Raw genomic sequence first — 57,671 nt, 5'->3', positions numbered from 1 at the left:
ATGGAAACGGTATACCCTGCAAGAACCGTTGTTTGTTTCTCTTCCATGTTCACGGGCACCTACCCGTTTGAACATGGTATCAAATCGAATATGGTATGGAAGCTTGGTTTAAAAGTTGAAAGTATTTTTGATTCTTTACGAAAAATCGGGAAAAAGGGATCATTGCTGGGGATTGCCCATCTTGTCGATTCCTTTGGCAGCGATGTCGAAACCGTTACCGCTGTGATGCACAATGATGTTGCCGACCGCAATATTATTGAACGGGCAAAAAAAATTATGGATGAACAAGACCCAGATTTACAAATTGTTCAATTAATAGGAACCGATCAAACGGGACATAGCCGAGGAGTCCTTTATGATGACTATATCGAAAAAATCCAGGAAGCAGATGCACTGGTAAAGGAATATTTCGAATGGCTTCAAGAAAAAGGAAAGCTTGAAAACTATACATTCGTCGTTTGTGCTGACCACGGCCAAGCGGATGGAATCGGCGGTCACGGACATTTGGACGAAGGGGAAAGGTATGTCCCATTTTTCATGTATGGGCACTCGATTAAGAAGGGGAGACGAGTGGAGGAAAAACATAGTTTAGTATCACTCGCTTCAACGATTTCTTATTTATTGGGAGCTCCTTACCCGGACCATGCCCGTGGTCCTGTATTAATTGATGCAATCAGGAAGGATGTAGAGTTGAATGAAACAGAAGAAAATTATCGTATTCCTTCCAGCCTATAATGAGGAAGCTTCGATTGCAGAAGTGATTCAAAAAATACCAAGGAAGTTTCATCAGAATATCAACATTGAGGTTTTAGTTATTAATGATGGTTCAAATGATAACACAGTAGAGGTGGCGAGAATTGCGGGGGCAGACTATATTCACAGCTTTACGATCAATCAGGGATTGGGAGCTGCTGTCCGAAAAGGGTTGGAGCTATGTGTTTTTCATGGGGCTGACATCGGGGTAATGATTGATGCTGATAACGAATATCCAGCCGATCAAATCCCGGAGCTGGTCGAACCAATTTTTAATGGGTCAGCTGATTATGTAATGGGATCTCGTTTTCTTGGAACCATTAAAGGGATGAAATGGAATCGCAGGTTAGGAAACTATTGTTTCACCGTGCTTCAGGCACTACTATTAAGAAAATGGATTTACGATGGCCAATCCGGTATGCGGGCTTTTTCAAGAAATGCCATGAAGGAAGCGGAAATCATTCATGATTATAACTATGCCCAGGTTGTGACGCTTAATCTGATTCGAAAGGGATTCCGAATGAAGGAAATCCCGATTCGTTATCAGGTCCGAAATACAGGAGAGTCGTTTATCAAATTTAAAAAGTATATGACTTCGGTTTTGCCAGCCATTTTAAAAGAAATGAGAAGGCCGGTTAAAAAAATAAATAAAAACCAACAAGTTGAGATGGTACAGGTAAGCGAAAAAGTACAATAAGTAAATCACTATGTGATAAATATGTGAAAATTATGAAGGTTACATTGACACAGACGATGATAATCATTATCATTAAGAGTGTAGGAGGGAACGTTTGGATGAAAAGATTTTCGGTTTTTATATTTTGTTTTGTACTGTTGATCACATGCCTACCGCAGAGGGGGGTATACGCCTATTCATATGGTGATCCCAATGAGGAAAAGGTTGCAGAAGTTTATAAACAAATGTTAGTTAAACTGGATGAGAACCCTCCCAATTTTACTTCTGCTAAAAAACTTTACGAAACAGTTAAAGAAGAAGTCGATATGCATATGGGTCCTGAGCCATCTAAGTTGATATTGGCGAACCTCGATGATCAGGATAAAAAAGCAGCGATAAGGAATATGAAAAAGTTACTCGTGTTAAATATTGCAAGACGGCTTGAGAGTATTGAAAAGAATTTTTCTGAATATGACACAACGAAAAGGCTTCTTGCCAAAGCTCATGCTACATATGATGCCCTCTCCCCAACAGTAGAGGCTGAGCATCCAGAAAATGACAAGAAAATACGAAAAGACTTTGATCAGGCACTAGAAGCATTAGGAAATCCGGGCTTATTTGGAGTAGGAAAAAAGGAAGCAAGTCTTGATTCCTTTAAAAAAAATAAAAAAGATATTTTAAATACCTTAAAAACAGAATTTAAAATAAAAAGTTTAGAAGTGGGACATTTTGCCGAAAGCGCAACAGAACAAGAATCAGCAGCAGCTAAAAAAGATTGGACGGATATTTCCAATATTCGCAATTGGATTCCAATTATCTTAATTGTTGCGGTTTTAATTGTTGTCATCGTTACTGTAATGAGAAGAAGAAAACAAAGATAGAAGAGAATATCGCAAGTTGGAGGAGAATCGGCAATGGAGATACAGTCACTGTTAATTACATTCCGTGAAGTATTAGAGGCTCTGTTAATCGTAGGGATTATTACTACGTATTTGAGCAGGGTAAACCAAAAGAAATATGTAAAATTTGTATGGCTCGGTGCAGGTCTTGCTGTGTTGGCCAGTGTCGGAGTAGCGCTTCTTTTCCAGATCGTATTTACCGGATTTGCTGCAATGGGAAGCGAAATGTATTTGAAAATAGGGATTATGCTTGTCTCGACTGTGCTTTTAACGCAAATGGTCTTTTGGATGGCGAGCCATAGCCGAAACTTAAAAGGCAACATGGAAGGTAAAATGAATCAATTTATCTCAACAGGGAATGTGGTTGGAATGGTGGTTCACTCCTTTCTCGTAGTTCTTCGTGAAGGTGTTGAAACCGTATTCTTCTTTGCTGCGATTACGGGGGGGAATATTGGTGCCGCCATGCAGGGCTGGGGTGCCATCACTGGTGTTGTGATTGCCGCGATTGTATCGTATTTCTTCTTCAAGGGAACGATGAGAGTACCGCTTAGTACCTTCTTTAAATTTACTGGCGGTTTCATTATTCTAATTTCAGCTGGTTTGCTCGTTCAAGCGATTTCAATGATGCAGGATTTAAATATCATTGGCAGTGTAATGCCACATGTTTATGATTTGACGTGGCTATTGCCGGAGCACCCAATTGATGCGAGTCACTACCTTCGTGATACCGGTCATGCACCGCTCTTATCTGGGGATGTAGGTGTTTTCTTGAAGGCGTTATTTGGCTATTCCTCTATGCCTTCGATTGAGGAAGTAATTGCGTACATCGGATATTTTGCAGCAATCTATCTGCTGACTTCTTCGAAATCGGTTAAATCGGTCAAAAAGAATGAAGATGCTGAAAAAGCTAAAATTCTAAAACCGCAAGCTAAATAAGATTGATTATAAAAGTACAAGGCTGTTAGCCTTGTACTTTTTCATGGAATAGGCGGTGAAATATGAAAAACTCAATTTTAAAATTGACCTTAATAGAATGGCTGGGGATTGCTTCTATACTTATTGTATTTATCATGCAGTGGGTTTACCTAAACCCGTTCGTTTCTTCCTGGGACCAGGTTGATTTTGCCTTGGCCGTCAAGCGTTTCGATCTGATGGAGATGCAGCCGCATTTTCCGGGCTATCCTTTTTTTATTTTAGGCGGTAAATTGATGCATGTTTTTGTGAGTGAGCTCTCACAGGCACTAACTTCCTTTACCATTCTTTTTTATGCAAGTTCGCTAATCCCGCTGTATCGAATCATACATAAAAGACTCAAACGTTCCTACGCAATTTTATCAACTGCAATTATTTATTCATCTAGCTATACTGTTATTATGGTCAACCAACCGATGTCAGAGGGGGCCGCACTAGCGGCCCTATGGTGGTATATATGGGGACTTGAGTTTGCAATTACTTCAAAAAATAACCGGGATATGCTGGTCCCACTGGGCCTTTTAAGTGTTTTACTTGGTATTCGACTCTCCTATCTGCCCTTTGCAATCGGCATCATCTATTTATTTTATCTGAAGGTAAAAACTAATAATACTCCAATGCGAACCATATTTATCTACACCATATGGGCCTTTTTATTTCAGCTCATATGGGTGATGGGTCTTGTTATTTCCGAAGGGAGTATAAGCGGATTCATCAAACTTTCATTAGCATTTACAAGCGGGCATTTCACCGATTGGGGAGGGGCTATCGAAACAGATCAGATAGACTTTTTTCAACGTATGTACCTGTTTATTTGGAAGAATATTTTCTGGACGGGTACTTTTGCAGAATCCCACTTAACTGCAGGTATTTATATTCTTTTATTCTCTTTTCTATTTCGAAAGGTAAAAAAAAGTCATCCATCCAACATGCTATTTTATTGGTTATTCGCTAGTTATTTCGTCTGGGCGTTACTGGCGCAGAATATTGAAAAAGCAAGACATGTTCTGCCGCTGGTTCTTATGCTCCTTCTTTTTGTAATGATTAAGCATTTTTCAAAAAAGCCATCTGCAATTGTTATGGGAGTGACTGTGGTAATTTTGTTCTGTCAAGTCAATCGTGATGTAAAGCTTTTAAAAATACAAGCAACAGAAAAACCTGCAGTTTACCAAATGAATGAATATATTCGGCAGTTAGATGAACCTGTCATTCTTTATACATGGGAAGAAACAAGAGTTCTGCAGTACCTAAAAGTACCTTACTTAAACAAAAGAATTGAAACATATCAATTGTTTAGACTGGAGTCAAAGTATTATCACGAGAAGACGATATTGTTGACCGATAAAGTCATCGAAGGATTTAAGTCCCAAGGAATAAACCTTGGTCAAAAAGTAAAAAAACTAAAAAGCTTTCATTCAAATGATCTATTTGAACCTATTTATCATGATATTACCATATATAAATGGATTGAATAGCGATAAAAGACCACAAATGGTCTTTTTTTCTTTACTTTTTGAACCCAAATTGATTTACTAATAAAGGAAAATACATAAAGTGAGGAATTTTATGAATAAAATTAAAACTTACCTTGGACAATTTCATACGATTGTTTGGGTCCTTTTAATTGGTACTGTGCTGGCAAGAGGCTCAGCTTTTATGACCCTGCCGTTTCTATCCATCTATTTATCTCGTAATATGGACCTTCCTCCTGTTGTTATCGGTTTGACAGTCGGAATGAGTCCGCTTATGGCAACCGTTGGCGGATTTATTGGCGGTCATCTTTCCGACAGATACGGGCGAAAAAAGGTCATGCTATTATCTTTATTCACACTAGCAATCGTTTACTACGGTTTTACTATTGCCAGCAGTCAAGGCTGGTTTATCCTTTTAAACGCTTTGAATGGACTTTGCAATTCGTTCTTTGAACCCACCTCACAAGCATTGATGGCAGATATCACCGATAAGAAAAATCGGATGAAAGCCTATTCCCTTCGTTATACCGCTATCAATATCGGGGCATCCGTTGGGCCGCTAATCGGGGCTTATTTAGCGGCAACATCCGCTAAAATGTCTTTTGCCATAACAGGTACAACCTATTTACTGTATGCGATTGTATTGTTTTTCTTTTTGCAAAGATTGGTCATTCCCCAACACAAGGAAAGCAAAAAAATGGTATCAATTATCAATGCATTTAGGATTATTGGTAAAGATCGGGCCCTCATGTTTTTAATTTTGGGCAGTATTTTAGTAAACATTGGGTATGTACAGCTCGATTCAAATCTGCCGCAACATTTGGAAGCAAAGTTGCAAAACGGCGTGGTAATATTTTCTGTTCTACTTACGATTAATGCGGTTATGGTTGTTGTCCTTCAGATGCCGATTAGTCATATAGCGGAAAAATTTAAGCCGATGCAGGCCATGCTTGCAGGTTCCATTTTTATGGCTGCAGGGCTTTTTGGTTTTAGTTTTGTATCCGGTTGGGTGACGGCTGCTTTTTCGATCATTCTTTTAACCCTGGGAGAAATTTTGATTTTTCCTTCGAGCAGCATTCTCATTGATCACCTCGCCCCTGAAAATTTACGAGGAGCTTATTTTGGTGCAGGGCAATTTAGAAAAATAGGAAATTTTCTTGGTCCGGTTTTGGGCGGGTTTCTATTAAGTCATGTTCATGGTCAAGTCATGTTTTGGATGATTGCAGTTATTACCTTGGGAAGTCTTTTCTTTTTTACAGCTGGTAATAAGGTTTATATAAAAACAAGAGTGGCAGGTATTGAAAAAATCTAAAAAGGATGCTCAATTGCATCCTTTTTTAATTATTTTAAAATCTCTTCAATTCTTGTAAGTGTCTTATTCGTTATATCTCATGCATTCTGTCTACCAATTTATCATTTTCTAAAAAACTAATCTCATAGTGCTGTCGAGGGGTAAATTTGAATACGATAAATTATCCAGTAGTAAAGGGGACTATGGGATGTGGCTTTGGATTAGTTTTGGACTACTAGTATTTTTGATTCTTCTTGAGGAATCAGTAAATTGGGGATGGAAACGATATTTATTTGGACCGAATCTAAAAAGAAAAGAAAAATGGAAGTATAGAATGAAATCCGTCCGTGGATTATGGAGAAAAATAAGAACGAAATTGGAGAGCTAATTGAGCCCTCCTTTTTTTATTTAAGAAGACGAATTATCTCCTTTTTTCTTACTAAGATAATCACGGAAGACGTCTATCAGAAAAAAAAGAATGAAAAAAATTAAAATGAGATATTCTGATGGCATCATGACACGAAAGGGATTTAAAGCATTCTTTAAAACATCATTGGGGTTTCGTCCCATCAATAGGTCTAGCCCGATGATCAGAGAAAACGAGAAAACAGCAAGCAGCATACTGACAAAAAGCAGTTTCATCTACATCACCTACTGACCGTAATACAAATATTGTTTGTTCCGATTTATCGTTTATGCAGAAACAAAAATGGATAATTTGGTGATTTTTGGACAATCTACCCATATTAGAGAATGATGGTGATTCTAAGTGAGGCGGAAATTGTGTCCATATTAACGAATATATTAAAAAAGAAGCAAAAAAAACGGCAAAACGATAATTACAGGCAAAAACAAGACCCGGGCAAGCCGGAAAATTTACCGTTAAATCGAGACTATCAAGAAAATATTACGAGAATTAAGGGAGAATTTGGCGATAGTACTGATATCGTTTTTCGGGAAATCAGATTTTCGAAAGTAAAAGGATTTGTCGTTTATGTGGATGGGTTAGCTGATAATAAAACAATTAATGATTTTTTCCTTCAAGCATTAACGGAAGAATTGGAAAAAGTGGAGATTAATTCTTTTGAATGGATGTTAGATTATGCAACAGGTTTAGGCAGTGTTCAGGCAATCGAAAACTGGGATAAGGTCTATGAATATTTATTATCGGGTAACACAATCATTTTTTTAGATGGATACAATCAGGCGATTAGTGTTGAGACAAAAGGTTGGGAGAAAAGGGCGATTTCTGAACCGTCAACGGAATTAGCCATCCGTGGTCCAAAGGATTCGTTTACAGAAACATTAAGAACAAATACAGCACTTCTCCGAAGAAGGATAAAAAGTCCGAATTTATGGCTTGAAACGATTAAAATAGGGAAAGTCAGCCAAACAGATATCGGAATTATGTATATAAAAGGGATTGCAAATGAAAAAATTGTGGCTGAAGTCAAAGAGCGTTTAAATCGTATCAATATCGATTCGATTATTGGTTCAGGCTATATTGAGCAATTAATTGAGGATCAGGCATGGACTTCCTTTCCAACTACTTTTCATGTTGAAAGACCAGATGTAGTAACTTCCCATCTACTTGAAGGAAGAATTGCGCTTTTAGTCGATGGAACTCCGTTTGTCGTGACAGTTCCGGCCGTTTTTATTCAATTTTTTCAGGCACCTGATGATTATTATTCACGCTTCGATCTTTCTTCAGCCATTCGTTTCTTAAGAATTTTAGCTTTTTTTATTGCAATTATGGGGCCGGCACTCTATATTGCAGCGACCACCTTCCATCAGGAAATGATTCCTACCACAATGGCAATTGCCATTGCAGCTCAGCGGGAGAATGTCCCATTTCCTGCCTTTGTTGAGGCCCTCATTATGGAGGTAACCTTTGAAATATTAAGGGAGGCCGGATTAAGACTCCCACGTGCAGTGGGTCAGGCTGTTTCCATCGTTGGTGCGTTAGTTATTGGTCAGGCGGCAGTTCAAGCTGGTTTTGTCTCCCCGGTCATGGTAATCGTGGTTTCGATTACAGCAATCGCAAATTTTTCGACACCGAGCTTCGCGATGGCTATCGCCGCAAGATTAATCCGCTTCGTTCTGATGATTTTGGCGACCATTTTAGGCTTTTATGGATTGATGTTAGGTCTCATGTTTATGACCATCCATTTATGTTCACTAAGGTCATTTGGGATTCCCTATATGATGCCGTTAGCTCCATTTAACATTAAAAACCAGCAGGATGTAATTGTACGATTTCCAATTTGGGCGTTGAAAAATCGGCCAATGTTTATCAGTAAAGGAAATATCGTTAGAACGGGAGAAAATCAGAAACCAGGTCCCCAAAATGAAAACAATCAATCTGGAACAAAAGGTGACCAGTAATGAAAAAATTTCTGATAATTTTTTTACTCATCATTCTTTTTCTTCCCATTGTAAGCGCATGCTGGAATCAAAAAGAGCTGACTGATCTAGCATTTGTCATGGCATTAGGTATAGATAAGGGCGAGAATCAGAAATTTGAATTTTCGGTACAAATTGTAAATCCTGGAAATGTATCATCAGGACAGAATGGCGGTGGGCAAGGATTGCCGATTGTCGTCTATAAGAGTTCCGGTAATACATTAACCGAAGCTGCGAGAAAATTAACAAAGCAAATATCACGCCGCCTTTATTACGCTCATACCAATCTGGTTGTCGTTGGTGAAGAAGTTGCGAAAACGGATTTACTAGATCTTTTGGACGCCCTCGACCGTGATCCCGAGTTTCGGACAACAACAGAGCTGGTCGTTGCTAGAAACGTAAGTGCAGAAGACATGATTTCAACGCTTTCACTTCTTGATAAACTACCGGTGAATAAGATCACAAAAGAAATTAATACAACAGAAAAACTGTTAGGAGAAAATATGCACGTCCCCATCGATGATTTTCTAGCTGCACTGGTTTCGAAGGGAAAACAGCCAGTGGCAAATGGAATTAGACTAATTGGCGATACAGAGAATATCGGGAAATCGGATATTTTACAAAAAACAAAAGCTGACGGCATTCCAGCTGCGGCTGGATTAGCCCTTTTCAAAAGTGGAAAATTGACGGGGTGGGTTGATCAAAAAAATGCCCGCGGTGTAGTATGGGTTTTAAACAAGGTTCAAAGCACAGATATTAATGTGAGTTGGAATGGAAAAAAGGATGCATTATCAATTGCACCCATTCGTTCGAAAACAAAGGTCACACCAAGCATGAAAAATGGAAAACCTCTAATAAATGTTTTTATTGAGAACGAAGGCTGGATTAGTGAAGCAAATACGGCTATTGACCTCTCAAATCCGGAAGTAATTAAAAAAATTGACCAACTCGTTCAAAATGAAATTCAAAAAGAAGTTTTAGAAGCGATTAAGGCTGCCCAAAGAAAAAAAAGTGATGTGTTCGGCTTCGGAGAAACGATTCATCGAACGTTCCCGCTTTATTGGAAAAAAATTAAAACTGACTGGGATAATCAATTTGCGGAGCTTGATGTAAATGTGCAGGTAGCCTCTTACGTAAGACGGGAAGGAATTCGAGTAAATCCATTCTGGGTCGATTTTACTAAATAACCCTAAGCAAAGGGGGAGAAGTTGTAGATGGAAAAGATAAAAATAAATGCATCCCAGCTTTTCGTCCTTGTCTTTCTTTTTGAAATGGGGAGTTCAATTCTTTTTGGTCTTGGTGGTAGAGCAAAACAAGACGCATGGATTGCCATTTTATTAGGATTAGCGGGCGGTTTACTCGTCTTCTTTATTTACTATCGTCTATTTCTTTATTATCAGGATTTGCCCTTGACTAGCTATGTACAAAAGATTGTCGGGAAGTGGCCGGGGCGAATCATTTCCTTATTTTATATAACGTATTTTATCTATTTTTCAGCGAGGGTCTTAAGGGATTTTGGCGAATTATTGACAACCACTGTGTATACCACTACCCCTCTGTTTGTCATTAATACCTTAATGGTGTTGACCATTATTTATGGAATACATAAAGGGTTAGAAGTCATCGCAAGAGTGGGGCAGCTATATTTCGGGATTATCTATTTAATGGCGATAGCAGGATTTTTGCTCATTATCTTTTCTGGCTTAATTCACTTTGAATACCTAAAGCCGATTCTTGAAAATGGCTGGAAACCGGTATTTAAAACGTTTCTTAGGGAAACACTTACCTTTCCGTTTGGAGAGATGATTGTTTTCACGATGATTTTACCATTTGTTAATGAACCAAAAAAAGTAAAATTTGTTTGTGTTGGCGGGATGATTTTAAGTGGAATCAATATCATTATTACAGTAATCATCACGATATCGACCATCGGTCCGGAAGTGTTTGTCCGGTCAAACTTTCCATTGTTAACAACCGTTTCGAGAATCCAATTGGCGAATTTTATTGAGCGGCTGGATGTTCTTTTTATGCTTTATCTCATCATTGGCGGTTTTTTTAAAGTTACACTCTTCTATTACGCAGCCGTTGCCGGTGCAGCCGATATATTTCAATTAAATCAGAAGAAGCTTACCTTTCCAATTGGATTGGTTGTTTTGTTCGCATCGATTACTATGGCCTCCACATATTCTGAACATATTAAAGAGGGGTTAGTAGTTGTCACGGTCTATTTACATTATCCCTTTCAAATTATCATTCCAAGTACTATGCTAGTGATTGCCTTTTTTCGAAATAGGAAGGAAAAATCTAATACGACGACAAATTGAAAAAACAGCCATTCATAATCTAATGACTGTTTTTAATCGGAATTATGGTTTTGCAATTTTTGCATGCCTTGTTGTTTCAGCCTTTTTGGGATTATGCGGCAAAACGATGGTGACTAATGTTCCTTCATTTTTTTGACTTTCAAATGTAATGGTTCCTTTATGTGATTGCACGATCTTGAAGCTGACCGTCAATCCTAAACCAGTTCCTTTTTCTTTGGAGGAGTAAAACGGCTCACCAATTTTGGCTAATCTTTCTTTCGTAATACCGCAGCCGTTATCTTTCACTTTAATCGTAATCTGCTCTTGTTCGATTTTTTCTATACTTACTAGAATCGTACCGCCGTTTTGTGAAGCTTCAATCGCATTTTTAATGACATTAATAAACAATTGCTTAAGTTGATTTGGTTCGCACTCCATGAAGGTTTCCTTCGCAGGAAAAGTTGATTTTATTTGCACGTTATATAGACTTGCTTCTGTATTTAATAATGAAATGACATCAAACATGATTTTTTGGATATCAGCAGTTGTATATTTAAGTACTTGCGGTTTTGCTAAAAGCAGCAGTTCACCCACAATATGGTTGATTCGATCAAGTTCATCTAGCATGATTTGGTAATAAAATTGATGCCTTTGGTCCTCAACCTGTAAAAGCTGAACAAATCCTTTCAAAGAGGTAAGCGGATTGCGAATTTCATGGGCAACACTTGCAGATAGTTCCCCGACGACAGAAAGTTTTTCTGTCCTTCTCAACCGTTCCTCTGTTTGCCTCAATCCCGTTACATCTCTTCCATAACCAATAACCCCTGTTATTTCACCATTAATAACAATGGGAAGGGAGGTAGTTTGTAAGGTAATCGAATGCCCGTCCGCATGGAGGATGTTTAATTCATAAATGATTGGCGTACTATCATCTACGACAGTCGAGATAAATTCCTTAAGATGATGACGAAAGCGTTTAGGTAATATGCTTTTTACATTTTTACCAATCATTTCTTCCCTTTTATAACCCGTAATAATTTCAAATTGTGGATTTAAATTAGAAAGGACTCCATTTAGGTCCATCATATAAACAATATCCGGGCTGTATTCAAACAATGATTTGTATTGCTGCTGGCTTTCTGCCAGCTTTTTGGCCATTTCTTTTTTTTCAGTAATATCTCGGCCAATAATCACGAGGCCCTGTCTTGATCCATCCGGATTAAACAGTGGGACTTTGATTGTGTCAAATGTTTTGCTAGAGCCATCGGGGATTGGAACCACTTCTTCGCACCTTGTCACGATTCCATTTTTCCACGTTTCTTCATCCGATACCTCGCAATACCTCAGTGCATCGGCATAGTAATCTGAGTATGCTGCTAATTCGGAGTCCTTTTTCCCTCGATAATCAATATTTTCAAGCTGGAATAACTTAAGTCCAAAATCATTTGCTTCAATCCATCTTCCTTCCCCATCCTTAAAGTTGACGAAATCAACCATCGAATTGATCAAGGTGGATAGACGTCTTTCATCCTCTTTGGACGCATTCAATTCTTCTTTTTTACCGATAAAGAAATAAATTGCTCCACCAGTAACAAGCACATAAAAGATTTCTTTTAACCGTTCAAAAATCCAAATTAAATGGGTGGGGAGATAATGTTCAACTAGATAATTTGTTCCATATATCCAAATAAAACTTAAGACAAAGTATAAAATTACAAGTTTTTGTTTCTTCATGTAATTCTCCAGTTCCTTCAGTAAGTGAATTTCCGCGTTTGTTCATAAAAACATACCTTCCTTCTATAGTACTAGATTCTGATTGAATTTGGAATAATGCAAAACTGGAAATCTAGATAAAGTCCATAATTATTCCAGTATTTTCGAGAAAATAAAGCTATCGTAAAGGTTACAAATTGGTAACATAGTCGAATAAAAGATTTTACCGGATTGTAACCCTTTTTTCTGGAAAAAAAAGTATGATTTGTAGGGGATATGAATTTAAGACTTTTTAAATGGAAGATTTATCCTTTGCCTCAGGTTGAATGGTGTTAGGAGTGTGAGCATGAATTGGAAGAAGTCTTTAATCATTTATATAAAAAATATCATCAGGATGTTTTTAATTTTTTGTATTATATGGTTCATAATCGTGAACAAGCAGAAGATCTTGTTCAAGAAGTCTATATACGTGTATTAAAGGCCTACCAGCAATTTAAGGGTGATAGCAGTGAAAAAACATGGCTTTTTGCAATTGCCAGAAATGTAGCCATTGATTCTTTTCGAAAACATAAAGGCTGGAAACAGCGGATCATCGATCAATTTGATTCTTGGGAACAGCAAGTCAAGGATGAATCGATTTCGCTGGAAGAGTCTGTGTTTCAAAAATTGGATACACAAAATATGTTCAAATGTCTTGAACAATGCACCTTAGACCAAAAGAGCGTAATCATTCTCCGCTTCCTTCAGGAGCTTTCAATTTATGAAACAGCTAAAGTATTAGGCTGGAAGGAAAGTAAAGTGAAAACAACCCAGCATAGAGCGATTAAACAATTAAAAATTTTAATGGAGGAGATAAGTAATAAAGAAAAAGCTGGATAACAGAATAAAATTCTACAATGAAACCTTACAATATAAAAACCTTCGCTGCCGCGTGGGTTATTTTTTTATAATAAAATGAAATAACCGTTGCTTAGTTTTACCTTATATGTAAAATTATAGAAGAAGGGAAATTTTAAAATGTGAGGTTTATACGATGTCAGAAGGAAAAATTTTAGTGGTGGAAGATGAAATCCCGATTCGGAAACTAATTGTATTTAATTTACAGCGCTCAAATTTTGAGGTAATGGAAGCAGGGGAAGGGAAAGAGGCGTTAGCACTTGTAAATAATCGAACTCCTTCTTTAGTCCTTTTAGATATTATGCTGCCTGATATGGACGGATTTGAAATCTGCAGCAAAATCAGGGAAACTCATCCCAGACTTCCTATAGTTATTGTTTCTGCCCGCGGACAAGACATGGAAAAGATCATGGGTTTGGAGCTCGGTGCGGATGATTATATTGTTAAGCCATTTAATCCACTGGAACTAGTGGCAAGAATTCGTTCAGTTTTAAGAAGAACAAATCAAACAGTACCTAAACAGCCTGAACCGGTTATCAAAGCTGGCCCTTTTCATTTCGAAATGAAAACACAGCGCTTGTACAAAAATGGACAATTGGTCAAATTAACCGCAAGGGAATTTCAATTAATTAAATTATTTTTTGAGCGCTTTAACGAGCCGCTCTCAAGAAATCAGCTATTAGATGAAATTTGGGGGCAAAATTATTTTGGCGACCCAAAAACAGTAGATGTACATATTCGCAGATTAAGAGAGAAAATTGAAGATGACCCGTCTCAGCCTTTGTTTTTAAAAACCATCTGGGGTTTTGGTTATTCCTTTCAAAATAGTGAGATAAATAAATGAAAAAGGGAATAAAACGGAGAGTGGTTTGGAGTTATTTAATCCTCATCATCTTTAGTGTTGCCTTATTTGAAGCGATTATTCTTTTCGCCTTAAGAGTTTATTATCTTGATGGAATCAAGCAAACATTAGGCGACCAAGGCCTATTGTTTTCTTCCTATTATGAGCAGGAATTAATTGATAACCAGTTGCTTAACAACCCGGGAAGATTATTGAATCAATATCGATTCCTGGTATCGGCTGAAGTTCAATTAATTGACCCCAATGGAAATGTAATCGCTGATACCCATGAAAATAAGCAAAAAAACATTTCCGATTATGAGGATGTAAAAATGGCCTTTACCGGTGTTACCGGTTATCTAGATACGAAAGCAGCTGGAGAACGGATTTTATTTGTAACACAGCCGTTAAAGCGGGGAAGTACGGTTATTGGGGCAATTCGCTTTACTACCTCAATGGAACGGTTAAATCACGTTTTTACCAAAAATATGCTAATCCTTTTATCTTTTGGAGGGATTGTTATCCTTACTGCAGCCATCATCAGCTTTTTCCTTGCAAACACTATTACGAAGCCGATTAGTGTTATTACGAAGGCTGCGGAACAAATGGCTTCCGGGAAGTTATCTACCAGAGTCAAAAAGGAGAATGAAGATGAAATTGGCAAGCTTGCAGATACATTAAACTATATGGCGATGCAGATTGAGAAGCATGAGCAATTAAAAAATGAATTTATCGCTTCTGTTTCACATGAACTTCGAACGCCTTTGACCTCCATCAAGGGCTGGGCAGTTACGCTTAATTCCATGACAGAAGACGATTTCTTCCGCAACGGTCTTGAAATTATTTCAACTGAAAGTGACCGGCTCAATCATTTACTTGGTGACCTACTAGATTTCTCGAGTTTATCTTCAGGTAAACTGCCCTTGGTGATTGAAAAAGTCGTATTGCCAACTTTCATCCAACAGGTGATTCAACAATTAGCTCCAAGGGCTGAGAGACAAGGAATTCAGCTTTCAGGACATTTAGATGAAAGTCTTGTGCCCGTTCTTGTAGATCATAATCGTTTAAAGCAGGTATTGATGAATCTTTTGGATAATGCTTTTAAGTTCACCCCTTATGGTGGGAAAATTGTTGTCGTACTAACGAGCATAGGAAAGGAAGCGGTAATTCAAGTCATCGATTCAGGTAGTGGAATCACTGAAGAAGAATTACAGTTGGTGAAAAATAAATTTTATAAAGGGAAGTCCAAAGGTGCTGGGAGCGGAATCGGATTGGCAATTGTCGATGAGGTTATCCAAGCGCATCACGGGAAATTTTCTTTGACAAGTAAGAATGGGAAAGGAACTACAGCAGAGATTCGTCTGCCAATTAAATAGATTAAGAGGAGAAGGTTATGTTCGGAAGCCAAATGAGAAAATGGGTTGTTCCGGCAATCGGTATGATTATGCTTAGCGGCTGCAATCTTTTTCCCGAACCTGAAAGTCTTATACAGGTTCCGAAGTACGTGAAAGCATTTAAAACGGAGCATGATGCTAATGTGGTGGCAATCGCTGCAAAGTATCTGCCAAAGGGGACTACTTTTTCAGTGCCGAATGGTCCTGTAGGGGCTGACTCGGTGCAGCCCGTTGATTTAGATGGGGATGGGAAAAACGAAATTGTTGTTTTTTATTGTTCAACCAACACCAAAGACCAGGTTGGCTTTTTTGTATTAAAAAAAGAAAATAAGGATTGGGCAAAAGTTTTTATTAAAAAAGGAACCGGCTATGCGGTTAACTGGGCCAATTCTGCTGATGTAACGGAAGATCAACAAAAGGACCTATTAATTGGTTGGCAGGATGGAGTTTCTTCGGGGAATGTATTGGAAATCTATTCCTGGAATAAGCAACAACTTAAGAAGATACAGAGGTTAAACTATCACGAATTGGAAGCCCTTCAGTTTAAAAATGATTCATTGACTAGACTTGTCATTTGGCAGCGTGATCTTGCGGATGTTTATAAGGTACAGCTATTAAAATGGAATGGGAACAGCTTTGAAGTGGATAAAGAACATGAATCCAGCTATTTTCATAAGGTGATTGATTATTATGAACATCGAACAGCAGAGGTTCCGGATGCCGCTTATTATTGGTATTATTTAGCTGATGCCCATTTAAAGGCGAATCACCCGGAGCTGGCTTTAAAGGCACTGGAAAAGGGAATGAAGCTTCATACTGTTGTTCCGTCTTATAGCTCTTTTTTGAAATTAAAGGATCAAATTGTTGAAAAGCTGGAAAAAAATAAAGACTCTTCGGTTTTGTTTGAATATCATGATCCGAATCTGTCCTTTCGTGTTCCAAGTAATCTTGCTCCATACATTACAACGAAAGGCGGACACGGCGAAAATAACAGCGATATCGTTTCAGTCCTATTTTCTCCTGATCAAAGGCTGCAAAAAAGTTTATTTACCTTCGAGATTTTTACAAAGGATATGTCAGGAGGAATCAAGGACACTGAATTAGTGAAAATTGGAGAAACGAAAAACCATCTTTATTTTATAAGGAGAGGAAAAGAATTGAGCGATGCTGGGAATAAGCTCGTTCAAACAGCTATTTCCAACAGGGAACAAATCATTTCAAGTGTAAAAATCGGACCCGAGTACCAGGAATATTACAGCCTTGAAAATGTAAATGTCATTCAGATCGCAAAGGATGCAGCGGTGAAATATCAGTATGTAATGAGCGGCGGAGAAATGAAAGATGGAATAATCGAACCCATCAATCTAAGTGATTCAGAGTACCGTTATCTAGGGGCTGATTTAGACACGAAAGCAAAGTTGTTTAATTATTTATCCTCTTCATATACATTGGATGCAATCGATACCTTTATGAAAAAAGCAAAAATTTTAGAGCACGATAGGAAGCTTGTCCAGCCAAATGCCGACGGGGGATCAATGTTAAATTATGATTTAGCAAAAGTAGTGCAGAAAAAAGATAATGGGGAAGAAAAAGAGTTTGATATAAAGGTTCCACTAGGAAATAGTTACTCCTACGAAGTGGTCCATATCGGATTCCAAAAAACAGAGATCGGATGGAGAATATTCTCTGATCCTGGGACTTTTTAATGAAGTTTAAAAAGGCTGGGGAAATCCCCAAGCCTTTTTAAAAATCACGAATGAATAAACGAACGATGAAATAAAAGAGGGAATTTACACCAAGAATGCATAGAAATACTATTACGACGTAGTAGAAAAAATCCTTCCACTTTTTTTGCAACTTTTTCATCAACTTAATCAGAAGCGGGTTATTTGATGATTCTCTTAGCGCCAACATATTTATCTTTCCAATAAGATAGCTTCATCGACTGAACCTTTACACCATTAGAGGTAGCACCAATGAATTTTTGATTACCGATATAAATAGCAACAAAGGAAACCGTTTTTCCATTTGTTTTATAGAATACGAGGTCACCAGGCTGTAATTGGCTCAATGTAACGCTTTTACCAACTTTATATTGATCGGCACTTGTTCTTGGAATCTTAGTATTTATAGCATTTTTATAAACAAACTGAGTGTAACCTGAAGCATCAAATCCTTTTGGAGTGGTGCCGCCATATTTGAAAGGACTTCCTTCATATTTTTGGGCATAGGATACAACTTTTTGTCCTTTCGTCTGTGATGCCTCAGCAATCGGGCTAAAGAAGGAAGAGAACATGAGGAGCAACGCCGTTACTAAAGCTGTCAAAAATGAACCTTTCTTCAATGAAGCATTTACCATGAAAATCCCTACTTTCGATTATTTTTTTCCACAAGGTAATCATAATCAATTTTAGAAAATCATAGGTATCGAAACAGTTAAAAATGTTTACAAAAAGGTAAAAGATTTATAGAAATGGCAATGTGAACATGGTAGTTGATTTCCGCTCTAGGCGCTTCGCTTTCCGTGGGCGCTTCGGGGAGCCTCCTCGTCGCTTCGCTCCTGCGGGGTCCCCCTGTACCGTACTCCCACAGGAGTCTTCGCGCCTTCCGCTCCAATCAAAAATGTTATTTAAAATGCCTATAAAACTAAAAGCCGCTTGGAATTGGTTAATCCAAGCGGCTTAGTATTCTCATATAGGAGATGGACTATATAGGTCTGCCTTCCCACATCATCCTGCTTCTTCAAAATCTAAAACGGCAATATCGTTTTTACGAATTTTGGTTTGATAGAGTAAATAAAGTACCCCAATCAGTGTCCAACCGATTCCTCCAATAAGTGCATCTGCATGAAGGTTTGACCATAAAATCCCTGTTAAGCCAGCACCGATTAACGGCATGATTAAATAAGTGAAAAGATCCTTTGCCGTTTTATATCTCTTTTCCTTAAAGACAAAATGGGCTATGACCGATAAGTTAACAAATGTAAACGCAATTAACGCTCCAAAATTAATAACCGAAGAAACTAACTCCAAGCTTGGAGAGATGGCGAGCATGGAAACCGCACCAACGAAAACGACGTTAAACGCAGGCGTCCGGAATTTAGGATGCACATAACCAAATAGTTTTCTCGGCAGGGCCCCATTACGCCCCATCACATATAAAAGTCTCGAAACACTCGCATGGGAAGCAAGTCCGGAGGCTGCCGTTGCCGCAAAGGCACCTGCAAGAAGGAATAGTTTAAAAAGAGTGCCGCCAACATATAATGCAATTTCAGGTAAGGTATCGTCGGTATTTTTGAAATTCGAAACATTTGGGAATAAGGCTTGAGCGAAATACCCTGTAACGAAAAAGATAGCTCCACCAATGAAAACCGTTAGCATAATCGCTTTTGGCATGATTTTTTTATCAACTGCTTCCTCAGCGTACATGGTAACGGCATCAAATCCAATAAAGGAGAAACAAACGACCGTAGCCCCCGTCAAAACGGCACCAAAATGGATATTCGCATGGAAAAGCGGTTCTGTTGTTAAAATGGTTCCTTGCCCCATTCCTTGAGAAAACTTTACAAAAGCCAGAATGATAAAAACCACAATTAAAATTAGTGAAAAAGCAACCAAAATGGAATTCAAATTTGAGGTCTTTCCCATACTCCAAACATTTAATCCTGTACAAATCGCCACCCAAATGAGAACCCATACCCATGCTGGGACACTTGGGAAGATGGATACCATGTAAATTCGGATAATTAGAGCATTCACCATTGGAAGGAGGATATAGTCTAGCAGTGCAGCCCAGCCGACAAGAAATCCTAAGTATGGATTCATTGTCTCCTTTGTATAGGTATAGGCCGAACCCGCACTAGGAAATACCTGTACCATTTTCCCATAACTAATAGCGGTGAACAGCATCACCAATAAAGCTGTAAGGTAGGCAAGCGGAACAACCCCATTTGTTCCTTTAGAAACAATGCCAAAGGTATCAAATGCAATCGTAGGGGTCATATAACCTAAGCCAAGCCCAACGATTGCCCATAATCCAAGTGAACGCTTTAGTGTAACATTCTCCAATTTAAACAACTCCCCTTTATGCACATCTAGCCTATGTGAAATTTTTTCAAAATGAAAGCCGTTTCATTTTAAAATTATCCTTCAAAAGCTTTTAAAGTTTAAAAGCCTTCGTTAATCAACCAATCTATTAATCCTCCTTCTATATTAATATAAAATGTAACTGTTTAAAATATTTGCAATTTTCGTGCCAACCATAAAATCATGCAAATTTGGAGTGAAAAGGCCAGGAACTTTCTCCAAAATTCGACTTTTCTCCATCTAGCCAGATTAGGTATACCTGTTATTCTTTATGAAGTTTTGCATAATTTACGCATTCTTGCATAATCCTGACATGAAAAAAAGAGGACATCAAACCTGTCCCTCTCAAGTTGTCGAAAAACTTTCGATTTATGTTTTATTTCCTTTACTCCTTCAATAATTCACCGCATTAATTGTTATAACATTATTAATATTTATGCTTTTCAACAGGCCCGTTGATTTCCGCTCCAGGCGCTTCGCTTTCCGCGGGCGTGCCGGGGAGCCTCCTCGTCGCTTCGCTCCTGCGGGGTCTCCCCTGCCCCGTACTCCCGCAGGAGTCTTCGCGCCTTCCGCTCCAATCAACTTTTTGTTATTCAATAAAGACTTTCCTTTAAACTATTAAAAAAGTAAGCGGTGAAATTAATGTTTTAGTTAAAAGAATCTAGCTAAAGTGAAAATGAATTTATGTCCATTGATATCTAGTTTTGGACGGTCACCTTCTACATTTAATTGAAAAAAATAAAGATGTTTCATTTCTTTTAGATTCCACACCTTTCGAGATTAGTTAGAATCGTAGATATAGTTTTACAGAAATTGATATTTTTCTGGATAGTTTTGATGAATAGTTCTCTTAGCAATGAATCACAAATGGTGGGGGGCGAGTTCAATTTACGGACTCTACTCATTTAAAGGCAACGCCAATAACATATGTTTGTAAAAGAAGAAGTGGAAATAGTGACTTGCGAATATTTTGAGGAATTAAATAAGCATAGAAGATGATAGAATCAAGTCTGATAATAACCGTTAAAGGAAAGGGAGGAAGTTAAAAAACTAAAGAAGTTAGGGTTAGTAAAACAGACCCTGAATATGATTTATGTCCCCTGATATTAAGCAGGAAATGTTTCGTTACCTTGAACACCGGACTTTAGACAGGAAGTTTAATATTATTACGGATGTATATGTTACCCTTGGAAATAGAAGCTTTAGCCCTAGATTTAGGTTTTCATACAAACCCTATTTATAAAGGGCTGTCTGATCGAATGTAAGTGAACAGGCTCACATAACTGCAGCCTGCCTAAATTATAAAAAGATTGTCACACAAATTTAACCAGGTTAGAAAATGTGTGTTGCAATTTATTAGGTCATTTCTCCCTGTTGATTGGAGCGGAGGGTGCGAAGACTCCTGCGGGAGTACGGGGCAGGGGAGACCCCGCAGGAGCAAAGCGACGAGGAGGCTCCCCGGCACGCCCGCGGAAAGCGAAGCACCCGGAGCGGAAATCAACAGGGCAGGTAGCAGGTGCTAATATTTAATGAAAAAGCGGTAGTTTGGAGTCAGACAAAAAAATGTCGAGAAAAATACCCTTTCTCGACAATCAGAGAGGGACCGTATTAAACCTGTCCCTCTCTAACTATTTATAGAGTTGTGGTACGTTCTGCTTCATCGAAATCAAAATCAGTAATTTTAACTTTAAAGAATTTTGTTTGGAATAAAAGATAAATAAACCCTATGACTACCCAGACAATTCCTCCGATTAGAGCATCAGCCTGCAGGTTATACCATAAAATTCCCGTTAATCCAGCTCCTAAAAGCGGCATGACAATGTAGGCGAAAATATCTTTTCCTGTTTTATATCTCTTTTGGCGGAATACGAAATGGGCGATTACAGATAAATTGACAAAGGTAAAGGCAATTAACGCCCCAAAATTTATAAATGAAGAAATCAACTCTAGACTTGGAGCAATCGCAAGCAGTGAAACAACACCAACAAGAATGACATTAAAGGCAGGAGTCCTGAATTTCGGGTGTACGTAGCCAAAAAGCTTTTTAGGTAAGACACCATTTCGTCCCATAACATATAGAAGACGGGACACACTTGCATGTGAAGCAAGTCCCGATGCAACGGTTGCGGCAAAAGCACCTGCAAGGAAAATAAGTTTAAATAATGTCCCCCCGACATATAAGCCAATTTCAGGAAGGGTATCATCTGTTACTTTGAAGTTCGATACGTCTGGGAATAACGCTTGTGCAAAATATCCACAGACGAAAAAGATCGCTCCGCCGATAAACACGGTCAGCATAATCGCCCGCGGCAGTGTTTTCTGATCTTTGGCTTCTTCCGCATACATGGTGACTGCATCAAAACCAATGAATGAAAAACAAACAACTGTTGCACCTGTTAAAATATGTCCAAGGTGGATATTGGAATGGAAAAGTGGTTCTGCTGTGAAAATGGTTCCTTGACCCATACCTTGTGAAAGCTTAATAAACGCGAGGACAATAAAGGCCCCAATTAATACAACTTCAAACACAACTAGTATGGAATTCAAGCTTGAAGTTTTCCCCATACTCCATACGTTAATAGCCGTAACGATAGCAACATACACAACAACCCAAATCCACGCAGGAACGTTCGGAAATACGGAAACCATATAAATACGTATGATAAGTGCATTAACCATTGGAAGAAGGATATAATCCAGCAATGCTGCCCAGCCGACTAAAAATCCAAGGTGGGGACTCATGGTTTCTTTTGTATACGTATAGGCTGAACCTGCACTCGGAAAAACCTTTACCATCTTTCCGTAACTAATCGCTGTAAAGAGCATGACTACCAGTGCTGTTAGATAGGCAAGAGGTACAACTCCATTGGTCTCTTGCGACACAATTCCAAAAGTATCAAATACAATCGTAGGTGTCATATACCCTAACCCGAGGCCAACAATTGCCCAGAGTCCAAGTGATCGTTTAAGGCTTACATTCTCCAATACTATCAACTCTCCTTATAAAACACTTTACTTTTTAAAAAACATGTAAACGATTTCATTTCAGCCTAAACAATAGGATGCTTTAAAATTTAAAGTATCCTTTGAAAGCCATATTTCAATCATACCCCCAATCTTTGTCAAAGTAATAATTAACTATTTTAAATAGTTGCAATTTTCGTACCAAATTTAATAAAAAGAATTCAATTGTAAAAAAGTTTATTTATACATGTTTTGTTAGGAATTAATAAATAAATTAATTTTGTAATTTTATTTAACCATGCATAATTTATCTAGAAATGCATAAAAAGACAAGAATTTAATATGTAAACGCTTCGAAAACCGTAATAAAAAGTTCACAGGAGTTGGAAAGAAAATGAGGTAAACTATCAATGTAAAGAAATTCGTGAATAAATGCACAAACTATTAAACATCAGAAAGAGGCGAATAAATCATGCATCTTTCATTAAGTGCCCTGTTGATTCGATTCATATTAGGAGGTTCTGCTGTTCTTGCTTGTACACTTGTAGCTAAGAAACTAGGGGAAAAAGCCGGAGGGATTTTTGCCGCTTCCCAGCTGTCTATCTTGCTGCACTTTTGACTATTGCGCTTGATTTTCGCGGCGGTGAGCTAGTGGCACATTCTATCCTTATTTCTAAGGGAGCATTTTGGGGAATGGCTATTAATATCCTGGTTGCGATCCTTGCTGGATATCTGCTTCCAAAGGTCGGCTGGAAGCGAGGCATTATTCATTCAATGGCTTGCTGGTTTGTTGTCTCAATGGTAGTAGTTGTGATTATATCATAATAGAAATAGGTGATTACTGTGAATAAACAGGACTTATTTTTTCGATTTTTATTAGGCGGGTTGGCTGTTTCATTAAGCTATCTGATTACAATTATTTCTCCGTGGAAAATTCTAGCTGGTATCTTTGCTACATTTCCCGGTGTGATGCTGACGGCCGTCATTATGGTCGGTATCGCTGCTGGAACGAGGAAAGCAACGAATATTGCGAAGGGTTCAGTTTATGGAATGATGGGAGGAATTGTCTGTGTAACTACGGTCCTCCTTGTATTAGAAGGTACAAATAATTGGGGTTTAAGTATTGCCTCCGGTATCCTTGCCTGGCTGGCAAGCTCCATCGCAATTTCAACTATTCGTGAAAAGGCATTTAGTAAAAAAGTAATTCATAGTCATAACCCATTAATCCTTTGGCATAGAAAATAGCCAAAGGATTTTTTAATAAACTTTGCGCAATAAGACTTGTGTTATCTGAAAGTTCAGAATAAAATATAGTTAACATACTAACCAGTAGGTATGTTTTCGGAATGAATTGCATATTATTTGTGGAATATAGGGGAGATTCTAAGAATTAGAATGGAGTGAATGGTATGCATTTGCGACTTACCGATGAACAAAAAATGGTGCAAAAGACAATTAGAAGATTCGTAGAAAAAGAGTTAATTCCACTTGAAAATGATGTGCTGAGAAACGAAAGAGAGGGAAGCCCAAGCCTACCGCCTGGTAAGCTAAAGGAACTGCAATTAAAGGCGAAGGAAGCAGGCTTTTGGGGCATCAATACTCCAGAGGAATATGGCGGTGCCAACCTTGGCCAAATGATGATGGCTATAGTGTTAATGGAAGTTTCTAAAACCTTTGTGCCATTCCAATTTGGCGGTTCAGCTGATAATATCCTTTATTATGGAAATGAAGAACAAAAGAAGAACTATTTAATTCCCACGATTAATGGTGACAAGAAATCCTGTTTTGCGATGACCGAGCCAGGTGCTGGATCTGATACTAGAAATATTAAAATGACTGCTGTGAAAGACGGCAATGAATGGGTGCTAAATGGCGAAAAGACCTTTATCACCGGCGGAAACGAAGCGGATTTTGTCATGGCGATTGCGATTACCAATAAAGAGCTCCATCAAAAAACACAGGGCCGAGAAGGGGTTACCTGTTTTATTGTCGATAGAGAAATGGGTTGGAAATCTGAATATATACATACAATGGGAGAATGGGGACCAGCCGGGTTAGTTTTTGAAAATGTCCGTGTACCGGAAAAAAATATCCTTGGTGAGCTTCATAAAGGGTACAATATAGGGCTTGAATGGATTGGGTTTGCCAGATGGATTGTGGGGGCAAGAGCAGTTGGAGCAGCAGAGCGCCTATTGCAGATGGCCATCGATTATTCAAAAGAGCGGATCACTTTTGGCAAGCCAATTGCCGAAAGACAGGCGATTCAGTGGCAAATTGCAGACTCTGCGGTTGAAATTGAAGCAGCCAGATGGTTAGTGTTAAATGCCGCGTTCACCCTTGATGCAGGGGAAGATAACCGTCACTTAGCTTCAATAGCAAAATTATATGGTTCCAATATGGGTAACCGCGTTGTAGATCGAGTTTTACAAATTCATGGTGGCATGGGCTATACAAAGGAATTGCCAATTGAACGCTGGTACAGGGAAGCCAGGCTTTGGAGAATTTATGATGGTACAGATGAAATTCAGCGAATGATTATTGCTCGAAACCTGATCAAGGGGCATGTGAAAATAGGCCAATCTATTTGATAGGTAAGAATTGTAAGCGTTCTCCTATTCATAGTATGATTACTAGAGAAGTAGATAGGTTTTATTGGGAGGAATAAATAATGACTGGAAGATTTGACGGTAAAGTAGCATTTGTCACAGGCGGAAGCCGTGGTATTGGAAAAGGTATTGTTGAGCTTTTTGCAGAAGAAGGAGCAAAGGTTGCCTTTATTGATTTAAATGAAGAAGCATTACATGAAACAACAAGTGCATTAAGAGAAAAAGGCTATGAGGTCTATTCGAAGGTTGCAAATGTGGTCGAAGCTGAGCAAGTGGAAACAGCTATTAAAGAGGTATTTGAAACATTTGGTTCAGTCGATATCCTTGTCAACAACGCGGGTGTGATCCGTGATAACATGTTGTTTAAAATGACGGATTCTGATTGGCAGATGGTGATGGATGTTCACTTAAAGGGCTCTTTTAATGCAACTCGTGCCGTGCAAAAATACATGGTGGAAAAGAACTATGGCCGGATTATAAACATTTCCTCTACTTCTGCGCTTGGAAACCGCGGCCAAGCCAATTATGCAGCAGCGAAAGCAGGCTTACAGGGGTTCACCAAGACATTAGCAATTGAACTTGGCAAGTATGGAATTACCGCAAATTCGGTAGCACCAGGTTTTATTGAAACGGAAATGACCATGGCAACTGCAGAAAGAATCGGCATTCCATTCGAGACTTTGGTTGAAGCTAGCGTTTCTCAAATTCCTGTTGGCAGAAGCGGGAAGCCAGCTGATATCGCAAATGCAGTTGCTTTCTTTGCTGATGAAAAGTCATCGTTTATCAACGGGCAGGTTATTTATGTTGCAGGCGGACCGAAATGCTAATCATGTGAGGTGGGCTGGAATTGTTTAAAGATCAAATTGGCAAGCAATCAACAAAAATAAAAAATGTCGTTGAAAGAGGGGCCGTCAAGAAATTTGCTGAAGCAATTGGCGACTTGCAGCCGATTTATTTTAATGAAGAGATTGGAAAACAATCAAGATATAAAAGCAATATTGCACCGCCCACGTTTCCAAGGGTTTTCGATTATGGGGAAATTGATGGCTTTCATCTTCCTGTCAAGGGCTTGATTCATGGGGAACAAACCTTTCACTATGTTCGCCCATTGATGGTAGGGGAAGAAATTTTCTGCTATTCCATCATAAAAAGCTATGTGGAGAAAAATGGCGGCTTTGGGAAGATGGGTTTTCTTGTCCTTGAAAGCTTTGGGGAGGATGTTTCCGGAAATACCATTTTTAGCTCTACCTCGACAATTGTCATTTCTGAAGCAGTGAGGAAGGTGTTAGCACCATGAATACATTGTCACAGTTACAGGTTGGAGAATCGTTGAAAGAGGTTCAACTTGAGCCCGTATCTAGGCTCGACTTAATCAAATATGCAGGAGCATCTGGTGATTATAACCCCATCCACACGATTGATGAAGAAGCAATTAAAGCCGGGCTGCCGGGGATTATTGCGCATGGGATGTGGACAATGGGGAACCTCGCAAAGCTGTTTACGTCCTATTTTGAAGAAGGATTTATTCAAGATTATTCCATCCGTTTTAAAGGAATGGTCTTTTTAAACGATGTCGTCACTCTTAAAGCAAGATTACTAGAGAAACAGGACCTAACTCTTCGTTTTAAAGTAGAAGCAGTGAACCAGGATCATAAAGGAGTGTTAAAAGGGGAAGTCGTGTATCGACTATATTAAATAATTAAATTTGGAAAAGGTATCGCCAATTGAACACTAAGTTTCCTATAATTGGCGACCTTATTTTTTATGCAAAAATGACAGCGTTTACATACATTTATTCTATTCGTTGAGGAGAGTTGATCAATGCTAACCCTTCATTACAATTATTGGCCTCAAATCCCAAAATCTTTGAAACTTCCATCCACTTCACTTTATCACAACCTCAAGGTTAGTGCTGAACGCTATCCAGATCAAGAAGCAATCTATTATTATGGCAAGAATCTCACCTATCAACAACTAAACGAGGAAGTCAATAGCCTTGCTGGGTACTTGCAACACAAACTTGGTGTCGCTGCAGGTGAAAAAGTAATGCTTTTTATGCAGAACTCACCGCAATTTGTTATTGGATACTATGCAATTTTAAGGGCAAACGCTGTGGTCGTCCCCATTAATCCAATGTTAACAGTGGATGAATTGGACTTCTATATACGTGATTGTGAAATCAATACGGCATTAATTGGGCAGGAATTATACGAGCAGGTCCGTCCCTTACATGGACAAACAACCCTTAATAATCTGGTTATTGCTGCTTACTCCGATTACGCTTCAGATGAGTTTGCCGGTATCCTTCCAAAAGAGGTAGAGACACCAAGAGTGGTTTTTAATCTTCCAAACCATTTCCTTTGGAGGGAAGCGATTGAATCCAAGCTCATTCCTCTTGAACATACGGCCAAAGGTGATGATCTAGCAGTTCTTCCCTATACTTCTGGAACAACCGGTCTGCCGAAAGGATGTATGCATACCAATTGTACGGTGAATGCAAACACGATCGGAGCATATTATTGGTCCCGTACGACAACGAATTCTGTCCATTTAACAACTTTGCCACTTTTCCATGTAACAGGAATGGTTCACAGCATGCATATGCCGATTTTTGCAGGCGGAACGATGGTGATTATGACAAGATGGAATCGTGAGGCGGCAGTAGAGTTAATCAAAACGAAGGCTTGCACCCATTGGGTAGCAATTGCGACGATGATTGTGGATTTCCTGGCGAATCCGAAATTAAAGGCAGAGGATCTTGCTAATTTAACTTCCATTTCCGGAGGCGGGGCCGCATTGCCGGAGGCGGTTGGCGAAAAATTGTTTAACCTTACCGGGTTGAGGTTTGTCGAAGGCTATGGTTTATCTGAGACGATTGCACAAACCCATTTTAACCCAGCAGACCGCCCAAAAATGCAATGTCTAGGAATCCCATCCTTTGACGTTGATGCAAGGATTATCGAACCAGGTACCGGAAAAGAGCTGGGTGTGGGAGAAGTAGGAGAAATTGTTGTTAATGGTCCCCAGGTAATGGTTAGTTATTATAACCGTGACGAGGAAAACAGAGGCTCTTTTTTGGAAATGGAGGGTAAAACGTTTTTCAGAACGGGTGATATTGGCCGCTATGATGAAGAAGGCTATTTTTTTATCGTAGACCGGGTGAAAAGGATGATTAACGCATCCGGATATAAAGTTTGGCCGACAGAAGTAGAATCCTTCCTCTATAAACACCCGGCTATCCAGCAGGCATGTGTCGTCGGTGTACCAGATTCAAGGAGAGGGGAAACCGTCAAAGCATTTGTGATTTTAAACGAAAATTATGAAGGGAAAATAAGTGAGGAAGAAATTATTGAATGGTCCAAGATTTATATGGCTGCTTATAAATATCCGCGTGAAGTAGAATTTAGAAAGCAATTCCCGATGACGAGCAGCGGAAAAATTTTATGGCGCAAGCTTCAGGAAGAAGAACTCGACAAAGTAGAGAAGAAAGTTCAATAAAGGATTTTATTTTTTGAAAAAATTTCTTCATAATATTTGTTTCATCAAAATATAGATTTAAATGCAGCAGGCTTGCTTAAATTCTTTGATTTAAAAATTATTTAAGAAGGGAGTGGGCCGGATTGGTTAGAATTGTCCCTCTTGAACTTAAAACCCTTTTTGCCGAGGGGACGGTTAACTCCTTTTTGGTTATTGGAAAGTCTGTCACCTTAGTTGATACGGGGGATCCCGGTGTTAATTCTTTTCAACGTTTGAAATCTTTAGTGGAGAACGAGGGCATTACTTTTAGCGATTTGGATCATATTGTTTTAACGCATATCCATACGGACCATGCCGGCGGGATTCCACTTATTTTGAAAGAAGCTGATATTCCTATTTATGTTCATGAAAATGCACGGGGCCCATTTAATATGGGAATCAAACAATTCCAAGAAAATGAGGGATTTTACCGTACATTCATGGAAGAATGCGGGGCAGACTCTAAAAAAAATATCATCCAGCGAAGCTATAAAGAGGAAAATTGGAGGAATGTTTCTTACCTTAGAGAAGGGGATATTGTTCCATTAGGCGGAGTGGATTTTGAAGTTATATTTGTTCCGGGGCACAGTCAGTGCGACATTTTGCTTTGGAATCATGATACAGGCGATACAATCATAGGAGACCATTTATTAAAGGCTTTTTCCGTTAATGCCTTTATCGAACCCCCCATTAACAGTGGGGATAAGCGCCCGAAACCGCTATTACAATATCGTAATTCATTAGAGAAAATCAGTAAATTACCAATAAAAATGATTTATCCCGGTCATGGAGAACCTTTTGAAGATCATCTTTCAAAAATTGAACTAAGGTTGCTAGAACAAGAGAATCGCTGCAGGCAGATTATTAACTATCTCCAAGACGGAGATAAAACCATTTTTGAGATCTGTTTAAAAATGTACCCGCAGCTGCAAGAAAGAACAGTATTTTTAGGGCTATCACAAATCCAAGGGCACCTGGATTTGCTAGAGGAAAGAAACCAAGTAGTCTGGGAAAAGCGTGGATCCGTAATATACTACCATTTAAATAATTACTGACACAGAAGTGTGCAAACTCCACTTCTGTGTTCAGTGTTGTTCTTTTCAACTTTTTTAAGAAAGGATGGATGTTGTGGAGCTTAGGGAGCTGCTCGAAACAAATATATCTCAGTTCGGGGAATATCCTTTTTTGTATTTTAATGAAAAGCAATACACCAATGTAGAAACAAAGAATTTTGCGGATAGCTTTGCCGCGGGATTATTGAAAAAAGGCATCGCAAAAGGGGACCGGGTGATTGTCGTTATGCCCAATTGCCCAGAAGTTGTTTTTGCCTACCAAGGAATCTCGCGTGCAGGAGCAATTATTGTTCCCATCATGTTTACCCTTCATTCAAAAGAAATTCAATATATTGCCCACAATTCCGGTGTCAAGGCTGTGATTACCTCATCATCTGTTTTAGAAAAAGTAGAAAAAGCACTTAAAGATCTTCCTGTAAAACCCATCATTATAGCAACAGACCTGCCTTCAAATACGAATCTAGTAAACTTCTACGATGTAATGGACAATCTCAATCAAGATCATTTCGGACAAAACTCAAATGAAGAAGATACAGCCGTCATCCTCTATACATCCGGAACAACAGGCAATCCAAAAGGCGTTTTGCTAACCCATAAAAACTTATACTCCAATGCCTTGAATTCAGCTACACACAGTGGTACTAAACGCGGGACAACACTAGGTGTACTTCCGCTTGCTCATGTGTATGGTCTGACCGTTTCCAATGTCTGTTTTTTAACAGGCAGTTCGGTTGCTGTCTTTTCTCAATTCGATGTAAAAAAGGTCTTTAAAGCGATTGAACAATATAAAGTAAAAACCTTTTCAGCCGTTCCGGCTATGATTCATGCCATGGTGTCCTTTCCCGAAGCAAGAAGCTACGATACATCTAGTCTTGAATCGGTTGGCTCGGGTTCTGCTCCACTACCTGTCGCATTGCTAAATGCCTTTGCTGAAAAATTCTCTGCACCTGTTTATGAAGGTTACGGGTTATCGGAAGCTGCACCTGTGGTAACGGCTCATCGAAAGGGCGTTCCCATTAAACCAGGTTCGGTCGGGGTACCGATTCCAGGAGTGGAAGTTAAAATTGTCGATGACCTTGGAGTAGAGCTCCCAATTGGTGAGGTAGGCGAATTGATTGTCTGCGGCGATAATGTTACCCCAGGTTATTTTCAGAATCCCGAGGAAACGATGCAGGTATTAAAAGATAAATGGTTTTATACCGGTGATATGGCCCGGGTCGATGATGAAGGATACGTATATATAGTGGACCGAAAAAAGGATTTAATTATCCGTGGTGGCTTTAATATCTATCCGAGAGATGTGGAAGAAATTCTTAATGCTCATGTTGAGGTTTATGAAGCCGCAGTTGTAGGTGTGCCGGACGAGCGGATGGGGGAGGAAATGGTCGCCTGTGTAGTAAAAAAGCAGGGTTCAAGAGTATCTGAATATGAATTAATCCGCCATTGCCAACTACACTTAGCGAAAAATAAAACTCCTCGAAAAATTATCTTTCTTAAGTCATTGCCGCGTAATGGTGTTGGTAAAATTCTTAAAACACAACTACGAAAAGAAGCGATAGAAAATTTTATTCCTTAAATCTTCTAAACGAAGGGAGTTTGTTTGATGGAGAGTAGAAAAATGTTAACGACGAGCAGCAGGGGATTACTAGAGGATTCATTTCCTTTTCGCTTATACCAAAAGGCAAAAAGGCTCGGGACCTGGAATCCGGCAGATATAGATTTCACTCAGGACCAAAAAGACTGGAAAAACATGAATAGTGAGCAAAAAGAGGATATTTTACGTCTCATCTCCCAGTTTCAGGCAGGAGAGGAAGCGGTAACGCTTGACCTTTTACCGCTCATCATGGCGATTGCAAAAGAAGGCCGCCTTGAGGAAGAAATGTTTTTAACCACCTTTTTATATGAGGAAGCAAAGCATACAGAATTTTTCCGGCTGGTGTTGAATGCAATCGGTGAGAAAGGGGATCTTTCGCATTTTCACACGGAAACCTATAAAACTATTTTTTATGAAATCCTACCTACCACCATGGAACGCTTGGTCGATGACCAATCTCCGGAGTCAATTGCTGAAGCTTCTGTTGTCTACAATATGTTTGTTGAAGGAGTTCTGGCGGAAACTGGATATTTTTCCTTTTATAATGCACTTGAAACGGCAGGAATTATGCCCGGTCTTTTGGAAGGAGTAGGAAACTTAAAAAAGGATGAGTCGAGACATATAGGCTACGGTACCTTCCTTTTGCAGCGGTTAATTTGTGAACATCCACATCTCTTTCAATTTGTTGCTCATAAAATGGCTGAGTTAACTCCACTCGCAATTCGGTTAAATCAAGAAGGGATAGGAGGAAGGAAGGTTAGTTCTTTTGGTGGAGATCCCGAAGACATCATGAATTTTACAATGAAACAACTGTCGGTCCGGATGGAAATCCTTGCTAGAGCAAAAGGCAAGAAAATAGAAGAGATTTATAGATTTACGGAGAGTGAGCTTGGAGTTTTATAGATTTTAAAAAATATAATAAATAGGGGGCTTTTTGAAATGAAAACGACTTTATCACAGTTTATGCTCCGGACACGGATTTACAGCGGGTCCAATTCCCGGGCTCTTGTACCAGGCTTGTTGAACGGACTAGGTGCGAAAAGGGTTGTACTTTTTAGCGATAGAGGATTAGAAAAAGCGGGCGTGGTTGAAAAAGTTGCTGATATTTTTAAATTAACCGGACATGGAAGCGGTCCGGAGCTTGTTGGCACCTTCCTTGATATTGCTCAAGACGCAGAAAGTCACTGTATCAATAAAGCTGTGCAGTATACAAGAGAGGTTGGCGCAGATGCGTTATTAGCTGTCGGCGGTGGAAGCGTAATGGATACGGTAAAAGGGGTAAAATATGCGATGCATAAAGGGTTAGCGGATATTAAGGAAGCGATTCCCGGAGGGCTTTTGTATGAATCGTTTCCGAAGGCCGGCTTCATTCCCATTCCACATATTGCAATACCGACGACGGCAGGTACAGGTTCCGAGGTTTCACCGATTGCGGTTATTTTTAATGAAGACATTCAAATGAAGACCAATATTATCCATCCATTTATTAATGCAGACATGGCAATTTTGGATCCCGATTTAACGGTCGGGCTGCCAGCAGCTATTACTGCCTTTACCGGGTTTGATGCATTAACACATGCCATTGAGGCGCTTGTCTCACCAACTGCAACGGCCTTAACGGATGCACAGGCACTTCATGCGATTCGCTTAATTGAAAAAAATCTTCCTGTTGCTGTTGCAGATGGCGGGAATATTGAGGCAAGAATGAATTTACTTCATGCAAGCTTAATGGGAATTACCGCATTTAGTTTCGCTTTGAATGCAATTCCGGTCCATAATTTGGCACATGCTTACGGGGCACTGTTCAGAATTCCACATGGATTGGCCAACGCAGTGTTTTTACCGGTGGTGATGGAGTATATTCCACAGTTGTATTTACCAAAAGTGGCTGAGCTCGCAGAGGCATTACGAGTGGATGTGAAGGGGGATTCTGCAGAAGCGTCCTTGGCTAAGGTTGTCGAGAAAATTAGGGTGATGCAGCATAAGGTTGGTCTTCCGGCTGATTTTAAAGATTACCAGATTTCTGAAGAGGCTCTAAAGCAAACCATTCCCGCGGTGATGAAGGATCCAGCCGCTGCGAGCTTCCCAATGTCGAAAGAATTAATAGCCGCGATTGGACAGAAAGTGGTCCCGATAGGTGTGAAGTAGATTGATCTTGTGGAATGCACATGGCGTACTTTGATGCTGTGTGCATTTTTGTTATACAGCGATGAAGGCAAAAACTGGAGGAGTGAGCTATGGAAATGGTCTACATAAGGTCGATGAAGGCCAAAAGTGGAGGAGAGATCCATGGGAATGGTCTTAATAAGGTCGATGAAGGCCACAAGTGGAGGGGAGATCCATGGGAATGGTCTTAATAAGGTCGATGAAGGCCAAAAGCGGAGGAGAGAGTCATGGAAATGGTCTTCATAAGGTCGATGAAGGCCAAAAGCGGAGGAGAGAGTCATGGAAATGGTCTACATAAGGTCGATGAAGGCCAAAACTGGAGGGGAGATCCATGGGAATGGTCTTCATAAGGTCGATGAAGGCCAAAACTGGAGGAGAGAGCCATGGAAATGGTCTACATAAGGTCGATGAAGGCCAAAAGTGGAGGAGAGAGCCATGGAAATGGTCTACATAAGGTCGATGAAGGCCAAAACTGGAGGGGAGATCCATGGGAATGGTCTACATAAGGTCGATGAAGGCCAAAAGCGGAGGAGAGAGTCATGGAAATGGTCTACATAAGGTCGATGAAGACCAAAAGTGGAGGAGAGAGTCATGGAAATGGTCTACATAAGGTCGATGAAGGCCAAAAGTGGAGGTAGAGTCATGGAAATGGTCTACATAAGGTCGATGAAGGCCAAAAGTGGAGGAGAGAGCCATGGAAATGGTCTACATAAGGTCGATGAAGGCCACAAGTGGAGGTAGAGTCATGAAAATGGTCTACATAAGGTCGATGAAGCCCAAAACTGGAGGAGTGAACCATGAAAGAGGTCTACATAAGGTCGATGAAGACCGCCTAATGAAGAAACTCCATTAATCTTAGTAAAACAGTCAGATTTATTTTGTATCTTCCTTCAGAATATTATATAATTTTCGTTAGGGTCATCCCCCAAGGGGCTTGTCCGTATATTTTATTTAGTTAAGGAGTAATTCAGATGGAAAAAGTTTTGATTTTCGGGCACAAAAATCCCGACACAGACACAATTTGCTCAGCAATAGCATATGCAGACCTAAAGAAACAACTAGGACAGGATGTTGAACCAGTCCGCTTAGGTGAAATTAATGGCGAAACTCAATATGCTTTAAACTATTTCAACGCTGAAGCACCTCGCTTAGTAGAAACGGTTGCAAGTGAAGTAAATTCAGTCATCCTTGTTGACCACAACGAACGCCAGCAAAGTGCTAACGATATTACCGATGTTCGTGTACTAGAAGTAATTGACCATCACCGCATCGCTAACTTTGAAACAAGCGACCCATTATACTATCGCTGCGAACCAGTCGGATGTACCGCAACCATTTTAAACAAAATGTACAAAGAAAACGGCAAACAAATCAGCAAAGAAGTTGCAGGTCTTATGCTTTCTGCTATCATTTCTGACTCTCTATTATTCAAATCACCAACCTGCACAGAACAAGACGTTGCTGCAGCACGTGAATTGGCTGAAATCGCTGGCGTAGATGCCGATACGTATGGTTTAGAAATGTTAAAAGCCGGTGCCGATTTAAGCGACAAAACCACTGAACAACTTATTTCACTTGACGCAAAAGAATTCGAAATGGGTTCTAGCAAAGTAGAAATTGCACAAGTCAATGCAGTTGATACAGACGAAGTCCTTTCACGTAAAGAGGAATTAGAAGCAGCGATTTCAAAAATTGTTGCTGAAAAGAACTTAGATCTGTTCTTGTTTGTTGTTACAGATATACTAACAAACGATTCAGTTGGACTAGCGATCGGAAGCAAAGCAAGTGCGGTTGAAAAAGCTTATAATGTAACGCTTTCTGATAATACAGCTGTATTAAAGGGCGTTGTTTCCCGTAAAAAGCAAATCGTCCCTGTTTTAACAGATATTTTTAACAAAGGCGAATTTTAAGAAGAAAACCCATCATGTGAACATGATGGGTTTTTTATTGAATCTTCATTTACTCTCTTCCTTTTTATCATTTCTTAATAAGAATGTAAGCGGCTGTTCAGAGCCAGTCATTAATTTGTACACATAAGTTGAGGTGACCTTATAACCATCCTCAATTTTTGTCGCCAAGTAATTGGTTCTTTCAAACAGTATTGAACGAATATGGTTTATTTGGCGCAGTATTTTCTCTGTTAATGCTTCCTGGCGATCAAGTCGAGTCAATACTTGATTAAGCATATCCATCATCATCTGCTCATCATGTTCAATATCAGTACGTAAATTGACATTTTTTTCATCCATTGTTTTCATTACATGGTTGAACATTCTTTCCAATTCTTTTTTCTGTTCTTCTAAAAGATCAGCTAATGCATCATTTCGGGAAAATTGTTGATTGGGTTCCTGGATGGACTCAGTGTTTTTATAAAGCTCAGGGAACTTGTTATGATCAAAATATAAACCCATGATTATACCTCCTCCCCTCCAGTATTTTTTGTGTTATTCTATGCATTAAATTACAGAGTGGGACGATGGTTTTTCCATTCTTGCCGAAGGAGAAAGGAAACAGATAGCGAATTTATTAGAAATTGACAATAAATATAAAGTCAATTCACGAAGGAGGGTAATGATGGAAATCAGACAATTAAATTCTATGGATGCAGGGCAATATCAGAATCTGCGCTTAGAAGCGTTACAAAAAGATCCTGAAGCCTTTGCTTCAAGCTATGAGGAAGAAAAGGAATACTCCCTTGAAACCTATGCAGATCGATTGAAATCCGAAAATGTTTTTACTTATGGAGCATTTGATAATGACAAGCTGTGTGGGGTTGTAACACTCGTAAGGGAAACTAAGCGAAAAACAAGGCATAAAGCCACTATTTTTGCCATGTACGTTTCCCCTAAAATACGGAAAATGGGAGTAGGGAAACGATTAATGAAGGCAGCCATTGAAAAAGCAAAACAAATGGGCGGTGTTGAGCAAATTACTCTAACTGTTGTATCCACCAATGAATCTGCAAAAAAGCTTTATCATTTATACGGGTTTGAGACTTTTGGCCTTGAGAAACGATCGGAAAAAATTGATCAAACGTATTATGATGAGGAATATATGGTGTTGTTTTTATAATAGAAAAAGCCAGGATCAATCAAAATCCTGGCATTTTTCAATCAACGATATGTCTTACTATATAAAGTAAAGCTATCGATTTTTTCCATACTTGGCTTATAGCCCATTCCAGGACCGTCCGGAACCGTGATGGTACCACTTTCGGCGATAACCTCTGGTTCAATAATATCTTCTGCCCAGTAAAGTGCAGAACCTGCTGTGTCTCCAGGCAGTGTAAAGTTTGGCAGGGAAGTCAAAGCGATATTATGAGCCCTGCCAATTCCTGACTCAAGCATCCCGCCACACCATACTGGTACATTATGTGCCATACAATAATCATGGATTTTCTTTGCTTCGGTCAATCCTCCAACCCGGCCCACTTTGATATTGATAATTTTACAGCTTCCAAGCTTTAATGCCTTTTGTGTATCTGCTAATGAATGGATGCTCTCGTCCAGGCAAATCGGTGTTTTTAATTTTGCTTGAAGCTCCGCATGATCAATAATATCATTATAGGCTAAGGGCTGTTCAATCATCATTAAGTTATAGTCATCCAGTGCGGTTAACAGGTCCATATCGTTTAAAGTGTAGGCCGAATTTGCATCCGCCATTAGCGGGATATCTGGATATACCTTGCGAACCTTGTCAATTAATTCAACGTCCCAGCCTGGCTTAATTTTTAATTTGAAGCGTTTATAGCCTTCCAAGCGGCGCTGATCAATCACCTTTAGAGTATCTTCAATGGAGTCTTTAATGCCAATACTGACACCGACATCAATAGTTTTCTTCGTTCCGCCAAGAGCACTTGCAAGAGAAATGTTTTGTTCCCTGGCATATAAATCCCATGCAGCCATTTCCAAACTAGCCTTTGCCATGTAATTTCCGCGAATATGAGCAAAGAGTTTTTCAGAGATCTCATTGGGATGACTGAACTCACGATTTAATAAAAGCGGCATTAAAAAATCCTCAAGCATATGCCAATTCGTTTTTACTGTTTCCTCATTATAGTAGGGGGTAGGCATGGCGACATTTTCGGCCCACCCGGTTAGACCATCCTCGTTTTTCACTTCGACAAGAATAAAATCCCGATCTTTTTCTTCTCCGAAGCTGGTGACAAAAGGATAAAGTAAATCCATTTTTAAATGCCTTAAAGTGATTTCTTTTATTTTCATAGCTTTTTCATTCTCCTTTCCTTCATTATGCTTAGTATGTAAAAAAGGCTAACGCCTTGCAATAACAAGGCGTTAGGGGAAAAAATTATTCTCTACTGAAATCTGCCTCTTTTAGTGGAACCATTTTCGTTCTTTTTACTAATTTATAGCCTAAATAGCCGGCAATAAATAATGGCAATCCAATATAGGAAACAAGTATACCATACCAGTCGATTTTATCACCAATAAACGCACCATAATTGGTCCCAAGTGTAGCAACTAAGCAAAGGATTGTTGCTAAAATTGGTCCTAATGGGAACCATTTTGCTACATATGGAAGATCCTTCATATCTTTTCCTTGTGCTTTATACGCTTTTCTGAAGCGCATGTGGGTAATTGAAATACCTAACCAAGACAGGTAACCGGCTAAACCTGCAGCATTTAATAGCCAATTATACACTGTACCATCTCCGAAAAGGGAGGTTAAGAAGCAAAGCATTCCTATAAGTGTAGTAGCGTAAAGGGCGTTAACTGGTACACCGCCCTTATTTACTTTTTTCAAGAATGCTGGCGCTTTACCTTCTTCAGCCAATGTCCAAAGGACACGGGAACCTACGTATAAGGATGAGTTACCTGCTGATAAAACGGATGTAAGGATGACAGCGTTCATTGCAGCAGCAGCAAACGCTAACCCCGCATGTTTAAATACAAGAGTAAAAGGACTGACAGCAATATTTTCTAAGTCGCCGCCTAATAAGTTTGGATCCTTATAGCTAATTAAACAGCCGATAACGAAAATTGCTAAAACGTAGAATAAAAGAATGCGCCAGAAAATTTGTTTAATAGCTCTTGGCATATCTTTCTCAGGGTTTTCACTTTCTCCGGCTGCAACCCCGACCATTTCTGTTCCTTGAAAGGCAAAACCTACGACCATAAATACACTGAAAATGGATAAGAGCCCGCCGTGGAATGGTGCATCACCTTTCGTAAGGTTTTCAAATCCACCGGTAGAACCTTTCATAATTCCAAAAATCATTAATAAACCAACAACAATGAAAAGAATAATCGTTACAACTTTGATAATAGAGAACCAGAATTCTGATTCACCGTAACCTTTAACTGATAAAACATTTAAGCCGAAAATGATAACTAGGAAGCTCGCACTCCAAACAATACCTGGTACATTAGGAAGCCAGTATTTCATAATTAAAGCGGATGCGGATAATTCCAGTGCAAGAATAATTGCGTTATTATACCAATAATTCCAACCAACCGCGAAACCTAAAGCTGGGTCAACAAATCTAGCAGTATACGTACTAAAAGAACCGGAAATAGGAATAAATGCAGCCATTTCGGCAAGGCTGGCCATAAGGAAATATACCATGATTCCTGCAATTAGATAGGCAGCAATTGCTCCCCCCGGGCCAGCATCATGAATGGTCGCGCCGCTTGCTAAAAACAAACCGGTCCCAATTGTTCCACCCATGGCAATCATCGTTAAATGTCTGGTTTTCAGTTTTCTTTCCAAATGTTCATGTTGAACAGCTTGTCCCATTTGTTCTGATGTCTGAAACTTCTTTGCAGTATTTGACATAAAACACCTCTTTTATTTTATTAAATTTTTATACCGGAAACGCAAGGATACGTCCTGGTTAAAATTTTTTTACGATTAATGAAAAGTTCACCTTTAGATGCTAATTGATTTATGTAGTTTATATTGAAAGACAATTTTTGGAATCGCTTTCAATTTTCAACCACTTTCTTTAAGATTTATTCTTTAAAAACATGAAAGCTTGAATAAAGCATTTCTAGTTTTTGCTGGTGGGAATGGATTCGTTTTTGATCTTTTTGCTGGATTCCTTCTATAATCAGGTCAAGTAAACTAATGACGGATGCAATCGAATTCACTCCAGTATCGGCATTCTCTTCTGTCGTAACGACTATATCTGAAATCCGCCCAATGGGTGAGAGGAGGCGGTCCGTAACCGCGATTATCTGAATACCGTGGTTTGCAGCACACTCCGCTATTTTAATCGTTTCATTTGAATAGCGCGGGAATGAAAAAACGACAACGGCCGAATTTTCTGTAAGATTACAAAATTGCTCGACAAAATTTCCATTAGGAGAACAAAGGTTGACGTTTTCCCTTAAGGTACTAAGCCTATAGGAAAACCAGTAGGCTGCAGCGTGGGAAAGACAATATCCTGCAATTAATACTTGATCTGCCTTGATAAGGGTATCTACTGCATTCCAAATCTCATTAATATTCGTTGGATTAAGCATATGTCTTAAAATATGGACTTCATTTTCAATTACCTTTCTAAAGGGATCATTGATTTCTTCTTGTTGATTGCTTTCCAAAGGCTCCACTTGATGTTGTTGAAGCAGTTGATTTTGTATCGTTGTCTGCATGTCACTAAATCCTTCAAAACCTAGTGCAAAAGAAAGTCTAATCACAGTGGTTTCGCTGACACCAGTTTTTTTTCCAATTTGATACGCTGTTTTGAAGGCAAACTCATCAAGATGTTCAATTAGATAATTGGCCACCTTTTTTTGGCCCGCTGATAAAAGGGAGAATTTCTCTTTGACCAAAAGTTTAATCGGAAGTTGTTTCATCTCATCCTCCTTCCTCACTTTAGCAGATTAGAGAATTAGTAAGGTAGTAATTCAGTGAATTAAATCCTTCATTTTTTTAATTCTGCTGCATGAAATCCTTTAATACTTAATAAACTATCATATCTTTGCTAAAAATAGAAGAATTATTTTTAGTTTTCGGACTTTTTTAATAAAAATCTAATTTATGGTATTTTAAAAAGAGGAGGTGGAAATAAATGAATCGATGCGGCTGGGTAAATCAGGATCCATTATATATCGATTATCATGACCACGAATGGGGCGTGCCGGTTTATGATGATCGCCAGCTATTTGAGTATTTGAATCTTGAAGGAGCACAGGCAGGGTTAAGCTGGTATACGATTTTAAAGAAACGAGCCAATTACCGGAAGGCATTCGACAACTTTGAGGCAGAAAAAATTGTTGACTATAATGATCGAAAAATTGATGAGCTGCTAAACAATGAAGGTATCGTCAGAAATAAATTAAAAATCCGCGCAGTTATAACGAATGCGAAAGCATTTTTAAATGTGGTGGAGGAATTTGGCTCGTTCAGTGCCTATATCTGGTCATTTGTCGATGGGAAGCCGATTCAAAATCACTTTAAGGACTTATCAGAAGTACCTGCCACTACCGAAATTAGTGATCGACTTAGTAAAGATTTAAAAAAGCGTGGCTTTAAATTTGTCGGCTCAACAATTTGTTATGCTTTTATGCAGGCTGTGGGAATGGTCAATGACCATGTAATGAAATGTGATTGTTATAAGAAGATTACGCATGAAACACAAAAGGGAACGGGTGAAATTTAACCGGTTCCCTTTTTCTATTTAGGTAGCGTAGGCATACAGTTTATTCGTGATTTCTGCAAGCAATCTCTTACTTTCTCGATAATTCTGTTCTCGTTGCTTTTCAACTCTAATTCTCACTGAATGCTTTTGACTATAGACTTGATAGCCAACTCCATGAGCCTTGTGCATGGCTTTTTCCATTTCACTCGTGTAATTCAATTCTAATGGATTGATAAAAATTCCCCTCCGTTAGGTTTTTTATTGAACAAATACATCTTACCATCAATGGATTTGTATTCACAAAGCGGATATACCAGTGTATGCCTCCATATCGAGCGCTTAGTAAGAGTGTCAGGAGGTCACCTCGTCAATCCATAAAATAATGGCAGTTTCCTTCCAATATGGGCATGTTTTAGCAATAAAATCATTAAAAGTTCCAAATAATAGGTGTTGCATAGCTGTTTATTAATAAATACAACAGAAAGTGGTGCTGCGTTATGAAAGTAAAGGACTTTATGATAACAAGTGTGATTGCCGCCAGTCCCGACGCCACAATTAAAGATGTAATGAAAATAATGGTTGAAAGAAAAATCGGCGGTGTGCCCATCATGGATAAGGAAGGGAAATTGCAGGGGATTGTTACGGATGGGGATATTTTGAGGGCGATTCAACCGGTTGACCGCCGAATTAATGACTATTTTTCTTTTATCAGTTATCATTGGGAACAGAATTTAGAGAGCAAGATTAAAGAGATGGCGAATCTGAAAATCATAAAAATCGCCAAAACCCATGGTTTGGTAACAGTTTCACCTGAGGATGATGTGAAACAGGTGGTACAACTTTTAGCGAAACACCATTTTAAAAAGCTGCCGGTGATTGATCAATACAGTCATGTGCTGGGTGTCATTAGCAGGGGGGATATGATTCGCTGCGTTCAAAACACGGTATTTGATAAGATGAGTTAAAAATAAGCCCATCACTTCAGTGGGAAGTGATGGGCTTAAAAAATAATTGTTTATTTAATTCATTGATTTGTCCAGCAGGAAATCTCCTTTTGGTAAGGTAATAATCTTTCCACCAATTTGCACATGAATGGTATCGTTAAAGATGGCCTTCACGATTCCTTTTAAGGAAATGGTTGAATTAATGTCAATTTTTTTCGGTTCAGAATTGGCTGCCAAATTATTCACACCTTCCAAGGTAGTATGGTGATATTATATAGGATGAAGACCACAAAACACTAGACAGAAGTATTGGGATTTTATGATTATTCACATCATATGAAAATCTTTCCGGCAGGTGCCTAGATATTTCAATCCTACAGTAATTTTCTTTAATAATTCGGTGAAAAAATCAAAAATCCTGTTCACTCCAGAAATTTTTAAAAAATTATGTTCATGTTATATCCAATCTCATTTAGTCAAGGGGTGCCAACTAAGAAGTGGATATAACATGAACTATGGTTCATAGTATTACATGGTTTAAGAAAACTGTCAATGGAAATATGAACAGAGGTTCACCTTTTTGTAATTTATGATATGATTAGATCTGAGGTGATAAAATGTCAGACCGTGAAGACCAGTTGGTTGGTGATTTTCCACTTGTTCCAAAACAAGAGCGTGCTCAGCAAAAAAGGAATGCTCTGCTAGAAAGTGGGCATGCGTTGTTTATTTCAAAGGGCTATGAACAAACAACCGCAAAGGAAATTGCCGCCAAAGCAGGGGTTGCTACAGGGACCTTTTATCGGTATTTTTTAGATAAACGTCAATTATTAATGGCGCTATTAGAAGATAAAATTGAAAAACTGATGCCTCCTGAACCAAGCTGGGTAATCGGGAATCCTGAAACAAGGTTAGCTGAACTGTTTGAAGTGCATGGGAATAGATTGCAGCGGCTTGGATTACATCGTGTATTACCTGAATTAATATTAAAGGATCCGGAGCTTTCAAAGGTTATAGCTTCTGCAAAATTGAAAATTCACAGCAGAATCTATGCAGGATTGCAAAAAGCTAGTGAGAAGGGTCTAACCTGGAATGACTTAGATTTAAACACACTTACTTGGTCGATCATGCTGCTTGCTGAGAATACAACCGGTAAAGTGTTGGAATCAGGGGATACCGAGGAATATCAAAAAACTGCTAAAATAATCTGTAGAATGGTTTTCCCTCCTGAGGTATTGAAAAAATTACAAACTGACGAAAATTACGAAGAAAATTTAGAGAATTGAGAGAGAGGGAGTTTTCGGTTGGAAATTGAACAATTCCTTAATATAAAAGAGATTAAAGAATTAAAGGTTGAATTAACACGTTTTATGATGGCCTATAAGTTTGCCTTGGATGAAATGAATACAAAAATAAGTATTCTTCAGGATGAATTTAATTTTATACATGACTATAACCCGATCGAGCATGTGAAGTCGCGGTTAAAATCGCCGGAAAGTATTTTAAAAAAGGTTTACCGCAAAGATTTTGATTTTACGTTAGCCAGCATCAAGGAAAATATTAAGGATATTGCGGGAATAAGAATTACCTGTTCCTTTCGCTCTGATATTTATGAAATAAGTAAAATGATTGCAAACCAAAAGGATGTTAGAGTTGTTGAATATAAAGATTACATTCAAAATCCCAAACCAAATGGCTATCAAAGCTTGCATCTTATTTTGGAAGTACCAATCTTTATGTCTGACCGGGAGGAATTAGTCTATGTCGAAGTCCAAATCCGAACGATCGCAATGGATTTTTGGGCAAGTTTAGAGCATAAAATTTATTACAAGTATAATGAGGAAGTTCCTCAGAAAATGATTGTAGAGTTAAAGGAAGCTGCAACCATGGCTACTCATTTAGATCAAAAAATGGAACGACTTCACAAAGAAATATCGGTCATCAAAGAGGAGAATAAAAGAAAAGAAGAGACAAGTATTTTTAATCTTGTTGGTCATCAATTCTCTATTCCCATGTTAGAGACATTAATGGAAAAGGTCGGGGACCGAAAGTAAAAGCACTTTTTTTAAAAGGTGCTTTTTTTATCGCTCTTTAAGGCGAATTTACCCAAATATAAATGGAAAATATTTTATTTTTTTGTTTGACATTTTACTATAGGGGGGTATAGTATATTTTGTAAGGCTTTGTTAAATGACAATGTTGATTTTGAACAACGTTGATTGGAGCGGAAGGCACGAAGACTTCTCGAAAATGCTAACGCATTTTCTTCATGCGTGGGCTGATTCAAGGAAGCAATTCAGTGTCCTGTGGGATTACGGGACAGGGGAGACCCCGCAGGAGCGAAGCGACGAGGAGGCTCCCCGAACCGGCCACGAACCGCTTGTGCCTGGAGCGGAAATCAACAACCAGGTTTAACAGAGCCAAAATTAAAATAAATTTTAGCTGACAGGTTAGATTAAATACCAAATAATAGAAGGGGAGTAATAAAATGAAAAAATGGGCTCTTGCAGCAATAGTCTATTTGCTCGCTATTATTGGCGGCTATTGGGTATACGATGCCAATTTTAAGACGGAAGCTAAGACAACGATGGATATGAGTCATGAATCACTGGTGTTAACGAGTGAAAGTCATGCCCAAAATGAGTCAGGGTCGGGCCACCATCATGAAAGTACAGGTATAGAAGCAGGAGAAGTAAAACCAACTTTTAGCTATAAAGATGGCAATATAGAAATTACGCTAAAGGATATGCAAAATAATCCTGTTAATGACCTCGATGTTAATCATGAAAAATTGATGCATTTAATTGTGGTGAATGATCATTTGGATCAGTATTATCACATCCATCCAAAAAAAGTAGGTCCCGGGAAATTTGTAATTCGCTATCCGTTAGCAGAAGGTAAATATATAGCGTTCATTGATGTGAAGCCAAAAAACCTGGATTATAAAGTGGAACCTGTTCCTTTTAATGTTGGTAATCCAGTGTCTTCCCATACTCATCCAGCATTAGTTCCAGATCAAACCTTAGTAAAAACAATAGATGGAGAGAAAGTGGAGTTGAACGTAAGTTCTTTTGAAGCCGGGACTCCTGTGACATTAGTGTTTCAATTGGATGACTCCAAACTTGAGCAGTATTTAGGTGCTGCCGGTCATGTTGTTATTCTAAACGAAAATGCAAATCAATACTTGCATGTCCATCCAAAAGATGAACAAAGACCCGTGTTCGAAACCCAATTTGACCATCCCGGCACCTATAAAATTTGGGCAGAATTTAAACAGGCTGGAAAAGTTAGAGTATTTCCATTTATAATTAAAATTAAGTAATCATCCATTTATATGTAATAGGATTGTCAGCCTATGTCTAATCCATTACGATACCGGGGTATGATATGAAAATGAAAAGGAGGGCGTGCGGATGTCTATTGATCATAATAATGAAGAGGTAATCTTGGATGATGAGTGCTGCGCTTCAGAAGGAAGCCACAGAAAAAGCCATCATTCAGATAAGGTAAAAAATAATCTCGTAACACGTCTCAATCGGATTGAGGGCCAGATTCGTGGAATTAAAGGATTGATTGAAAAAGATACGTACTGTGATGATGTGATTACGCAAATTTCCGCAACCCAATCAGCTCTAAATAGTGTGGCAAAGATTTTATTAGAGGGACATTTAAAAAGCTGTGTACTTGAAAGAATTCAAGAAGGGGACATGGAGGTTCTTGATGAGGTTCTAGTAACGATTCAAAAATTAATGAAAAAATAACGGGGGTTATAAACATGGAAAGCATTACGTTAAATGTTAAGGGTATGTCCTGCGGCCATTGTGTAAAGGCAGTGGAAGGCAGTGTCGGAGAGCTTCAAGGTGTGAAGAAGGTACAGGTTCATTTAGATAAAGGTACTGTTGATATCGAATTCGATCAAAATGTTGTTACGGTTAGCAAACTAAAAGAAACGATTGATGATCAAGGATATGATGTAGTGTAGGATCAGTAAAAATTATATACTAGCAATATAGATTACTTCTGTTATAATAAGTAGGGGAATAAACTTCATACTGTAAAATGTAGGGGAGCCGGTGTAGCCGGTTGAGAGTTCGTTCTAAAAACGATGACCCTTGGAACCTGATCTGGTTAGTACCGGCGGAGGGAACATATTCTTAAACAAATAAATTGTTTGCCAATATGCACTCGAGGTTCTTAGAACCCGGGTGCTTTATTTGTTTTGGGGCAATTTTTGTTCTATTATGCTTATAGTAGCTAAATCGGTCTGCAAAAGGAATTCTAGTTTATTTCCACTATTCATTCCGAACATTTCGGAAATTTTACATATGGGGGATTTAAAAAATGAAGAAGTGGCTTATATTACTACTCACTGTTTTCCTGATTGCCGGGTGCAGCAGCAAAAAAGAAACAGATACGGCGAAGGAAAATACCAAAAAGCTTAAAAAGATTACGGTCGTTCTTGACTGGACACCTAACACGAATCATACAGGACTTTATGTTGCAAAAGCAAAGGGATATTTCAAGGATCAAGGCTTAGACGTTGATATCATTCAGCCGGGCGAAACAGGTGCTGATCAGCTTGTTGCGTCTGGAAAAGCGGATTTTGGCGTGGGCTATCAGGAGGGTGTCACACAGGCACGTGTCCAAGGTGTTCCGCTTGTATCCATTGCCGCGGTTATTCAGCACAATACATCGGGATTTGCTTCGCCCGTTGACAAAAATATTAAAGCACCAAAAGACTTTGTAGGAAAAACATATGGTGGATGGGGTTCTCCTGTTGAAAAGTCTGTCATTACTTCTTTAATGGATAAAGAACATGCCAATGCAAATAAAGTAAAGATCATTAATATGGGAGATACAGATTTTTTCACGGCTGTGAAAAGGGATGTTGATTTTGCCTGGATTTATTACGGTTGGACCGGTGTAGAGGCAGAGCTTCGCCATCAAAAAATCAACATGATCTACCTTACTGATTATTCTAAGAAACTTGACTATTATACACCAGTGTTAGAAACAAACGAAAAGATGATTGCAAATAATCCTGATACCGTTAAGGCATTTTTAAAGGCAGCATCACAAGGGTATGAGTTTGCGATAAAAAATCCTGATCAAGCAGCAGATATTCTTATCAAAGCGGCGCCGGATTTAGATCCAAAGCTTGTCAAAGCAAGTCAAAAATGGTTATCACCAAAGTACCAGGACGATGCAACAAAGTGGGGATTACAGAAAAAGACAGTTTGGGAAAACTATGCTTCTTGGATGTACGATCACAAGCTTCTTGATAAAAAGCTTGATGCCGAAAAAGCATTTACAAATGAATTTTTACCAAAATAATGGAGGGGTTTCACATGGCAAATGCCTTAGTGAGCATTCAAATTATACCGAAAACAAAGGATGGAGAAGATGTTATTCCTTATGTGGATGAAGCCATCCGTATTATTGATGAATCTGGAGTAAAATATCAGGTTCATCCTTTGGAGACCACGATGGAAGGTGAGTTGGAACACTTATTTAGTGTTATCACCAAAATGAATGAGCGCATGATGGAGATTGGCAGCAAAAACGTGATTTCTCAAATCAAAGTATTGTATCAGCCGTCAGGAATCACGATGGATCAATTAACGGAGAAGTACCGCTAATATGAAGAAACTGCTTTTAAAAGGGTGGAGACCATTGTTGGTTCTCCTCCTTTTGTTCGTGATATGGGAAATTGTCGTAAAAACTGCAAAGATTGAGGAGTGGCTGCTGCCGGCACCGTCGAAGATTTTTGCTGAAGCCATCCACGGCTGGAGCGAATTTTATCCGGATTTATTCTCGACGACAAAAATTGCTTTATTTGGTTTTGTAATCGGAGCGGTGATTGGCTTAGTTGTGGCGTTGGTTCTTTACTTAATACCGGTTTTACGAGATTCTTTTTATCCGCTGCTCATTCTATCCCAAAATGTCCCGACCATTGTGCTTGCACCGCTATTAGTAATTTGGTTTGGTTTTGGTCTGCTGCCAAAAATGATAGTAATCACCCTAGTTTGCTTTTTTCCTATAACTGTTGCAGCACTGGACGGCTTCAGGCAGACTCCCGCAGAGCTCAGACATTATATGATGATGGCGGGTGCTACGAAAACGCAGGTTTTTTGGAAGCTGGAGTTTCCCTTTGCATTGCCATCAGTTTTTTCCGGTTTGAAAATTTCAGCAACCTATAGTGTGATGGGGGCTGTTATTTCTGAATGGCTTGGGGCTAAACAGGGAATTGGCGTCTATATGACAATGGCATCCTCTTCGTTCCGCACCGACCGTGTGTTTGTTGCGATTTTTGCCATTATGTTTTTAAGCTTATTATTTTTTCTAATAATTGTGGTGGTGGAACGAAGGGTTGTCCGCTGGCAGATGAAAGGGGATGAAGGAAAATGAGTCATCTTATGCTGAAAGATGTTTGGAAAAGCTTTGGAGCAAACGAAGTCATGACCGGGATGAATTTTTCTATCAAAAAGGATGAGTTTGTTTCCATCATAGGTCCTTCGGGCAGCGGCAAGAGTACGATTTTTAATTTAATCGGTGGGATGCTGGCCCCGGATCACGGTCAAATCCTGCTTGAAAAAAAAGTTATTAACGGAAAGCGCGGTTTGATAAGTTATATGCCGCAGACGCCTTCACTGCTTCCATGGAGGACCATCCTTGATAATGTAGTCCTTGGACAGGAGCTTCAAGGCAAAAAAGAAATCAGTAAGGCAAAGGAAATGCTTGAGATTGCCGGTCTTGCCGATTATGAAAAAGCTTATCCGCATGAACTCTCCGGTGGAATGAAACAACGGGCTGCTTTTATCCGTGCTTTGTTAAGTCCGCAAGCAGTGATTTGTTTGGATGAACCTTTTTCAGCTTTGGACGAATTAACCCGTTTCGAGATGCAAAAATGGCTGTTATCTATGTGGGAGACACACAAAAGGACGGTTCTGTTTATTACCCATAATATTGAGGAAGCCTTGTATCTTTCCGACCGAATTCTTGTGTTATCGCAAAAGCCTTCGAAGGTAATTAGTGAAATGGAAGTGCCGTTTGCGAGGCCACGGGATGCGAGCATTCTGCTGGAAGAGCCATTTTTGCAGTGGAAACGCAAGGTTCACTTTACATTAACTGGGCAGGTGGTAATGCGATGAAAATGATCGATGCTCATATTCATCTAGATCATTATAAAGACAAAGAAATTCAGGTCCTCATGGATGAGGCTGGTTTGATCGATGCTCTCGTTTCGGTTTCATTTGATCTTGAATCTTGTAAGAGAAATCTTCAGTTGGCTAGCGAGTTTGAAAAGGTTAGACCTGCCTTTGGATTTCATCCTGAACAGCCGCTTCCAATTGTAGAGGAGCAGGAAAGGCTTTTTCAGTGGATGGAGAAGCATCGAACGGAAATGATTGCAATTGGCGAGGTAGGGCTTCCTTATTATAGGAAAGCGGATCGCAAGATTTCTGCGAAAGAGTATACGGAGTATATTGCGTTATTGGAGATTTTTATACAAAGGGCGAAAGAATGGAAAAAGCCGATTGTTCTTCATGCGGTCTATGAAGAAGCCCCCATTGTTTGTAATCTTTTAGAAAAATACTCCTGGAATCGGGCACATTTTCATTGGTTTAAGGGAGACCAAAAGACGATTGCTAGGATGATTGAAAACGGCTATTTCATTTCTGTAACACCGGATGTGGTGTATGAAGCGGAAATCCAACAATTAGTGTCAATCTATCCTCTGGAACAATTGATGGTTGAAACGGATGGACCATGGCCATTTGAAGGACCGTTTGCAGGGAGGATAACCCATCCAAATATGATGGAAGAATCGATTCGTGTGATTGCCAAAATTAAAGGACTCTCAGTTGGTGAGGTGTCTGAAAAATTACGTGAAAATACGGTTTCGTTTTATCAAATTTAAAGCGTCTCAGCTTAAAAGGTGAGACGCTTCTTTTCATTTGTAAGCCTTTTGCCCAAGTAATGTTTGGAGGTCGACGATTTCAAAGCCTTTTCGAGTTAGTTCTTCAATGATGTGTGGCAGGGCTTTAGCTGTTTGTACTTTATCATCATCAGAATGCATGAGGATGATGTCGCCATTTCGGATATTTTTCAAAACATTATATTCAATATTACTGCTTTCCATTTGCGACCAATCCAGAGTATCAATCGACCATAGGACAATCTTATAACCATTTTGTGCCGCGGTGGTGATCACCGTATTATTTACAGCGCCATAAGGTGGACGAAGCAGTGCAGGTTTTTTACCAATTACCTCAAATATCTCCTCTTCTGTTTGAGCCAAATCTGTTTTTATTTCCACAGCCTGGAGTTTACTCAAATCATGATGAAAGTAGCTATGGCTTAGCACAAGATTTCCATTGGTGTATGCTTTTTGAACAACCTCCGGATACTTTTTTACTTTCTCCCCGATAAAAAAGAAATTCCCCTTTAAATGGTAGTTTGCCAGTGTTTCAATTATGCTTGGTGTATTCATGAGGTCAGGGCCGTCATCAAAGGTTAGGGCAACTCTTTTTTTGTTCGGACCATTAAGGAATACGAAATTTTGATGATTTTTTGCAACCTGAATCATTTGATTGCGCCAATTCTGCATATTTTGCCAGGCCGTCACCGATAAGTTTTTTGATACTCCTTTTATTGGAAGGATATAGGGAGGAGTGGTGGTTGCGACAGTATCATTTGGACTTAATAAGGAAATGTGATCGACCTTTTCAGTGTTTTTCGGAACAATGAATCGTAGTTCGAATTGTTGCGTAATTTTATAGCCATAGATTTGATCGTCCTGATTGGTTCTAAGATAGTCTGGTTTGCCTAAAGTTTTTACGATTTGAGGGTAAGTTAGCTGATGAAGCTGCTCATCGTAAGAACGGATATCTACCAAAATATTTTTTGCATTATAACCAAATACGGTGTGTTTTGCAGGGTAATTGGCATAATAAATTCCTCCGATTTGATCGGTATTAGCGGCGGGGCCCCATTGTTTTTTAACATCATTTATTGAATTCATGTGTACGGCAAAATTAGATGTAGCTACTTTCCCTTCCTGGGCAAGTTCCATTGTATTTTCTAACAATGAGTGATTTGGTTCTTTATCGTCAGGAGGAGTTATTTGATGCTCTTCAGCTTTTTTACCAGTATGTTCTTTCACAGACTTTGTATTATCTCTTGGAAAAAGACTGCAGGATGTTAGGGAAATCAAGCATAAGAAATAAAGAAGAAATTTTTTCATGTGTGCCTCCTTTGATTAGGAATTGTATAACTCAATTTTACTTTTAAACGATATCATAAAAAAGACAATTTTTCTAAAAAAGGTTGAAGGAATAATGGGTTTTAAAATTGAATAAAATATTATAAATATTCTGAAATCATAGGGGTGATGCATATAAGATTCAGCAAGGTTTTCATATGGATCATTTCATTTCTTATTGTCATACTTAGTCTTTTTGTCTATTCCGGGTTTAATGGTACGCCATGGGAGAAGCATCGTCAAAGTAAAAATATGACTACTTATTTGACGAAAAAATATCATAATGCATTTATTATAAAAAATATCGATTATAATTTTTTAAGTGAAACGTATCAAGCCTATTCCTATCCGAAGGGACATCCTGAACTGGTCTTTACGGTGGAAGAGGATGAAGATGCTTCTGCCGGATATTCAGATACATTTCCGAAAGTCTTTTGGGAAAGTGAGTTATCAAGTAATCTGAAAAAAACCATTAAAGGACTATTCCCCCACTTGGACAAAACAACTTTTACCGCCGAGCGAATTGTTGATCGAGGGGAATATTTTGGTCCCCATATACCGACCTATCAAAAAATCTATACATCCCAGCTAGCCTGCTCAATCACTATTTATATGAAAACTAAATGGGAAAAAGTGAAACAAGCCACAGAACTTGAAAAAGTGAAAAGGCTAAGCCACCATTTAAAATCGATTCATTTTCCTGTACTTATTCAAGTAACCTATTATGAAAAGGCGCGAAATGAAAATGACAAAGTTTTTTTTATAACAGAGGATGGCAGGATTGTCGAAAATTAGAATGCGAAAGGCATACCACTTTTTTAGTGGTGTGCTTTTTTGGTTGTGGATGGAGGATTTTAAGAAAAGTCCGGAATGGACAAAATGGAGAGTAGTACTGGAATGTAATAGAGGAGAGCAAAAATGGCAAGTTTACGCAGTGTTATTTTTAAAAAGATAATGAACCGAGCAATTCTTAGAACGGTCGGAACAAGTATTGAGGAAAAGCGCAGAACGATGGACCGGGCGTCATTAATGTGGACAAGGGTTCCGAAGAATTGTATGGTGGAAAAGGTGTATATAGAGGGAATAGAAGCGGAATGGCTTACAAATAAGCCTGTCGCGGAAGATAAGGTACTGCTCTATTTTCATGGCGGCGCCTATACATATGGATCAACGGACTCCCATCGGGCATTAGCCGGGAAAATTGGGAAGGCAGCAGGCGTAAGGGTGCTGCTCCCGGAATATCGATTGGCACCGGAAAATCCATACCCTGCTGCGATTGAGGATGCCGTGAAGATCTATAAATGGTTATTAGAGCAGGGATTTGAATCCAGTAACATATTCGTGGCCGGTGATTCTGCCGGCGGCGGCTTGAGTCTTGTGTTAACTCTTGTATTAAAAGAAGAAGGAATAGGGTGTCCAGCTTCGATTATTTGTCTATCACCATGGGTCGATTTGGCCAGCAGCGGGGTAAGTTATTGGAAGAAGGTAAAAGAAGATCCTCTGTTTACACCTGATGGCATTAAAAAAGCAGCACGGGTTTATGCTGGTGATGAAATCTTAACAAGCCCGTTTATCTCCCCCGTATATGCAGACTTAACAGGTCTTCCACCAATATTTATTCAAGTGGGCAGCGAAGAATTATTACTTAGCGATGCTGAAATGCTCGCAGCACAGGCAAAAAGATATCAAGTCCCGGTGAATTTTAAAATTTGGCAAGGAATGTGGCATGTCTGGCAGCTAACCGGAAACCTTCTCCCCGAAGCAAAACAAGCCATCGCAGAAATCGGAGACTTTGTTAAAAGGCATTGACACTGTGGTGTGATACAGTGATACAGTGACAGGCACCGCCCGTGGACTTTTAGGTTGATTTGTCCGTGTGGGGCGTACAGTAGTTGTTTTAATGGAATTTGGAGTGGAATTGGGGTATTTTGGAATGAATTGGATTAAGTTTTTGCTTAGAACACAGGTTATGGCAATAATATTTGGGGTATTTAGAATCCTCTGTTTACATATTTTGGCCTTTTTTGATCAACCGGAAAGAGCGCTGCAATATATTAATTGGTTTGTGTATGGATTAGCAATTCTATTTGGAATCCTTGCCTTTTTAATGACCAGATATTTTATTGGCAGGAGTTGGATTGCGGTCTTACTCGTTCTGATTTCCTACTTAATCATCTACCAGCCGATTTTGCTTAATGTGCAAAGGACAATTTTGCATCAATCGACTGGGGATTATCAGGTCATAAATTTTTTAGCGATTTCAACGGGGCTTGTTTATTTTGTTATCCTTGCATTCGGTATGGTTTTGGGGTACTGGTTTGGGTTAGGAGCTGCCAAACGATGATTTTTCTATTGAGGTAGTACAAAGCGTCGTCCCCATTCTAATCCTCAAAGTTTTCCCGGAACATGATATAATTTATTTACTTATTTAGAACAAGGAAGTGGAAAAATGGCAATCCAACGCCCGCAAATGGAACAATCAGATTTGACTCATTATATTCCTCCAAAAGGGGAATTTGAAACTTTCCGTGATGAGGAGCATTTCAAGGAAAAGCTCAGGGAGTGGGGGTTATCTGCCTCAAAGGAAGAGTTTTGGTATAAGGAGCGGAACTACCAGCGGCTAGTATCCATTAAAGGGTATGAGATTTATGGCCGTGCCAATGATTTGAATACACTAATCATTGAATTCCAAGATGGCAATTTAAGCTGTATCCATCCAGCGTATTTAAAGGAAATGCAGCAGGCGAGTTTTGGAAAAGAGAGTATGTTTACGGTTGAAGAAAAGGAAGAGGAAAAAACCGATTCACAAGATTCAGAAACGGAAAGTTCCAATTTGGAGGAGATTCTGGCTACTGAACCTGATGAAAAAGTTGAATCGGCTACAGAGACCACTAAAGCTCCTGAGCCGAAAAAAGCCAAAGAACCAAAGAAACCGAAAAAAGAGAAGGCAAAGAAGCTAGATCTTCCTTCAGAAAAGGTTCATTTCACAGCAACTGTTAAACAGTTTGCATTGACTTACAATGGATTTACCGAGGAAAATGATGAAGTGGTCATTTTAGAGAATGTCACCATAGTCCAAGACTCACCTCTTGAGCTTGAATATGCTTGGTGCAGCCATAGCAAAACCCTTAAAAAATTTGAGCTAACAGTAGGAGACAAGCTAGAATTTGACGGGAAGGTTGCGGCAAAAAAATTGCCAAAGGGAAAAGACGTTGAAGAAGAGTTTGTCGTGGATGTTACCGTGCTTTATAAAATCAATAATCCATCAAAGATTGTAAAACAGGAAAAATGATGATTGAAAAGGGACTTTGAAAAAGGTCTCTTTTTTATATTGAAAAAAATATGAACCCTCCGTGAACTTTATGAACAAAATGGAGGTTAAGTTTTTTATGCGGTTTAACTGTATAAACTATGAATTTATCTGAAACTTTATAAAATTAAGTAAACGGTTACAAGGGGGAAATGAAATGAAAACACTAAAGAAAATTTCAGCAGTAATGTGTGCAGGTGCTCTTGCGCTAAGCTTGGGGGCATGCAGCAGTAAGGAAACATCTAACAGCAGCACGAATAAAGAAAGTACTGGCTATCCAACGAAAGCGATTACAATTGTGGCTCCATCAGGTGCAGGGGGCGGATGGGATCTGACAGCACGCTCATTTACAAAGGTTTTAAGCGAGACAAAGCTAGTCAAGCAGCCATTAACGGTTGAGAATAAGCCAGGTGGCGGCGGTGCCGTATTTATGGCTGAGTATGCTACCCAGCAAGCTGAAAACAACGACATGCTTTTTGTCAACTCACCGCCAATTATCATCAACAACCTCAAAAAAGAGGGGAACAGCCCATATGGCTATAAGAACACTACGCCACTTGCTCAGTTAACAAAGGATTATGGGGCCATTGTCGTTAAAAAAGATTCAAAATATAAAGATCTAAAATCCGTATTGGAAGAAGTTAAGAAGGATCCTAGCAAACTAACCTTTGCCGGCGGTTCTGCACCAGGCTCCATGGACCACTTAGTTTCGATTCTGCCAGCTTATAAATACGGTGTTGACCCAACTAAAATCAAATATGTCTCCTATGATGGCGGCGGCGAAGCAATCACCGCGCTGCTCGGCGGTAACGCAGACGTAATTGGAACCGATGCATCAAGTGTTAAGGAATTCTTAAAAGCTGGGAAAATTCGCGTTCTTGCCGTGACAGCTGCAGAACGTTTGGGAGGGGACTTTAAGGATGTTCCAACCGCCAAAGAACAAGGCATAGATGCTGAATTTACAATCTGGCGCGGTGTGTTTGGTCCTGAAAAAATGTCTGCTGAAGCTAAAGCATATTGGGAAAAAGCTATTGATAAACTAGTCAATTCGCCAGAGTGGAAAACCGAAGTAGAAACACAAGGCTGGGAATTAGAATACAAAAACAGCGCAGACTTCAAAGCTTTCTTGGATGATCAGGAAAAGCAAGTTCAACAATTATTAGAAGCATTAGGCATGCAGAAGTAAACAAAAAGGGAAGGGGAATCAGCTTCTCCTTCCCGCTTATTTTCAAGTCAGGAGGTTAGATAAAATGGATATAAAATTCGACCGATTTGCCGCTGTGCTGTTTCTGGTTATTGGAATCCTGTTTATCATCGGCAGCAAAAATCTCACAAGCTCTTCTTACGGTAGTGTTGTCGGACCAGATATTTTCCCATTCATTCTCGGAATCGCACTCGCCTTGTTAAGCATCCGTCTATTTATTGAAACATTAAGGGGACAAAGGTACAAATTCGGGAAAAAAGAAAAACTGGATTACAAGCCGTTTCTTATTATCTTAGTAGCAACTCTAATTTATGTTTTAACGCTTGAAACGATTGGGTATGTCATTACCACGTTTATTTTCCTCTTTGTCTGCTTCCAGGCAATGGAACGCGGGAAAATCATTAAATCACTCATTATTTCTGCATGTTTTTCCGGAATTGTCTATTTTTTATTCGTAGAAGTGCTAAAAGGAACACTACCGGGCTGGCCTGTATGGATTTAATTTTTAGAAAGGAGGCTATTTAATGAGTACGATTGATTATTTAATGCATGGATTTGGAACAGCACTTATTTGGTATAATTTACTCTTTGCCTTTGTTGGCGTATTAATTGGTACTGCTGTAGGGGTTCTCCCAGGGATTGGTCCAATGAGCGGAGTCGCCCTTCTCATCCCGGTCACGGCATCCGTTACTGGAGCCCTTCCGCCGGAGCAGGCAGCGACAAGCGCAATCATACTCTTAGCCGGGGTCTATTACGGAGCTATGTATGGAGGATCAACGACTTCCATTCTATTAAATACGCCTGGGGAGTCCTCTTCGGTTGTAACGACTTTGGACGGATATCAGATGGCAAAGAAAGGCCGGGCCGGCAGCGCCTTATCAATCGCTGCAATAGGTTCCTTTGTGGCCGGGATTGTAACTCTGATCGCCTTGATTGCTCTGGCACAGCCGTTATCAACCATTGCATTAAAATTCGGTCCGTCAGAATATTTTTCACTAATGTTATTAGGATTAATGGCAGTTAGCGGATTAGCCGGAAATTCGGTTACAAAAGCGCTAATTATGACAGTTTGCGGTTTATTATTAGGAACCATTGGAATTGACAGCGTTTCAGGAATTGCCCGCTTCACTTTTGATGTTCCATGGCTCTATCAAGGAATTGAATTTTTAACGGTAGCTGTTGGTTTATTTGCTCTCGGCGAAGTATTCAAAACCATTTTGGAAAAAGAAGAAGAAGATGGAGAAATAGCACGGATTAATAATATGATCCCATCGAAAGAGGAATTTAAAGAATCGGCTGGACCAATTGCCCGAGGTTCGATTCTAGGTTTCTTTATAGGAATCCTTCCCGGTGCGGGTGCAACGCTAGCTTCTTTTTTCTCCTACATCCTGGAAAAAAAGATTTCAAAAAATCCATCTAAATTTGGTACAGGAACAATTGCCGGCGTTGCTGCACCAGAATCTGCGAATAATGCTGCATCTGGAGGAGCGATGATTCCACTGCTCACTATGGGTATTCCCGGCTCAGGTACGACGGCAATTTTAATGGGCGCACTGATGATGTATAATGTTCAGCCAGGCCCGCTATTATTTGAGGACCATCCAAGTGTTGCTTGGGGCTTGATTGCCAGTATGTTTATCGGTAACCTCATGCTATTAATTTTGAATCTCCCGCTCGTAAAAGTTTTTGCAAAAATTATTCAAACACCAAAACAATATTTAATTCCATTAATT

Annotated in this window: 61 protein-coding genes, 2 pseudogenes and 1 riboswitch (2 of these 64 running past the window's edge); of the genes and pseudogenes, 51 read left to right on the top strand and 12 right to left on the bottom strand. The window is 39.2% G+C overall.

Annotation, left to right across the window (positions count from 1 at the left end; genetic code table 11):
• The 7 genes from E2K98_RS06790 to E2K98_RS06760 form a co-directional block, all read left to right on the top strand.
• A protein-coding gene (locus tag E2K98_RS06790; protein ID WP_133333499.1) for an alkaline phosphatase family protein crosses the window boundary here: on the top strand, nucleotides 1–735 show its final stretch. It extends 759 nt beyond the left edge of the window; 735 of the gene's 1,494 nt are visible here — the last part of the coding sequence; the start codon falls outside the window, past its left edge; it ends in the stop codon at nucleotides 733–735.
• Entirely contained in the window at nucleotides 695–1,450 is a 756-nt protein-coding gene (locus E2K98_RS06785) for a glycosyltransferase family 2 protein (protein WP_133333498.1), read from the top strand. Before E2K98_RS06790 ends, E2K98_RS06785 begins: the two co-directional genes overlap by 41 nt.
• A 98-nt stretch (nucleotides 1,451–1,548) precedes the next feature.
• On the top strand, nucleotides 1,549–2,310 hold the full coding sequence (locus tag E2K98_RS06780) for a hypothetical protein (RefSeq protein WP_133333497.1): 762 nt from the start codon (nucleotides 1,549–1,551) through the stop codon (nucleotides 2,308–2,310).
• A gap of 33 nt (nucleotides 2,311–2,343) precedes the next feature.
• Complete coding sequence (locus E2K98_RS06775) at nucleotides 2,344–3,264, top strand: FTR1 family iron permease (protein ID WP_133333496.1); 921 nt, start codon at nucleotides 2,344–2,346, stop codon at nucleotides 3,262–3,264.
• A 62-nt stretch (nucleotides 3,265–3,326) separates the two neighbouring features.
• Entirely contained in the window at nucleotides 3,327–4,775 is a 1,449-nt protein-coding gene (locus E2K98_RS06770; protein ID WP_133333495.1) for a hypothetical protein, read from the top strand.
• A gap of 91 nt (nucleotides 4,776–4,866) precedes the next feature.
• Nucleotides 4,867–6,084, top strand: a complete 1,218-nt coding sequence (locus tag E2K98_RS06765; protein ID WP_133333494.1) for an MDR family MFS transporter — start codon at nucleotides 4,867–4,869, stop codon at nucleotides 6,082–6,084.
• A 187-nt stretch (nucleotides 6,085–6,271) separates the two neighbouring features.
• Nucleotides 6,272–6,451, top strand: coding sequence for a hypothetical protein (locus E2K98_RS06760; protein ID WP_133333493.1), 180 nt, complete (start codon nucleotides 6,272–6,274; stop codon nucleotides 6,449–6,451).
• Nucleotides 6,452–6,471: 20 nt separating this feature from the next.
• Here the strand turns inward: E2K98_RS06760 and E2K98_RS06755 are convergent, their stop codons facing one another.
• Nucleotides 6,472–6,705, bottom strand: coding sequence for a hypothetical protein (locus E2K98_RS06755; protein WP_133333492.1), 234 nt, complete (start codon nucleotides 6,703–6,705; stop codon nucleotides 6,472–6,474).
• 141 nt (nucleotides 6,706–6,846) lie between these two features.
• Here E2K98_RS06755 and E2K98_RS06750 point away from each other — a divergent pair, with 141 nt between their 5' ends.
• The 3 genes from E2K98_RS06750 to E2K98_RS06740 are packed head-to-tail and all read left to right on the top strand — an operon-like array spanning nucleotide 6,847 to nucleotide 10,790.
• Complete coding sequence (locus tag E2K98_RS06750) at nucleotides 6,847–8,448, top strand: spore germination protein (protein ID WP_235824737.1); 1,602 nt, start codon at nucleotides 6,847–6,849, stop codon at nucleotides 8,446–8,448.
• Nucleotides 8,448–9,653: a Ger(x)C family spore germination protein gene (locus tag E2K98_RS06745; RefSeq protein ID WP_133333490.1), complete on the top strand. Its 1,206-nt coding sequence runs from the start codon at nucleotides 8,448–8,450 to the stop codon at nucleotides 9,651–9,653. Before E2K98_RS06750 ends, E2K98_RS06745 begins: the two co-directional genes overlap by 1 nt.
• A 27-nt stretch (nucleotides 9,654–9,680) precedes the next feature.
• Entirely contained in the window at nucleotides 9,681–10,790 is a 1,110-nt protein-coding gene (locus tag E2K98_RS06740) for a GerAB/ArcD/ProY family transporter (RefSeq protein ID WP_133333489.1), read from the top strand.
• A gap of 42 nt (nucleotides 10,791–10,832) precedes the next feature.
• Here E2K98_RS06740 and E2K98_RS06735 read toward each other — a convergent pair whose 3' ends face one another.
• Complete coding sequence (locus tag E2K98_RS06735; protein WP_133333488.1) at nucleotides 10,833–12,503, bottom strand: PAS domain-containing sensor histidine kinase; 1,671 nt, start codon at nucleotides 12,501–12,503, stop codon at nucleotides 10,833–10,835.
• Nucleotides 12,504–12,833: 330 nt separating this feature from the next.
• Between E2K98_RS06735 and E2K98_RS06730 the strand changes: the two genes are divergently transcribed.
• From E2K98_RS06730 to E2K98_RS06715, 4 genes are all read left to right on the top strand, one after another.
• Nucleotides 12,834–13,361, top strand: a complete 528-nt coding sequence (locus tag E2K98_RS06730) for an RNA polymerase sigma factor SigX (RefSeq protein ID WP_133333487.1) — start codon at nucleotides 12,834–12,836, stop codon at nucleotides 13,359–13,361.
• 154 nt (nucleotides 13,362–13,515) lie between these two features.
• Entirely contained in the window at nucleotides 13,516–14,223 is a 708-nt protein-coding gene (locus tag E2K98_RS06725) for a response regulator transcription factor (RefSeq protein ID WP_133333486.1), read from the top strand.
• Nucleotides 14,220–15,596 carry a HAMP domain-containing sensor histidine kinase gene (locus tag E2K98_RS06720; RefSeq protein ID WP_133333485.1) on the top strand — a complete coding sequence of 459 codons (1,377 nt, stop codon included), beginning with the start codon at nucleotides 14,220–14,222 and terminating at the stop codon, nucleotides 15,594–15,596. Before E2K98_RS06725 ends, E2K98_RS06720 begins: the two co-directional genes overlap by 4 nt.
• Before the next feature lie 17 nt (nucleotides 15,597–15,613).
• Nucleotides 15,614–17,320: a DL-endopeptidase inhibitor IseA family protein gene (locus tag E2K98_RS06715; RefSeq protein WP_133333484.1), complete on the top strand. Its 1,707-nt coding sequence runs from the start codon at nucleotides 15,614–15,616 to the stop codon at nucleotides 17,318–17,320.
• Nucleotides 17,321–17,499: 179 nt separating this feature from the next.
• On the opposite strand, the gene E2K98_RS06710 is transcribed toward E2K98_RS06715, so the two are convergent.
• From E2K98_RS06710 to E2K98_RS06700, 3 genes are all read right to left on the bottom strand, one after another.
• A complete protein-coding gene (locus E2K98_RS06710; protein ID WP_133333483.1) occupies nucleotides 17,500–17,973 on the bottom strand; it encodes a C40 family peptidase in 474 nt (157 codons plus the stop codon).
• A gap of 370 nt (nucleotides 17,974–18,343) precedes the next feature.
• Nucleotides 18,344–19,681, bottom strand: a complete 1,338-nt coding sequence (locus E2K98_RS06705) for an APC family permease (RefSeq protein ID WP_133333482.1) — start codon at nucleotides 19,679–19,681, stop codon at nucleotides 18,344–18,346.
• 411 nt (nucleotides 19,682–20,092) lie between these two features.
• Nucleotides 20,093–20,296: a hypothetical protein gene (locus E2K98_RS06700; RefSeq protein WP_133333481.1), complete on the bottom strand. Its 204-nt coding sequence runs from the start codon at nucleotides 20,294–20,296 to the stop codon at nucleotides 20,093–20,095.
• A gap of 191 nt (nucleotides 20,297–20,487) precedes the next feature.
• Between E2K98_RS06700 and E2K98_RS32295 the strand changes: the two are divergent.
• Nucleotides 20,488–20,958 (top strand): annotated as a pseudogene (locus E2K98_RS32295) (IS5/IS1182 family transposase); the annotation flags it as partial.
• A gap of 115 nt (nucleotides 20,959–21,073) precedes the next feature.
• Nucleotides 21,074–21,229 (top strand): hypothetical protein, encoded by a 156-nt coding sequence (locus E2K98_RS06695; RefSeq protein WP_165976194.1) that lies wholly within the window; start codon nucleotides 21,074–21,076, stop codon nucleotides 21,227–21,229.
• Nucleotides 21,230–21,331: 102 nt separating this feature from the next.
• Here the strand turns inward: E2K98_RS06695 and E2K98_RS06690 are convergent, their stop codons facing one another.
• Nucleotides 21,332–22,684 (bottom strand): APC family permease, encoded by a 1,353-nt coding sequence (locus tag E2K98_RS06690; RefSeq protein WP_133333479.1) that lies wholly within the window; start codon nucleotides 22,682–22,684, stop codon nucleotides 21,332–21,334.
• Between the two features lie 451 nt (nucleotides 22,685–23,135).
• Here E2K98_RS06690 and E2K98_RS32290 point away from each other — a divergent pair.
• The 15 genes and pseudogenes from E2K98_RS32290 (at nucleotide 23,136) to E2K98_RS06630 (ending at nucleotide 35,528) form a co-directional block, all read left to right on the top strand.
• A pseudogene (locus E2K98_RS32290) lies at nucleotides 23,136–23,488 on the top strand (DUF3147 family protein).
• A gap of 18 nt (nucleotides 23,489–23,506) precedes the next feature.
• Nucleotides 23,507–23,908, top strand: coding sequence for a DUF3147 family protein (locus E2K98_RS06680; RefSeq protein WP_133333478.1), 402 nt, complete (start codon nucleotides 23,507–23,509; stop codon nucleotides 23,906–23,908).
• Nucleotides 23,909–24,072: 164 nt separating this feature from the next.
• The gene (locus E2K98_RS06675; RefSeq protein WP_133333477.1) at nucleotides 24,073–25,251 is read left to right on the top strand and encodes an acyl-CoA dehydrogenase family protein; all 1,179 of its coding nucleotides are present in this window, start codon (nucleotides 24,073–24,075) and stop codon (nucleotides 25,249–25,251) included.
• Nucleotides 25,252–25,331: 80 nt separating this feature from the next.
• On the top strand, nucleotides 25,332–26,096 hold the full coding sequence (fabG, locus tag E2K98_RS06670) for a 3-oxoacyl-ACP reductase FabG (protein WP_133333476.1): 765 nt from the start codon (nucleotides 25,332–25,334) through the stop codon (nucleotides 26,094–26,096).
• 20 nt (nucleotides 26,097–26,116) lie between these two features.
• Nucleotides 26,117–26,566: a MaoC family dehydratase N-terminal domain-containing protein gene (locus E2K98_RS06665; RefSeq protein WP_133333475.1), complete on the top strand. Its 450-nt coding sequence runs from the start codon at nucleotides 26,117–26,119 to the stop codon at nucleotides 26,564–26,566.
• Complete coding sequence (locus E2K98_RS06660; protein WP_133333474.1) at nucleotides 26,563–26,964, top strand: MaoC/PaaZ C-terminal domain-containing protein; 402 nt, start codon at nucleotides 26,563–26,565, stop codon at nucleotides 26,962–26,964. Before E2K98_RS06665 ends, E2K98_RS06660 begins: the two co-directional genes overlap by 4 nt.
• A gap of 126 nt (nucleotides 26,965–27,090) precedes the next feature.
• Nucleotides 27,091–28,767, top strand: coding sequence for a long-chain fatty acid--CoA ligase (locus E2K98_RS06655; protein ID WP_133333473.1), 1,677 nt, complete (start codon nucleotides 27,091–27,093; stop codon nucleotides 28,765–28,767).
• A gap of 122 nt (nucleotides 28,768–28,889) precedes the next feature.
• On the top strand, nucleotides 28,890–29,840 hold the full coding sequence (locus E2K98_RS06650; protein ID WP_133333472.1) for an MBL fold metallo-hydrolase: 951 nt from the start codon (nucleotides 28,890–28,892) through the stop codon (nucleotides 29,838–29,840).
• Nucleotides 29,841–29,913: 73 nt separating this feature from the next.
• Nucleotides 29,914–31,434 (top strand): long-chain-fatty-acid--CoA ligase, encoded by a 1,521-nt coding sequence (locus E2K98_RS06645; protein WP_133333471.1) that lies wholly within the window; start codon nucleotides 29,914–29,916, stop codon nucleotides 31,432–31,434.
• A gap of 27 nt (nucleotides 31,435–31,461) precedes the next feature.
• Nucleotides 31,462–32,355, top strand: coding sequence for a R2-like ligand-binding oxidase (locus E2K98_RS06640; protein ID WP_133333470.1), 894 nt, complete (start codon nucleotides 31,462–31,464; stop codon nucleotides 32,353–32,355).
• Nucleotides 32,356–32,391: 36 nt separating this feature from the next.
• Nucleotides 32,392–33,600 (top strand): iron-containing alcohol dehydrogenase, encoded by a 1,209-nt coding sequence (locus E2K98_RS06635; protein WP_133333469.1) that lies wholly within the window; start codon nucleotides 32,392–32,394, stop codon nucleotides 33,598–33,600.
• Between the two features lie 245 nt (nucleotides 33,601–33,845).
• A complete protein-coding gene (locus tag E2K98_RS31990) occupies nucleotides 33,846–33,968 on the top strand; it encodes a hypothetical protein (RefSeq protein WP_268884037.1) in 123 nt (40 codons plus the stop codon).
• 33 nt (nucleotides 33,969–34,001) lie between these two features.
• The gene (locus E2K98_RS31985; protein WP_268884036.1) at nucleotides 34,002–34,124 is read left to right on the top strand and encodes a hypothetical protein; all 123 of its coding nucleotides are present in this window, start codon (nucleotides 34,002–34,004) and stop codon (nucleotides 34,122–34,124) included.
• Nucleotides 34,106–34,228 carry a hypothetical protein gene (locus E2K98_RS31980; protein WP_268884035.1) on the top strand — a complete coding sequence of 41 codons (123 nt, stop codon included), beginning with the start codon at nucleotides 34,106–34,108 and terminating at the stop codon, nucleotides 34,226–34,228. The genes E2K98_RS31985 and E2K98_RS31980 overlap by 19 nt, the downstream gene beginning before the upstream one ends.
• A gap of 361 nt (nucleotides 34,229–34,589) precedes the next feature.
• Complete coding sequence (locus tag E2K98_RS06630) at nucleotides 34,590–35,528, top strand: manganese-dependent inorganic pyrophosphatase (RefSeq protein ID WP_133333468.1); 939 nt, start codon at nucleotides 34,590–34,592, stop codon at nucleotides 35,526–35,528.
• A gap of 45 nt (nucleotides 35,529–35,573) precedes the next feature.
• On the opposite strand, the gene E2K98_RS06625 is transcribed toward E2K98_RS06630, so the two are convergent.
• The gene (locus E2K98_RS06625) at nucleotides 35,574–36,029 is read right to left on the bottom strand and encodes a hypothetical protein (protein ID WP_133333467.1); all 456 of its coding nucleotides are present in this window, start codon (nucleotides 36,027–36,029) and stop codon (nucleotides 35,574–35,576) included.
• Between the two features lie 163 nt (nucleotides 36,030–36,192).
• Between E2K98_RS06625 and E2K98_RS06620 the strand changes: the two genes are divergently transcribed.
• On the top strand, nucleotides 36,193–36,690 hold the full coding sequence (locus E2K98_RS06620; RefSeq protein ID WP_133333466.1) for a GNAT family N-acetyltransferase: 498 nt from the start codon (nucleotides 36,193–36,195) through the stop codon (nucleotides 36,688–36,690).
• Between the two features lie 41 nt (nucleotides 36,691–36,731).
• Here E2K98_RS06620 and menC read toward each other — a convergent pair whose 3' ends face one another.
• From menC to E2K98_RS06605, 3 genes are all read right to left on the bottom strand, one after another.
• Nucleotides 36,732–37,841, bottom strand: coding sequence for an o-succinylbenzoate synthase (gene menC / locus E2K98_RS06615; protein WP_133333465.1), 1,110 nt, complete (start codon nucleotides 37,839–37,841; stop codon nucleotides 36,732–36,734).
• A gap of 85 nt (nucleotides 37,842–37,926) precedes the next feature.
• Nucleotides 37,927–39,414 carry an amino acid permease gene (locus tag E2K98_RS06610; protein ID WP_372512654.1) on the bottom strand — a complete coding sequence of 496 codons (1,488 nt, stop codon included), beginning with the start codon at nucleotides 39,412–39,414 and terminating at the stop codon, nucleotides 37,927–37,929.
• Between the two features lie 176 nt (nucleotides 39,415–39,590).
• Nucleotides 39,591–40,436: a MurR/RpiR family transcriptional regulator gene (locus E2K98_RS06605; RefSeq protein WP_133333464.1), complete on the bottom strand. Its 846-nt coding sequence runs from the start codon at nucleotides 40,434–40,436 to the stop codon at nucleotides 39,591–39,593.
• Between the two features lie 215 nt (nucleotides 40,437–40,651).
• Here E2K98_RS06605 and E2K98_RS06600 point away from each other — a divergent pair, with 215 nt between their 5' ends.
• Together E2K98_RS06600 and E2K98_RS06590 are read left to right on the top strand one after the other, a co-directional pair.
• Nucleotides 40,652–41,242, top strand: coding sequence for a DNA-3-methyladenine glycosylase I (locus E2K98_RS06600; protein WP_133333463.1), 591 nt, complete (start codon nucleotides 40,652–40,654; stop codon nucleotides 41,240–41,242).
• Nucleotides 41,243–41,718: 476 nt separating this feature from the next.
• Nucleotides 41,719–42,186 carry a CBS domain-containing protein gene (locus E2K98_RS06590; protein WP_133333461.1) on the top strand — a complete coding sequence of 156 codons (468 nt, stop codon included), beginning with the start codon at nucleotides 41,719–41,721 and terminating at the stop codon, nucleotides 42,184–42,186.
• A gap of 54 nt (nucleotides 42,187–42,240) precedes the next feature.
• Here the strand turns inward: E2K98_RS06590 and E2K98_RS30820 are convergent, their stop codons facing one another.
• Entirely contained in the window at nucleotides 42,241–42,402 is a 162-nt protein-coding gene (locus E2K98_RS30820; RefSeq protein WP_165976193.1) for a hypothetical protein, read from the bottom strand.
• Nucleotides 42,403–42,782: 380 nt separating this feature from the next.
• Here E2K98_RS30820 and E2K98_RS06585 point away from each other — a divergent pair, with 380 nt between their 5' ends.
• The 10 genes from E2K98_RS06585 to E2K98_RS06540 all read left to right on the top strand — a co-directional run bounded on the left by E2K98_RS06585 (nucleotide 42,783) and on the right by E2K98_RS06540 (nucleotide 50,080).
• Nucleotides 42,783–43,448 carry a TetR/AcrR family transcriptional regulator gene (locus tag E2K98_RS06585; RefSeq protein ID WP_133333460.1) on the top strand — a complete coding sequence of 222 codons (666 nt, stop codon included), beginning with the start codon at nucleotides 42,783–42,785 and terminating at the stop codon, nucleotides 43,446–43,448.
• 18 nt (nucleotides 43,449–43,466) lie between these two features.
• Nucleotides 43,467–44,216: a GTP pyrophosphokinase gene (locus E2K98_RS06580; RefSeq protein ID WP_133333459.1), complete on the top strand. Its 750-nt coding sequence runs from the start codon at nucleotides 43,467–43,469 to the stop codon at nucleotides 44,214–44,216.
• Nucleotides 44,217–44,650: 434 nt separating this feature from the next.
• Nucleotides 44,651–45,484, top strand: coding sequence for a hypothetical protein (locus E2K98_RS06575; RefSeq protein ID WP_133333458.1), 834 nt, complete (start codon nucleotides 44,651–44,653; stop codon nucleotides 45,482–45,484).
• 91 nt (nucleotides 45,485–45,575) lie between these two features.
• Nucleotides 45,576–45,923, top strand: coding sequence for a metal-sensitive transcriptional regulator (locus tag E2K98_RS06570; RefSeq protein WP_133333457.1), 348 nt, complete (start codon nucleotides 45,576–45,578; stop codon nucleotides 45,921–45,923).
• Between the two features lie 14 nt (nucleotides 45,924–45,937).
• Nucleotides 45,938–46,144, top strand: a complete 207-nt coding sequence (copZ, locus tag E2K98_RS06565) for a copper chaperone CopZ (protein WP_026575337.1) — start codon at nucleotides 45,938–45,940, stop codon at nucleotides 46,142–46,144.
• Nucleotides 46,145–46,215: 71 nt separating this feature from the next.
• Nucleotides 46,216–46,325: riboswitch (TPP riboswitch) on the top strand.
• A gap of 178 nt (nucleotides 46,326–46,503) precedes the next feature.
• Complete coding sequence (locus tag E2K98_RS06560) at nucleotides 46,504–47,496, top strand: ABC transporter substrate-binding protein (protein ID WP_133333456.1); 993 nt, start codon at nucleotides 46,504–46,506, stop codon at nucleotides 47,494–47,496.
• Between the two features lie 14 nt (nucleotides 47,497–47,510).
• Entirely contained in the window at nucleotides 47,511–47,801 is a 291-nt protein-coding gene (locus E2K98_RS06555) for a thiamine-binding protein (RefSeq protein ID WP_026575339.1), read from the top strand.
• Between the two features lies 1 nt (nucleotide 47,802).
• Nucleotides 47,803–48,570: an ABC transporter permease gene (locus tag E2K98_RS06550; protein ID WP_133333455.1), complete on the top strand. Its 768-nt coding sequence runs from the start codon at nucleotides 47,803–47,805 to the stop codon at nucleotides 48,568–48,570.
• On the top strand, nucleotides 48,567–49,313 hold the full coding sequence (locus E2K98_RS06545) for an ABC transporter ATP-binding protein (protein ID WP_133333454.1): 747 nt from the start codon (nucleotides 48,567–48,569) through the stop codon (nucleotides 49,311–49,313). Before E2K98_RS06550 ends, E2K98_RS06545 begins: the two co-directional genes overlap by 4 nt.
• Nucleotides 49,310–50,080: a TatD family hydrolase gene (locus E2K98_RS06540; protein WP_235824735.1), complete on the top strand. Its 771-nt coding sequence runs from the start codon at nucleotides 49,310–49,312 to the stop codon at nucleotides 50,078–50,080. The genes E2K98_RS06545 and E2K98_RS06540 overlap by 4 nt, the downstream gene beginning before the upstream one ends.
• A gap of 33 nt (nucleotides 50,081–50,113) precedes the next feature.
• Here E2K98_RS06540 and E2K98_RS06535 read toward each other — a convergent pair whose 3' ends face one another.
• Nucleotides 50,114–51,406 (bottom strand): DUF4309 domain-containing protein, encoded by a 1,293-nt coding sequence (locus tag E2K98_RS06535; protein WP_133333453.1) that lies wholly within the window; start codon nucleotides 51,404–51,406, stop codon nucleotides 50,114–50,116.
• A gap of 147 nt (nucleotides 51,407–51,553) precedes the next feature.
• Between E2K98_RS06535 and E2K98_RS06530 the strand changes: the two genes are divergently transcribed.
• The 7 genes from E2K98_RS06530 to E2K98_RS06500 form a co-directional block, all read left to right on the top strand.
• Nucleotides 51,554–52,219 (top strand): YfjL-like protein, encoded by a 666-nt coding sequence (locus E2K98_RS06530; RefSeq protein ID WP_133333452.1) that lies wholly within the window; start codon nucleotides 51,554–51,556, stop codon nucleotides 52,217–52,219.
• A gap of 123 nt (nucleotides 52,220–52,342) precedes the next feature.
• Nucleotides 52,343–53,233, top strand: coding sequence for an alpha/beta hydrolase (locus E2K98_RS06525; protein ID WP_133333451.1), 891 nt, complete (start codon nucleotides 52,343–52,345; stop codon nucleotides 53,231–53,233).
• A gap of 124 nt (nucleotides 53,234–53,357) precedes the next feature.
• Nucleotides 53,358–53,768: a hypothetical protein gene (locus E2K98_RS06520; RefSeq protein ID WP_133333450.1), complete on the top strand. Its 411-nt coding sequence runs from the start codon at nucleotides 53,358–53,360 to the stop codon at nucleotides 53,766–53,768.
• A 105-nt stretch (nucleotides 53,769–53,873) separates the two neighbouring features.
• Nucleotides 53,874–54,716, top strand: coding sequence for a hypothetical protein (locus E2K98_RS06515; protein WP_133333449.1), 843 nt, complete (start codon nucleotides 53,874–53,876; stop codon nucleotides 54,714–54,716).
• A gap of 175 nt (nucleotides 54,717–54,891) precedes the next feature.
• Entirely contained in the window at nucleotides 54,892–55,920 is a 1,029-nt protein-coding gene (locus tag E2K98_RS06510; protein WP_133333448.1) for a Bug family tripartite tricarboxylate transporter substrate binding protein, read from the top strand.
• A 64-nt stretch (nucleotides 55,921–55,984) separates the two neighbouring features.
• Nucleotides 55,985–56,440, top strand: coding sequence for a tripartite tricarboxylate transporter TctB family protein (locus E2K98_RS06505; RefSeq protein ID WP_133333447.1), 456 nt, complete (start codon nucleotides 55,985–55,987; stop codon nucleotides 56,438–56,440).
• A gap of 22 nt (nucleotides 56,441–56,462) precedes the next feature.
• Nucleotides 56,463–57,671, top strand: the 5' portion of a protein-coding gene (locus E2K98_RS06500) for a tripartite tricarboxylate transporter permease (RefSeq protein WP_133333446.1). 318 nt of this gene lie beyond the right edge of the window; the window shows 1,209 of its 1,527 coding nt (coding positions 1–1,209); the start codon lies at nucleotides 56,463–56,465; the stop codon falls past the right edge of the window.

It is taken from the genome of Bacillus salipaludis (assembly GCF_004358205.1).
The sequence above is the reverse complement of the archived record's forward strand: the minus strand, read 5'-3'. Positions and strand labels throughout refer to the sequence as shown.

Coding starts and splice junctions, on each gene's coding strand:
- E2K98_RS06710 (WP_133333483.1), bottom strand. CDS start 17,973: ATGGTAAATGCTTCATTGAAGAAAGGTTCATTTTTGACAGCTTTAGTA.
- E2K98_RS06770 (WP_133333495.1), top strand. CDS start 3,327: ATGAAAAACTCAATTTTAAAATTGACCTTAATAGAATGGCTGGGGATT.
- E2K98_RS06735 (WP_133333488.1), bottom strand. CDS start 12,503: ATGAAGAAACAAAAACTTGTAATTTTATACTTTGTCTTAAGTTTTATT.
- E2K98_RS06715 (WP_133333484.1), top strand. CDS start 15,614: ATGTTCGGAAGCCAAATGAGAAAATGGGTTGTTCCGGCAATCGGTATG.
- E2K98_RS06760 (WP_133333493.1), top strand. CDS start 6,272: ATGTGGCTTTGGATTAGTTTTGGACTACTAGTATTTTTGATTCTTCTT.
- E2K98_RS06740 (WP_133333489.1), top strand. CDS start 9,681: ATGGAAAAGATAAAAATAAATGCATCCCAGCTTTTCGTCCTTGTCTTT.
- E2K98_RS31985 (WP_268884036.1), top strand. CDS start 34,002: ATGGAAATGGTCTACATAAGGTCGATGAAGGCCAAAAGTGGAGGAGAG.
- E2K98_RS06625 (WP_133333467.1), bottom strand. CDS start 36,029: ATGGGTTTATATTTTGATCATAACAAGTTCCCTGAGCTTTATAAAAAC.
- E2K98_RS06540 (WP_235824735.1), top strand. CDS start 49,310: ATGAAAATGATCGATGCTCATATTCATCTAGATCATTATAAAGACAAA.
- E2K98_RS06570 (WP_133333457.1), top strand. CDS start 45,576: ATGTCTATTGATCATAATAATGAAGAGGTAATCTTGGATGATGAGTGC.
- E2K98_RS06530 (WP_133333452.1), top strand. CDS start 51,554: ATGCATATAAGATTCAGCAAGGTTTTCATATGGATCATTTCATTTCTT.
- E2K98_RS06545 (WP_133333454.1), top strand. CDS start 48,567: ATGAGTCATCTTATGCTGAAAGATGTTTGGAAAAGCTTTGGAGCAAAC.
- E2K98_RS06535 (WP_133333453.1), bottom strand. CDS start 51,406: ATGAAAAAATTTCTTCTTTATTTCTTATGCTTGATTTCCCTAACATCC.
- E2K98_RS06780 (WP_133333497.1), top strand. CDS start 1,549: ATGAAAAGATTTTCGGTTTTTATATTTTGTTTTGTACTGTTGATCACA.
- E2K98_RS06555 (WP_026575339.1), top strand. CDS start 47,511: ATGGCAAATGCCTTAGTGAGCATTCAAATTATACCGAAAACAAAGGAT.
- E2K98_RS06590 (WP_133333461.1), top strand. CDS start 41,719: ATGAAAGTAAAGGACTTTATGATAACAAGTGTGATTGCCGCCAGTCCC.
- E2K98_RS06560 (WP_133333456.1), top strand. CDS start 46,504: ATGAAGAAGTGGCTTATATTACTACTCACTGTTTTCCTGATTGCCGGG.
- E2K98_RS06775 (WP_133333496.1), top strand. CDS start 2,344: ATGGAGATACAGTCACTGTTAATTACATTCCGTGAAGTATTAGAGGCT.
- E2K98_RS06655 (WP_133333473.1), top strand. CDS start 27,091: ATGCTAACCCTTCATTACAATTATTGGCCTCAAATCCCAAAATCTTTG.
- E2K98_RS06505 (WP_133333447.1), top strand. CDS start 55,985: ATGGATATAAAATTCGACCGATTTGCCGCTGTGCTGTTTCTGGTTATT.
- E2K98_RS06745 (WP_133333490.1), top strand. CDS start 8,448: ATGAAAAAATTTCTGATAATTTTTTTACTCATCATTCTTTTTCTTCCC.
- copZ (WP_026575337.1), top strand. CDS start 45,938: ATGGAAAGCATTACGTTAAATGTTAAGGGTATGTCCTGCGGCCATTGT.
- E2K98_RS06675 (WP_133333477.1), top strand. CDS start 24,073: ATGCATTTGCGACTTACCGATGAACAAAAAATGGTGCAAAAGACAATT.
- E2K98_RS06585 (WP_133333460.1), top strand. CDS start 42,783: ATGTCAGACCGTGAAGACCAGTTGGTTGGTGATTTTCCACTTGTTCCA.
- E2K98_RS06600 (WP_133333463.1), top strand. CDS start 40,652: ATGAATCGATGCGGCTGGGTAAATCAGGATCCATTATATATCGATTAT.
- E2K98_RS31990 (WP_268884037.1), top strand. CDS start 33,846: ATGGAAATGGTCTTCATAAGGTCGATGAAGGCCAAAAGCGGAGGAGAG.
- menC (WP_133333465.1), bottom strand. CDS start 37,841: ATGAAAATAAAAGAAATCACTTTAAGGCATTTAAAAATGGATTTACTT.
- E2K98_RS06610 (WP_372512654.1), bottom strand. CDS start 39,414: ATGTCAAATACTGCAAAGAAGTTTCAGACATCAGAACAAATGGGACAA.
- E2K98_RS06640 (WP_133333470.1), top strand. CDS start 31,462: ATGGAGAGTAGAAAAATGTTAACGACGAGCAGCAGGGGATTACTAGAG.
- E2K98_RS06635 (WP_133333469.1), top strand. CDS start 32,392: ATGAAAACGACTTTATCACAGTTTATGCTCCGGACACGGATTTACAGC.
- E2K98_RS31980 (WP_268884035.1), top strand. CDS start 34,106: ATGGGAATGGTCTACATAAGGTCGATGAAGGCCAAAAGCGGAGGAGAG.
- fabG (WP_133333476.1), top strand. CDS start 25,332: ATGACTGGAAGATTTGACGGTAAAGTAGCATTTGTCACAGGCGGAAGC.
- E2K98_RS06515 (WP_133333449.1), top strand. CDS start 53,874: ATGGCAATCCAACGCCCGCAAATGGAACAATCAGATTTGACTCATTAT.
- E2K98_RS06520 (WP_133333450.1), top strand. CDS start 53,358: ATGAATTGGATTAAGTTTTTGCTTAGAACACAGGTTATGGCAATAATA.
- E2K98_RS06525 (WP_133333451.1), top strand. CDS start 52,343: ATGGCAAGTTTACGCAGTGTTATTTTTAAAAAGATAATGAACCGAGCA.
- E2K98_RS06765 (WP_133333494.1), top strand. CDS start 4,867: ATGAATAAAATTAAAACTTACCTTGGACAATTTCATACGATTGTTTGG.
- E2K98_RS06575 (WP_133333458.1), top strand. CDS start 44,651: ATGAAAAAATGGGCTCTTGCAGCAATAGTCTATTTGCTCGCTATTATT.
- E2K98_RS06725 (WP_133333486.1), top strand. CDS start 13,516: ATGTCAGAAGGAAAAATTTTAGTGGTGGAAGATGAAATCCCGATTCGG.
- E2K98_RS06620 (WP_133333466.1), top strand. CDS start 36,193: ATGGAAATCAGACAATTAAATTCTATGGATGCAGGGCAATATCAGAAT.
- E2K98_RS06785 (WP_133333498.1), top strand. CDS start 695: ATGAAACAGAAGAAAATTATCGTATTCCTTCCAGCCTATAATGAGGAA.
- E2K98_RS06550 (WP_133333455.1), top strand. CDS start 47,803: ATGAAGAAACTGCTTTTAAAAGGGTGGAGACCATTGTTGGTTCTCCTC.
- E2K98_RS06510 (WP_133333448.1), top strand. CDS start 54,892: ATGAAAACACTAAAGAAAATTTCAGCAGTAATGTGTGCAGGTGCTCTT.
- E2K98_RS06660 (WP_133333474.1), top strand. CDS start 26,563: ATGAATACATTGTCACAGTTACAGGTTGGAGAATCGTTGAAAGAGGTT.
- E2K98_RS06755 (WP_133333492.1), bottom strand. CDS start 6,705: ATGAAACTGCTTTTTGTCAGTATGCTGCTTGCTGTTTTCTCGTTTTCT.
- E2K98_RS06720 (WP_133333485.1), top strand. CDS start 14,220: ATGAAAAAGGGAATAAAACGGAGAGTGGTTTGGAGTTATTTAATCCTC.
- E2K98_RS06630 (WP_133333468.1), top strand. CDS start 34,590: ATGGAAAAAGTTTTGATTTTCGGGCACAAAAATCCCGACACAGACACA.
- E2K98_RS06605 (WP_133333464.1), bottom strand. CDS start 40,436: ATGAAACAACTTCCGATTAAACTTTTGGTCAAAGAGAAATTCTCCCTT.